This is a genomic window from Arenibacter sp. F20364 (assembly GCF_023015905.1).
Classification (GTDB): Bacteria; Bacteroidota; Bacteroidia; order Flavobacteriales; family Flavobacteriaceae; genus Arenibacter.
In genome coordinates this window covers 115,344-173,014 of the sequence record NZ_JALKBD010000004.1, presented here as the reverse complement: position 1 = coordinate 173,014, position 57,671 = coordinate 115,344, and the positions used below count along the sequence as shown (strand labels likewise).

General features: G+C 40.1%; 50 protein-coding genes and 1 pseudogene (1 of these 51 only partly in view). 34 read left to right on the top strand and 17 right to left on the bottom strand.

Going from position 1 to position 57,671, the window contains the following annotated elements; genetic code table 11:
* The first annotated feature begins 72 nt into the window (after positions 1-72).
* The 7 genes from MWU84_RS04680 to MWU84_RS04650 all read left to right on the top strand — a co-directional run bounded on the left by MWU84_RS04680 (position 73) and on the right by MWU84_RS04650 (position 5,798).
* Positions 73-768: an OmpA family protein gene (locus MWU84_RS04680; protein ID WP_246898829.1), complete on the top strand. Its 696-nt coding sequence runs from the start codon at positions 73-75 to the stop codon at positions 766-768.
* A 71-nt stretch (positions 769-839) separates the two neighbouring features.
* Positions 840-1,961, top strand: coding sequence for an NAD(P)/FAD-dependent oxidoreductase (locus MWU84_RS04675; protein WP_246898826.1), 1,122 nt, complete (start codon positions 840-842; stop codon positions 1,959-1,961).
* Positions 1,961-2,692 (top strand): methyltransferase domain-containing protein, encoded by a 732-nt coding sequence (locus tag MWU84_RS04670; protein WP_246898824.1) that lies wholly within the window; start codon positions 1,961-1,963, stop codon positions 2,690-2,692. Before MWU84_RS04675 ends, MWU84_RS04670 begins: the two co-directional genes overlap by 1 nt.
* Positions 2,679-3,734, top strand: coding sequence for a type III polyketide synthase (locus MWU84_RS04665; RefSeq protein WP_246898822.1), 1,056 nt, complete (start codon positions 2,679-2,681; stop codon positions 3,732-3,734). The genes MWU84_RS04670 and MWU84_RS04665 overlap by 14 nt, the downstream gene beginning before the upstream one ends.
* A gap of 80 nt (positions 3,735-3,814) precedes the next feature.
* Positions 3,815-4,264 carry a hydroxymyristoyl-ACP dehydratase gene (locus tag MWU84_RS04660; protein ID WP_246898820.1) on the top strand — a complete coding sequence of 150 codons (450 nt, stop codon included), beginning with the start codon at positions 3,815-3,817 and terminating at the stop codon, positions 4,262-4,264.
* On the top strand, positions 4,261-5,538 hold the full coding sequence (locus MWU84_RS04655; RefSeq protein ID WP_246898817.1) for a beta-ketoacyl-[acyl-carrier-protein] synthase family protein: 1,278 nt from the start codon (positions 4,261-4,263) through the stop codon (positions 5,536-5,538). The genes MWU84_RS04660 and MWU84_RS04655 overlap by 4 nt, the downstream gene beginning before the upstream one ends.
* 2 nt (positions 5,539-5,540) lie before the next feature.
* Complete coding sequence (locus MWU84_RS04650; RefSeq protein WP_246898815.1) at positions 5,541-5,798, top strand: phosphopantetheine-binding protein; 258 nt, start codon at positions 5,541-5,543, stop codon at positions 5,796-5,798.
* A gap of 6 nt (positions 5,799-5,804) precedes the next feature.
* Here MWU84_RS04650 and MWU84_RS04645 read toward each other — a convergent pair whose 3' ends face one another.
* The gene (locus MWU84_RS04645) at positions 5,805-6,752 is read right to left on the bottom strand and encodes a TerC family protein (RefSeq protein ID WP_246898813.1); all 948 of its coding nucleotides are present in this window, start codon (positions 6,750-6,752) and stop codon (positions 5,805-5,807) included.
* Between the two features lie 246 nt (positions 6,753-6,998).
* Here MWU84_RS04645 and MWU84_RS04640 point away from each other — a divergent pair, with 246 nt between their 5' ends.
* On the top strand, positions 6,999-7,346 hold the full coding sequence (locus MWU84_RS04640) for a hypothetical protein (RefSeq protein WP_246898811.1): 348 nt from the start codon (positions 6,999-7,001) through the stop codon (positions 7,344-7,346).
* 111 nt (positions 7,347-7,457) lie between these two features.
* On the opposite strand, the gene MWU84_RS04635 is transcribed toward MWU84_RS04640, so the two are convergent.
* Together MWU84_RS04635 and MWU84_RS04630 are read right to left on the bottom strand one after the other, a co-directional pair.
* A complete protein-coding gene (locus MWU84_RS04635) occupies positions 7,458-7,760 on the bottom strand; it encodes an HPF/RaiA family ribosome-associated protein (RefSeq protein WP_246898809.1) in 303 nt (100 codons plus the stop codon).
* A gap of 107 nt (positions 7,761-7,867) precedes the next feature.
* The gene (locus tag MWU84_RS04630) at positions 7,868-9,418 is read right to left on the bottom strand and encodes a M20/M25/M40 family metallo-hydrolase (protein ID WP_246898807.1); all 1,551 of its coding nucleotides are present in this window, start codon (positions 9,416-9,418) and stop codon (positions 7,868-7,870) included.
* 171 nt (positions 9,419-9,589) lie between these two features.
* Between MWU84_RS04630 and MWU84_RS04625 the strand changes: the two genes are divergently transcribed.
* From MWU84_RS04625 to MWU84_RS04610, 4 genes are all read left to right on the top strand, one after another.
* Positions 9,590-10,948 (top strand): DEAD/DEAH box helicase, encoded by a 1,359-nt coding sequence (locus MWU84_RS04625; RefSeq protein ID WP_246899048.1) that lies wholly within the window; start codon positions 9,590-9,592, stop codon positions 10,946-10,948.
* A gap of 53 nt (positions 10,949-11,001) precedes the next feature.
* Positions 11,002-11,217: a VF530 family protein gene (locus tag MWU84_RS04620; RefSeq protein ID WP_246898805.1), complete on the top strand. Its 216-nt coding sequence runs from the start codon at positions 11,002-11,004 to the stop codon at positions 11,215-11,217.
* Positions 11,218-11,413: 196 nt separating this feature from the next.
* Entirely contained in the window at positions 11,414-12,406 is a 993-nt protein-coding gene (lpxD, locus tag MWU84_RS04615; RefSeq protein WP_246898802.1) for a UDP-3-O-(3-hydroxymyristoyl)glucosamine N-acyltransferase, read from the top strand.
* A 190-nt stretch (positions 12,407-12,596) separates the two neighbouring features.
* The gene (locus MWU84_RS04610) at positions 12,597-14,156 is read left to right on the top strand and encodes a DEAD/DEAH box helicase family protein (RefSeq protein WP_246898800.1); all 1,560 of its coding nucleotides are present in this window, start codon (positions 12,597-12,599) and stop codon (positions 14,154-14,156) included.
* Between the two features lie 118 nt (positions 14,157-14,274).
* Here the strand turns inward: MWU84_RS04610 and MWU84_RS04605 are convergent, their stop codons facing one another.
* From MWU84_RS04605 to MWU84_RS04595, 3 genes are all read right to left on the bottom strand, one after another.
* Positions 14,275-15,747, bottom strand: coding sequence for a c-type cytochrome (locus MWU84_RS04605; protein ID WP_246898798.1), 1,473 nt, complete (start codon positions 15,745-15,747; stop codon positions 14,275-14,277).
* Between the two features lie 157 nt (positions 15,748-15,904).
* On the bottom strand, positions 15,905-16,774 hold the full coding sequence (locus MWU84_RS04600; RefSeq protein ID WP_246898796.1) for a pirin family protein: 870 nt from the start codon (positions 16,772-16,774) through the stop codon (positions 15,905-15,907).
* 65 nt (positions 16,775-16,839) lie between these two features.
* Positions 16,840-17,553: a pirin family protein gene (locus tag MWU84_RS04595; RefSeq protein ID WP_246898794.1), complete on the bottom strand. Its 714-nt coding sequence runs from the start codon at positions 17,551-17,553 to the stop codon at positions 16,840-16,842.
* A gap of 768 nt (positions 17,554-18,321) precedes the next feature.
* On the opposite strand from MWU84_RS04595, the gene MWU84_RS04590 reads away from it, so the two are divergent.
* The 3 genes from MWU84_RS04590 to MWU84_RS04580 all read left to right on the top strand — a co-directional run bounded on the left by MWU84_RS04590 (position 18,322) and on the right by MWU84_RS04580 (position 21,715).
* On the top strand, positions 18,322-18,882 hold the full coding sequence (locus tag MWU84_RS04590; protein WP_246898792.1) for a LemA family protein: 561 nt from the start codon (positions 18,322-18,324) through the stop codon (positions 18,880-18,882).
* Positions 18,882-20,576, top strand: a complete 1,695-nt coding sequence (locus MWU84_RS04585) for a DUF2207 domain-containing protein (RefSeq protein ID WP_246898789.1) — start codon at positions 18,882-18,884, stop codon at positions 20,574-20,576. The genes MWU84_RS04590 and MWU84_RS04585 overlap by 1 nt, the downstream gene beginning before the upstream one ends.
* Before the next feature lie 200 nt (positions 20,577-20,776).
* On the top strand, positions 20,777-21,715 hold the full coding sequence (locus MWU84_RS04580; RefSeq protein ID WP_246898785.1) for an EamA family transporter: 939 nt from the start codon (positions 20,777-20,779) through the stop codon (positions 21,713-21,715).
* Between the two features lie 143 nt (positions 21,716-21,858).
* Here MWU84_RS04580 and MWU84_RS24275 read toward each other — a convergent pair whose 3' ends face one another.
* Positions 21,859-21,990 carry a hypothetical protein gene (locus tag MWU84_RS24275; RefSeq protein ID WP_281502508.1) on the bottom strand — a complete coding sequence of 44 codons (132 nt, stop codon included), beginning with the start codon at positions 21,988-21,990 and terminating at the stop codon, positions 21,859-21,861.
* Between the two features lie 781 nt (positions 21,991-22,771).
* Between MWU84_RS24275 and MWU84_RS04575 the strand changes: the two genes are divergently transcribed.
* Positions 22,772-23,191 carry an OsmC family protein gene (locus MWU84_RS04575; protein ID WP_246898783.1) on the top strand — a complete coding sequence of 140 codons (420 nt, stop codon included), beginning with the start codon at positions 22,772-22,774 and terminating at the stop codon, positions 23,189-23,191.
* A 110-nt stretch (positions 23,192-23,301) separates the two neighbouring features.
* On the opposite strand, the gene MWU84_RS04570 is transcribed toward MWU84_RS04575, so the two are convergent.
* A complete protein-coding gene (locus MWU84_RS04570; protein ID WP_246898780.1) occupies positions 23,302-26,160 on the bottom strand; it encodes a TonB-dependent receptor in 2,859 nt (952 codons plus the stop codon).
* 493 nt (positions 26,161-26,653) lie between these two features.
* Here MWU84_RS04570 and MWU84_RS04565 point away from each other — a divergent pair, with 493 nt between their 5' ends.
* From MWU84_RS04565 to MWU84_RS04555, 3 genes are all read left to right on the top strand, one after another.
* Complete coding sequence (locus tag MWU84_RS04565; RefSeq protein WP_246898776.1) at positions 26,654-27,109, top strand: cold shock domain-containing protein; 456 nt, start codon at positions 26,654-26,656, stop codon at positions 27,107-27,109.
* Between the two features lie 398 nt (positions 27,110-27,507).
* Positions 27,508-28,791 (top strand): serine hydrolase domain-containing protein, encoded by a 1,284-nt coding sequence (locus tag MWU84_RS04560; protein ID WP_246898772.1) that lies wholly within the window; start codon positions 27,508-27,510, stop codon positions 28,789-28,791.
* A gap of 160 nt (positions 28,792-28,951) precedes the next feature.
* Positions 28,952-29,380 (top strand): peptidylprolyl isomerase, encoded by a 429-nt coding sequence (locus MWU84_RS04555; RefSeq protein WP_246898770.1) that lies wholly within the window; start codon positions 28,952-28,954, stop codon positions 29,378-29,380.
* Positions 29,381-29,549: 169 nt separating this feature from the next.
* Here MWU84_RS04555 and MWU84_RS04550 read toward each other — a convergent pair whose 3' ends face one another.
* The gene (locus MWU84_RS04550) at positions 29,550-31,838 is read right to left on the bottom strand and encodes a DNA topoisomerase 3 (protein ID WP_246899046.1); all 2,289 of its coding nucleotides are present in this window, start codon (positions 31,836-31,838) and stop codon (positions 29,550-29,552) included.
* Positions 31,839-32,092: 254 nt separating this feature from the next.
* Here MWU84_RS04550 and MWU84_RS04545 point away from each other — a divergent pair, with 254 nt between their 5' ends.
* Positions 32,093-32,788 (top strand): DUF1080 domain-containing protein, encoded by a 696-nt coding sequence (locus MWU84_RS04545; protein WP_246898766.1) that lies wholly within the window; start codon positions 32,093-32,095, stop codon positions 32,786-32,788.
* Positions 32,789-32,955: 167 nt separating this feature from the next.
* Positions 32,956-33,654, top strand: a complete 699-nt coding sequence (locus MWU84_RS04540) for a protein-L-isoaspartate(D-aspartate) O-methyltransferase (protein ID WP_246898764.1) — start codon at positions 32,956-32,958, stop codon at positions 33,652-33,654.
* 49 nt (positions 33,655-33,703) lie between these two features.
* Here the strand turns inward: MWU84_RS04540 and MWU84_RS04535 are convergent, their stop codons facing one another.
* The 3 genes from MWU84_RS04535 to MWU84_RS04525 form a co-directional block, all read right to left on the bottom strand.
* Positions 33,704-34,291, bottom strand: a complete 588-nt coding sequence (locus tag MWU84_RS04535) for a pseudouridine synthase (protein WP_246898762.1) — start codon at positions 34,289-34,291, stop codon at positions 33,704-33,706.
* 79 nt (positions 34,292-34,370) lie between these two features.
* Entirely contained in the window at positions 34,371-34,754 is a 384-nt protein-coding gene (locus MWU84_RS04530; protein WP_246898759.1) for a DoxX family membrane protein, read from the bottom strand.
* A 76-nt stretch (positions 34,755-34,830) separates the two neighbouring features.
* Positions 34,831-36,132, bottom strand: coding sequence for a dienelactone hydrolase family protein (locus tag MWU84_RS04525; RefSeq protein ID WP_246899043.1), 1,302 nt, complete (start codon positions 36,130-36,132; stop codon positions 34,831-34,833).
* A 203-nt stretch (positions 36,133-36,335) separates the two neighbouring features.
* Between MWU84_RS04525 and MWU84_RS04520 the strand changes: the two genes are divergently transcribed.
* The gene (locus tag MWU84_RS04520) at positions 36,336-36,749 is read left to right on the top strand and encodes a transcriptional repressor (RefSeq protein WP_246898757.1); all 414 of its coding nucleotides are present in this window, start codon (positions 36,336-36,338) and stop codon (positions 36,747-36,749) included.
* Between the two features lie 55 nt (positions 36,750-36,804).
* Complete coding sequence (locus MWU84_RS04515; RefSeq protein WP_246898754.1) at positions 36,805-38,796, top strand: heavy metal translocating P-type ATPase; 1,992 nt, start codon at positions 36,805-36,807, stop codon at positions 38,794-38,796.
* Positions 38,797-38,799: 3 nt separating this feature from the next.
* Here MWU84_RS04515 and MWU84_RS04510 read toward each other — a convergent pair whose 3' ends face one another.
* Positions 38,800-39,603: a sugar phosphate isomerase/epimerase gene (locus tag MWU84_RS04510; RefSeq protein WP_246898752.1), complete on the bottom strand. Its 804-nt coding sequence runs from the start codon at positions 39,601-39,603 to the stop codon at positions 38,800-38,802.
* Between the two features lie 349 nt (positions 39,604-39,952).
* Here MWU84_RS04510 and MWU84_RS04505 point away from each other — a divergent pair, with 349 nt between their 5' ends.
* The 3 genes and pseudogenes from MWU84_RS04505 (at position 39,953) to feoB (ending at position 43,825) form a co-directional block, all read left to right on the top strand.
* A complete protein-coding gene (locus MWU84_RS04505; protein ID WP_246898750.1) occupies positions 39,953-40,609 on the top strand; it encodes a metal-dependent transcriptional regulator in 657 nt (218 codons plus the stop codon).
* Positions 40,606-41,628 carry a DtxR family transcriptional regulator gene (locus MWU84_RS04500; RefSeq protein ID WP_246898747.1) on the top strand — a complete coding sequence of 341 codons (1,023 nt, stop codon included), beginning with the start codon at positions 40,606-40,608 and terminating at the stop codon, positions 41,626-41,628. The genes MWU84_RS04505 and MWU84_RS04500 overlap by 4 nt, the downstream gene beginning before the upstream one ends.
* Before the next feature lie 3 nt (positions 41,629-41,631).
* A pseudogene (gene feoB, locus MWU84_RS04495) lies at positions 41,632-43,825 on the top strand (ferrous iron transport protein B).
* 119 nt (positions 43,826-43,944) lie between these two features.
* Here feoB and MWU84_RS04490 read toward each other — a convergent pair.
* On the bottom strand, positions 43,945-45,255 hold the full coding sequence (locus tag MWU84_RS04490; RefSeq protein ID WP_246898745.1) for an MFS transporter: 1,311 nt from the start codon (positions 45,253-45,255) through the stop codon (positions 43,945-43,947).
* Between the two features lie 277 nt (positions 45,256-45,532).
* Here MWU84_RS04490 and MWU84_RS04485 point away from each other — a divergent pair, with 277 nt between their 5' ends.
* From MWU84_RS04485 to MWU84_RS04475, 3 genes are all read left to right on the top strand, one after another.
* Complete coding sequence (locus MWU84_RS04485) at positions 45,533-46,639, top strand: nickel-binding protein (protein WP_246898742.1); 1,107 nt, start codon at positions 45,533-45,535, stop codon at positions 46,637-46,639.
* A gap of 365 nt (positions 46,640-47,004) precedes the next feature.
* The gene (locus MWU84_RS04480) at positions 47,005-47,487 is read left to right on the top strand and encodes a cupin domain-containing protein (protein WP_246898740.1); all 483 of its coding nucleotides are present in this window, start codon (positions 47,005-47,007) and stop codon (positions 47,485-47,487) included.
* A 59-nt stretch (positions 47,488-47,546) separates the two neighbouring features.
* Positions 47,547-48,935 (top strand): FAD-binding oxidoreductase, encoded by a 1,389-nt coding sequence (locus MWU84_RS04475; RefSeq protein WP_246898738.1) that lies wholly within the window; start codon positions 47,547-47,549, stop codon positions 48,933-48,935.
* Between the two features lie 82 nt (positions 48,936-49,017).
* Here the strand turns inward: MWU84_RS04475 and MWU84_RS04470 are convergent, their stop codons facing one another.
* Both MWU84_RS04470 and MWU84_RS04465 read right to left on the bottom strand, forming a co-directional pair.
* Complete coding sequence (locus MWU84_RS04470; protein ID WP_246898736.1) at positions 49,018-49,755, bottom strand: phytanoyl-CoA dioxygenase family protein; 738 nt, start codon at positions 49,753-49,755, stop codon at positions 49,018-49,020.
* Positions 49,756-49,850: 95 nt separating this feature from the next.
* Complete coding sequence (locus tag MWU84_RS04465) at positions 49,851-50,234, bottom strand: DUF2784 family protein (protein ID WP_281502506.1); 384 nt, start codon at positions 50,232-50,234, stop codon at positions 49,851-49,853.
* 191 nt (positions 50,235-50,425) lie between these two features.
* On the opposite strand from MWU84_RS04465, the gene MWU84_RS04460 reads away from it, so the two are divergent.
* The 5 genes from MWU84_RS04460 to MWU84_RS04440 all read left to right on the top strand — a co-directional run bounded on the left by MWU84_RS04460 (position 50,426) and on the right by MWU84_RS04440 (position 57,380).
* On the top strand, positions 50,426-52,369 hold the full coding sequence (locus MWU84_RS04460; protein ID WP_246898733.1) for a helix-turn-helix domain-containing protein: 1,944 nt from the start codon (positions 50,426-50,428) through the stop codon (positions 52,367-52,369).
* Between the two features lie 180 nt (positions 52,370-52,549).
* Positions 52,550-53,062 carry a hypothetical protein gene (locus MWU84_RS04455; protein WP_246898731.1) on the top strand — a complete coding sequence of 171 codons (513 nt, stop codon included), beginning with the start codon at positions 52,550-52,552 and terminating at the stop codon, positions 53,060-53,062.
* A gap of 328 nt (positions 53,063-53,390) precedes the next feature.
* Positions 53,391-55,514: a M3 family metallopeptidase gene (locus MWU84_RS04450; RefSeq protein WP_246898729.1), complete on the top strand. Its 2,124-nt coding sequence runs from the start codon at positions 53,391-53,393 to the stop codon at positions 55,512-55,514.
* A 206-nt stretch (positions 55,515-55,720) separates the two neighbouring features.
* Positions 55,721-56,236, top strand: coding sequence for a DUF4440 domain-containing protein (locus MWU84_RS04445; RefSeq protein WP_246898726.1), 516 nt, complete (start codon positions 55,721-55,723; stop codon positions 56,234-56,236).
* A gap of 250 nt (positions 56,237-56,486) precedes the next feature.
* Positions 56,487-57,380 carry a DUF4382 domain-containing protein gene (locus MWU84_RS04440; protein ID WP_246898724.1) on the top strand — a complete coding sequence of 298 codons (894 nt, stop codon included), beginning with the start codon at positions 56,487-56,489 and terminating at the stop codon, positions 57,378-57,380.
* Positions 57,381-57,603: 223 nt separating this feature from the next.
* Here the strand turns inward: MWU84_RS04440 and MWU84_RS04435 are convergent, their stop codons facing one another.
* A protein-coding gene (locus MWU84_RS04435) for a type 1 glutamine amidotransferase domain-containing protein (protein ID WP_246898722.1) crosses the window boundary here: on the bottom strand, positions 57,604-57,671 show its final stretch. It continues 610 nt past the right edge of the window; the window shows 68 of its 678 coding nt (coding positions 611-678); its start codon lies off the right edge, out of view — the gene reads right to left on this strand; its stop codon occupies positions 57,604-57,606.

Below are 57,671 nucleotides of genomic sequence, written 5' to 3'. Positions count from 1 at the left end.
GGCACGATTTCTGTTTGGATGGATGTATTCGTCCAAAGAATATTTGGAAATAACAATTAACAATTAAATCAAATGAAAAAAATAATAGTAAGTAGTTTATCCATTGTGATGATTTTAGCTACGTTCAGTAGTTGTCAAGCAGTTAAGAATACGAGTCATAAGCAAAGGGGAGCAGCAACAGGTGCGGCCGGTGGAGCTGTAATCGGTGGTGTTTTGGGCAACAATGTTGGAAAAGGCAACAATACAGCCTTGGGAGCAATCATTGGAGCTGTTGTTGGTGGTGTTGCCGGGGGTTATATCGGCGACAGAATGGACCGTCAAGCAGAACGTATTGAAGAGGAGATTCCAGGCGCGGAGGTCACTAGGGTAGGTGAAGGAATTAACGTAACCTTCAATGAAGAGGCCGGTGTTTATTTTGATACCAATAAATCTGATGTTAAAGGTACCTCGGCTACAACATTGGATCGATTGGTGGGGATTTTAAAAGAATATCCGGATACCAATATATTGATAGAAGGCCATACCGACAGTGCTGGGCCAGATGACTACAACCTAAACCTGTCCAAGCAACGGGCGCAGTCTGTAACCAACTACCTAGTTGCCAATGGTATTTCAGGGAGTAGATTAACTACAACCTGGTATGGAGAATCGCAACCCAAGGCCGATAATAGTACGGCTGCAGGTAAGGCTAAAAACCGCAGGGTAGAATTGGTCATCGTGGCTAATGAGGACCTACAACAGGAAGCCTTGGAGAAAGCGAAACAATAAATTATTTTCCTTATATAAAACCCGGCGTAATTCGTCGGGTTTTTTTTGTTTATTTTCACTACCTTTTATTGATGGATAATTTTGATGTCATTATTGTAGGAGGTGGCCTGGCCGGTTTAACGGCCGCTATTCATTTAAGAAGGGAAAATTACAGCGTGGCTGTTTTTGAAAGTAAACAATATCCCCATCATAAGGTGTGTGGAGAGTATATTTCCAATGAAGTGACGCCTTATTTGACGTTTTTGGGGGTTTCGTTGCCACAAACATTTCAGCTGAATGAAATGCTCCTCAGTACGGAGAAGGGCGAAGCTTTGAGGGCTAAATTGCCTATGGGAGGATTTGGTATAAGTAGGTATACTTTGGACAACCTCTTATATCAGCGGGCATTGGATTTGGGAGCAACTGTTTTTTTTAATAGTGTATCCTCCATTAGCTATGAAAATGATAACTTTAAGATAGGTGTAGAACCTGGCAAGGAATACGGGTGCAAATTTGTCATAGGGGCTTATGGGAAGAGAGGGGTGTTGGATAAAGATTTGCAGCGCGATTTTATACAGCTAAAATCACCATGGTTAGGTGTTAAGGCGCATTATAAGTTGGACTCCTTTCCTGATAATTTGGTGGCAATCCATAATTTTAGGGGCGGTTACGGCGGTCTGTCCAAAACGGAGAACGGGGCCGTAAATTTTTGTTATTTGGTTTCTTACGATAGCTTCAAAAAAGAGAAGGATATTGCCGGCTTTAATCAAAATATTATCGCCAGGAATCCATATCTCGGCACATTTCTAAATGATGCCGAGATGTTATTTGATCGGCCGCTGAGCATAGGGCAGATTTCATTTCATAAAAAAAAGCCAGTACAGAAACATGTTATTATGTGCGGGGATACTGCGGGTCTTATACATCCTTTGTGCGGTAATGGCATGGCTATGGCCATTCACAGCGCTAAAATTGCCTCGGAATTGATTCATGCTTATTTTAAAAATGGACTGCAGAATCGAACTCGGTTGGAAAAGGATTATGAAACACAATGGAATAATGTGTTCGCCAAGAGACTATGGATGGGAAGACAGCTACAGGATCTATTGCTCAACCCAAAGCTATCCAATTTAGCTATGGGTATACTGGCGAATTCTCCCTATATTGTAAATAAGCTGATCAAGAATACCCATGGACAAATTATCCAATGTTAATGAATTTTAAGAGACGTAGTTGTAAGAGGGAGCTAATGGACGACCCTCATTTGGATACGCTTTTGTTGAAGGAGGTTTATGCGGACATAAATAGGGTCAATACATTTTTGCGTGGTTTTTCCCTTTCCCTGCAGGCTATTGAAAAAATAATTGAAGAAAATCCCAAGAACTCCTACACTATTTTGGATATGGGTTGTGGGGATGGGGCCATGTTGGGGAAGGTTGCCGCTTTTTTCAAGAACAAACCTGTGGCCTTGAATTTAATAGGGATCGACTTAAATTCCAAATCCATAGCCTTGGCCAAAGAAAATTTGAAGGGATATTCCAATATAAGATTCTTGGAGCAAGATATTCTGGCCCCGGAAACAACGGATCTACAATGCGATATTCTACTTTGTACCCTAACAATGCATCATTTTGATTCCGATAAAATACCCATTTTTCTTAATCAGTTTATAAAGCTGAGCAGACTGGGTATTGTTATAAATGATTTGCAACGAAGTAAACTCTCATTTCGTCTTTTTCAACTCTTTAGCCTTATTTTTATAAAAACCAAAATAGCGAAACATGATGGTTTGGTTTCCATAAAAAGTGCATTTACCAAATTGGATTTGGTAACTTTTTCTTTTAGTCTGCCCAATGTAGAACATGATATTCGCTGGAAGTGGGCATTTAGATACCTATGGATCATAAGAACAAATGGAAAACAGTTGGCATATGAGCGGGACTAGAATAGTTGCAGTAACTAAAGCATTGCCACAATACAGCAGAAATACCAAGGATATTTTGCCTTTTGTGGAGAAATGGTTGAACGGCATGGATAAGCGATTTCAACGTAAGGTGCTTAAAATTTTTGAAGGGGCCGCTGTAGACAAACGCTATAGTATAATGAGCCCTGAAGAGGTTTTTGAAGCTAGCTCGTTCGAAGATAAAAACAATGTATATATCCGTGAAGTCAAGAAGTTGGGCAGGACTGTCCTGCAGAAGGCCCTTGACAAAAGCGGTTGGCAGGCAGATAGCCTAGACTATATAATTACGGTTAGTTGCACGGGTCTTATGATTCCATCCTTGGATGCTTATCTAATAAATGATTTAGAACTCAGAAAAGATATTGTTCGGTTGCCCGTTACGGAGATGGGCTGCGCGGCAGGTATTAGCGGTTTAATTTATGCCTGTAATTTTTTAAGATCCAACCCCGGAAAGAGGGCGGCCATCGTTGCCGTTGAGAGTCCTACCGCTACTTTTCAGCTCAATGATTACTCTATGGCAAATATGGTAAGTGCCGCTATTTTTGGCGATGGGGCCGCTTGTATGTTGGTATCTTCGGAAAAAGAGGCAAAAGGGCCAAGAATTGTTGGGGAGGACATGTATCATTTTCCGAATGCAACCCAAATAATGGGTTTCGATTTAACCAATTCAGGTCTAAAAATGATTCTGGATCCTCTGGTGCCCCAAACGATTTCCGATCATTTCCCGGGAATTATCCATCCATTTTTGAAGCAATATGGAAGTACTATAGAAAAAGTGGATCATTTAATATTTCATCCCGGAGGAAAGAAAATTGTGGAGACCGTGGAATGCCTGTTTGGTTCATTGGGCAAGAATTTGGACGATACTCGCGAAACACTGCGTTTATATGGTAATATGAGCAGCGCAACGGTGCTTTATGTTCTGGAACGTTTTATGGATAAGAGTATTCCGGAAGGGGATCAAGGGTTGATGCTGAGTTTTGGTCCCGGATTCTCGGCCCAAAGGGTTTTGCTGGAATGGTAAGATAATCCTAAATTGAAAAGGCCAGGATATTTTAACGACCAATTTTATATTAAGTAATAGTTTAAATAAATGTTTATTGCATGCTTATTATAAATGATATAATAAAAAAATTACCTTATACCAATCCGTTTCTGTTTGTAGATAAGCTTATTATGGTAAACAAGAAGGCGGTTGAAGGTAGTTATACTTTTAAAAAGGATGAATTTTTTTATAAAGGACACTTCAAGGAACAGGCAGTTACACCTGGGGTGATTCTAACAGAATGCTGCGCGCAGATAGGATTGGTGTGTTTGGGGATTCACTTGCTAGATTTGGAAGAAGGGAATTCAAAAGATTTTCAGGTAGCCATGAGTAGTTCCGAAATGCAGTTTTTATTGCCGGTCTTTCCGCCGGAAACGGTAACTGTGAAATCGAAAAAGGTTTTCTTCAGATTCAATAAATTGCAGTGCGATGTTAAAATGTACAATCAGCAAGGGCAATTGGTTTGCAAGGGGGTATTGTCCGGAATGATGAAAATTAAGGTTATATGAAAAGGCGGGTAGTGGTAACCGGACTTGGTATATGTGCTCCGAACGGGGTGGGTTTGTCTAATTTTTGTAATTCATTGATTAAAGGAATTAGTGGAATTAGCTTTCATAAGGATTTGGCAGACTTGGGGTTAGGGTGTCAAATTGCGGGAAAGCCGGAAATAACGGAAAGTTTAAAAGAATCTTATTTTACCGCTCTGCAACTAAGGGGATTAAACTCCAGTGGCTTGGTTTACGGTGTCATGGCCGGGACGGATGCCTGGTTGGATGCTGGTCTGGACAAAGCTGATAGGGATCAACCTGATTGGGACAGCGGAATATTATTCGGAACCGGAATTTTGGGAATAGACAAACTACGGGAATCTATTTATCTAATCGATGATAACAATGCTCGCCGTTTGGGCAGCAATTCAGTTATGCAGACCATGGCCAGCGGTATCAGTGCCTATCTTGGCGGAATTTTGGGATGTGGCAATCAAGTGACCACCAATTCATCGGCTTGTGCTACAGGTACGGAAGGGGCAATTATGGGGGTAGAGCGTATTAGGTCCGGGAAGGCGCAAAGGATGCTGGTGGGCAGCTGTAGCGACAGTGGCCCATATATTTGGGGAGGTTTTGATGCCATGCGCATACTTCCATCCAATTACAATGGCAAGCCAGAAGAAGCCAGTAGGCCTATGAGTGCCAGTGCTTCAGGTTTTGTCCCAGGAAGTGGGGCAGGGGCCATGGTGTTGGAATCATTGGACAGTGCATTGGAGCGCGGGGCCAAGATTTATGCAGAGGTTTTGGGAGGTGCCGTAAATAGTGGTGGACAACGAGGTACAGGCAGTATGACTGCTCCCAATAGCCAAGCGGTCCAGAGATGCATTCTGGAGGCCTTGATGGATGCAGGGGTCAAAAAATCCGAAGTGGATGTTATTAACGGCCATTTAACGGCGACCTCGAAAGATGCCGAAGAAATTAGAAATTGGAGTGAGGCGTTGGAGTGCAGTGGAGAAGATTTCCCGTTCATAAACGCCACAAAAGGACTGGTGGGCCACTGTCTGGCCGCAGCGGGTAGCGTGGAATGTGTAGCGGCCCTTTTGCAATTCCGGGAGGGACTGGTTTTTGGGAATCGGAACTGTCAAGACATACATCCAGATATCCTAAAATTGGTAGATGCTTCCAGGATACCGCAAAAAACGATTTCCTATCAACCTAAAATAATGGCAAAGGCAAGTTTTGGATTTGGAGATGTAAATGCCTGTATTATCTTTAAGGATTATAAAGAAATTTAATTATGGCGGATGATCAACGTTTGGCCCAACTGAAGGATATTGTTAGCATATATCTTCCTGAAGATGTCTCGGTCGAGGCCATTGGGAAGGACAGTAGTTTTGTTAATGAACTTAACATTAATTCGGCTAATTTGGTCGATATTGTACTGGATGTAGAAGATACTTTTGGAATAAGATTGGAAAATGAGGACATGGACAAAATGCAAACCGTAAGGGATGCCCTAAATATTATAGATCAAAAATTACAGGATAAAAAATAATTGGATCTATTCCCCTGCCTTGCTTTCAGGGATGAGAAGAGAGGAGATTATTCCAGCTACCAAGGATACGGATATCACTGTAAGGGAAACCCACTCCGGGACTTCAATGTGATGGGAGAACAACATTTTTAATCCTACAAAAGCCAAAATTACTACTAGACTATAGTTAATATACCTGAATTTTTCCAACATTCTGGAAATTAGGAAATACATGGATCGCAATCCAAGAATAGCTAGGATGTTGGAGCTAAAAACAATAAAAGGGTCGGCCGTAATGGCTAAAATTGCAGGGATACTGTCCAGAGCAAAAAGTATATCCGTCAACTCAATCACCACCAAGGAAACAAAAAGAGGTGTGGCTGCATTGACCCCCATGCGCTTTACAAAAAAATCGTGGCTATTAATGGTGGAAGTGATAGGGTATAACTTTTTTATCTGTTTGAATACAAATGATTTTTTTGGCTGAAATTCGTTTTCATTGGACCTGAGCATTTTAAAGGCAGTGTACAATAGGAATACCCCAAACACATAAATGATCCATTCGAATTTTGTGATCAGCGCTACTCCAAATACGATCATTAAGGCCCTGAAGACAATAGCGCCCAATATACCCCAGAACAATACCCTATGCTGGTATAGGGCCGGAATCTTAAAAGCGCTAAATATAACGGCAATGACAAAAACATTATCTACACTCAGGGACAGTTCTATGAGATAGCCGGTTATGTATTTTAGAACCGCCCCATTGGGAGTTAGCCCAGTAGGGTTGTCAATTATACCATTGGAGAACAGCCAATATATAACGCCACTAAAGCTCAGGGCTACGGTCACCCATATAGCGGTCCAGATTCCGGCTTCCCTAGATTTAATAACATGCTCATGTTTGTGGAAAACACCTAGATCCAACGCTAAAAAAATTATGATCAGACCAATAAATGACCCCCAAACTAGCATATATTATTCAATTTAAAGGCACAAATGTAAGTATCATTTTTAAATCACGAGAGGGAAAAAGGAACATTCTTTTTGATGGAAATTATTAGGGTATTGCACGGTCTTTTGGGAGTGTGAAAAATATCGATGGATATAAAAATCGATGGAATGTGGATAAAATACGATATATGGTAGGTCTGACTTGGATTTTTGGTGCAGCAGGGTGGATAAAATGTCATAACTTTAAACAGAGACCTTTTGTGAAAAATGATTAAAGATATTTACAGCGCTGTAATACTGCTTGTTATGGGATTTTTCTTGGTGGACTTAAATGCCCAAACCCGGGAAAGTGATACCTTGGGAAAAAAGCTGAAAGTGGAAAAATGGACTATATTGGAGGAGTATGAGCCCGATATGATATTATCTGCCGAAGACCGGATTAGTTTAAAGAAGAAGAGAATCGTTGAGGCGAAGAGAAGAAAAGGTATCTTGGATACCATGGATATTTCAGATCGCAAAAGAAAACGACTGCTAAAGGATTTATATAAAAACCCCTTTTCGGATCGATTGATGAAAACGCTGGCAGACACTAAATTTGAAGATGCAGGGGATTGAGCAATAGTAGGTTTTTGTTTTATTTCGAAACATGGCAAATAAAAAATGCCCCGAGAAGAATTTGGCTCTGTCCCGGGGCATTTTTTCCTATTCCAATTGCTGGAAATTGGGTTAATGTGTTTTCATCTTGCCTTTTCTTTTCTCCAATTGTCTTTCAAGTTCATCTACAGAAGCGGCAATGGACACTTCAAATTTTGAGTTGTTGGACTCCGCAAATAATCTAGGGCCCGGGGCACTTAGCCTTATATTGCAAATCAATCCGGTATTGGGAGAGGAAGTGTTTTCTTTTTTAAAGAAAACATCGGCACGCACTATAAAATCATATTTGTCTTCTAATTTTTCCAACTTCTTGGTAGCCAATTCCTCTAGACGGGCACTTGCTTTTACATCATCATATACAAAATTGATACTCATATTTAAGGGTTTTTAGGTTAACGGATCTAAGTTAGATCCGGTTAAAATTCTGGAATTTAAGTTAGTCTTTATTTTTAATAAACCCAAGGGAAATCTATGGTAAATTCTTACAATCCTCCCTTTCTGTTTGGGGATCGTTGGGAGGGCCAGGTAGATTGTTCCCCGCTTTTCGGATTAATGGGCAATACTCTTTTTTTTCTAGAGGTCATTTCAGGATCTTCGCTCGCCATATAGGCCAATATTGCCGTGAGTATAACATTATTTCTGAGATCATCGAAAACAATCTTGTCATAGGTGTCCCTGTTGGTATGCCAGGTATAGTTCCAATAAGACCAGTTTAAGGAACTAAGAAAAAAGGCTGGGGCTCCCGCGGCTATAAACGATGCGTTATCCGATCCGCCGCCTGCCGGCATTCCAGGAAATGTAGTCTCTATGTGTTGGGTTATTTCGTCCGGAACAGCCGATAGCCATCTGGGGATATAATCGTATGAATTGAGAAACCCACCTCCTGATATTTGTACCACTCTCCCAGTGCCATTATCCTGATTAAAAACAACTTGTACGTTGTCCACTATTTCCGGATGGTCCTCCACATAGGCCCTGGACCCGTTTAATCCTTGTTCTTCACTTCCCCAATGGCCTACCAAGATGGTTCTTTTGGGATTGGGGTATAACTTTTTGAGTATGCGCATGGTTTCCATCATTACCAAAGTTCCCGTTCCGTTGTCCGTGGCCCCCGTTCCTCCGTCCCAAGAATCAAAATGTGCCGATAGGATAACATATTCATCGGGCTTTTCCGAACCCTTTATCTCTGCTATGGTGTTAAATGTGGGCACGGCACCCAGGTCCTTGGACTCTGCTAAAATTTTAATTTGAGGACTATTTCCATGCTCTACCAGTCTATAAAGCATAGTATAGTCTTCCAGTTCCAAATCTATAACAGGAATTTTATCGGTATTCGCACCAAAAATTTTATTGGCTCCAAAGCCCTTTGACCAATAGGAGGTCCCTATTCCCAGTGCTCCGGCTTTTTCAAGGGCAATTGGTAGTGACCGTCTGTTGTATCCGGTTCGCTGAAGGTTGTCCGACCATTCATTTTCTTGCGCTTCCCTATCTTTTTTCATTTTGTCAAAAGATTTCGGTGTTGCAAATTCCTCCCAGTTGTAATCCGGTCGTCCTGTAGCCTCCTTCATGGAAATCAATACTAGCTTGCCTTTAACGCTTGGCAACCACTGATTAAATTCCACGGGATCGGCAACAGTAGGCAAGACCATCAACTCCGCGGTAATGCCTTTCCGTCCAGTGCTGGGGCTCCATGCCAACTGGGTTCCCTTTAAGGTTTGGATTCGGGGCGATATCATGTCTATATGTGTTATTCCACGTTCCCAGCCCCGCCATTCGCCCCATTGTTCGTTTTTTGCAGTAATTCCCCAGTTGGCATATTGCTTCAGTGCCCAGTCATGGGCCTTTTGCATCTGTGGGGTGCCGACCAGTCTAGGGCCAATGACATCCAATAATTCGTGCGCCAAGGTTTTCAATTGAGAATTTTCATTGACTTCCTGAACTATATCGGCCACAATTTGAGTGGTAGTCTGGGTAAAGCTGGCCTGGGTAAAACAAAGGAAATATAGGGATAACAGTAAGTATGTTTTTTTCATATACAATATTTTAGATCAATCTGTGGGATCAAAATAATAATTATCACTAAGTTAATCCCGAGTATTAGGTTTTAATTAAGAATCTATTTTATCTGCCCATAGGGGTCAACTAAGGTCAGGACAACCAATATGAAGATTATAAACTCTACCTTTGCTCCAAAAATAAAGGGAATGAGCACTTTTGCCGAATTTAATATATCTAAACAATTACATTACGCCATAGAGGATTTGGGCTTTTCGGTCCCGACTCCCATTCAGCAGCAGGCCTTTTCGGTAATCATGTCCGGTAAGGATATAGTGGGCATTGCGCAAACGGGTACTGGTAAAACTTTCGCCTATATGCTGCCTCTTCTGCAGGAGTTGAAATTTTCAAAACAACCCAATCCCAGAATATTGATACTGGTGCCTACACGGGAATTGGTGTTACAGGTAGTTGCCAATATTGAGGCTTATTCCAAATATATGAGTGTTAGGGTTTGCGGAATTTATGGTGGGGCAAATATAAACACGCAGAGGCAGGCAGTTGCCCAAGGATGTGATATATTGGTGGCCACCCCTGGTAGGTTATATGACCTTACATTGGACAGGACCGTTAAGCTTAGGGATGTCAAGAAATTGGTAATTGATGAGGTGGATGTTATGTTAGACCTTGGTTTTCGATTTCAGATTACCAATATTTTTGAATTAATGCCCCAGAGAAGACAAAATATCATGTTTTCTGCTACAATGACAGAGGAGGTTTCCAAATTGATAGAGGATTTTTTTATTGCGCCGGTAAAAATATCGATTGCCGTAAGTGGAACACCACTGGAGAATATTGAACAGCTGGCCTATGCGGTCGAAAATTTTTACACCAAAATAAATCTTTTGGCCTTTCTGTTGAAAGACAAGACTACCTATAAAAAGGTTTTGATCTTTGTTTCCAATAAAAGAAGCGCGGACAGATTATTTGAGGCCCTAAAGGTAGATTTTGGTGATGAGGCGGCGATAATTCATTCCAATAAAACACAGAATTACAGAATTAGATCCATTAAACAGTTCGATGAGGGCAAAAATAGGATATTGGTTTCTACCGATGTTATGTCCAGGGGATTGGATCTTGAACAAATTACCCATGTAATAAATTTTGACACCCCTACATACCCGGAGAACTATATGCATCGTATAGGTAGAACCGGTAGGGCGGAGAAAAAAGGAAACTCCTTATTATTGTTCACCAAGAAGGAGGAGGAGTTTAAAGATGCCATAGAGAAATTAATGGATTTTCAAATTCCCTTGTTGGAGTTTCCAAAGGAGGTAAAAATATCCGAGGAACTGGCACCGGAGGAGCGCCCCAAAAATTTGGAGCACAACAATCCTGTGAGTGCGGCCGAATTGGAGGCCCGTGGAGCTGCCTTTCATGAGAAAGCGGAAAAAAATAAAAAGGTAAACCAAGGAGGGTCCTATAAAAGAGAAATTGCTAAAAAGTATAAAAAGCCAATTACAAGGGGGGATAAGAGATTTTCAAAAAAAAATAAAAAAAGAAAATAGTAATAAGTTTATAATGAGATATAAAACGATACTTACTTAATATTTTACTTTAAATGAATACTGATAAAAATCCATTACATGGCATCACCTTGGCAGACATGTTGGATTCCTTGGTGACCCAATATGGATGGGAGGAAATGGGGGCTAGAATCAATATTCGCTGTTTCAATCACGACCCATCCATTAAATCCAGTTTGAAATTTTTGAGGAGGACACCTTGGGCACGGGAGAAAGTGGAGCAATTGTATATAAAATCACAAAGGAAATAGGGAGCGCGGCCAATGGCCATGATCTCCTTGGGACTTCAAAAAATCTAAGCAGTCGGGCTTATTTTTTTTATCGCTTTAATATTTAAGATAGCTTGATTTGGATTTAGCAATATAGTTGGATATTTAGTGCTATATTTAAAAATTTGACAGAAAATTAATCAATGTTTTGATAATAAAACAATAACGATAATATTAGATGAAATCATTTACCGTTGCAGAAATAAGTAAGCTTTTGAATGGAGAGCTTATAGGAGGTTATGGCAAGCCCATAATTGGGGCCGAACAAATGGATAGGGCCAAAGACCAACAAATTACATTTATATCCAGTAATAAATATGCGAGAAATTGGGATTCATGCAGTGCCAGTGCCGCTATTGTGTCGGAGGCCGTGAAAATATTACCTGGTTCCGATAAGGCTTTTATTAAGGTTTCAAATGCGGATTTGGCCATGGCCAAGCTGTTGGAGGCTTTTCAGCCCGAACCACCTGAATTATTGGAAGAAATACACCCGCGGGCCGTAGTGCACGAAACCGCAGTTTTGGGCAAGGGTTGTAAAATTGGAGCAGGTAGCTATGTAGGTAAAAATGTAGTTTTGGGAGATGGGGTCATCCTGTATCCCAATGTTGCTATTTTTGATGAGTCCACTATTGGTCACCATACCGTAGTTTGGTCGGGTACCGTTATCAGGGAGCGAAGCGTAATAGGGAGTAATTGCATCTTTCATACGAATGTTAGTATTGGGGCTGATGGATTTGGTTACAGGCCGTCAGAGGATGGTAGGGGGTTGGTGAAAATACCTCAAATAGGTAATGTGGTAATTGGCAATTATGTAGAAATTGGGGCCAATTCCTGTGTTGATCGCGGTAAATTTAGCTCCACAATAGTGGGTGACGGGTGTAAAATTGATAATTTGGTTCAGATAGCGCACAATTGTGTCTTGGGAAGATCCTGCATTATGGCCGGACATAGTGGTTTGGCGGGTTCCGTAACTTTGGGTGATGGTGTAATAATAGGGGGGAGTGCTTCCATTAAAGATCACACAACCATTAATTCGGGTGCTGTTGTGGGGGCCGGCTCCGGTGTAATGAGCGACGTGCTTCCGGGGAAAACCGTATTGGGCTACCCGGCTACGGATTCAAGGGAAATGCTCAAACAATGGGTTGCGCTGAGAAATTTGGCAAAAAACTAGGAATGTGCGGGTAGACCAGATTCTCGGAATTAGTAATTTTTGTTGGTTGTTTTGATTTGATAATCCACCAAAATAGTGGCTGTTATCGGCCACTGACATTGGTATTCAAAAAAAATAATCCTTAAATTTTCTAAAAATATTCGTTATACACCCGACAAAGAGTGTAGTTTTGCAATCCAAAAAAGAGATTATGTCGGAGACCTTGATTGCCAATGCTATTGTAGAAAGAAAAACGGATAAGGAGCTTTACAGCTATCAAAAAGGAGCTATAGATCAGATTTTTGATAAATTCGAAACAGCTCCCGACGATCATCATCTTTTGTATCAATTGCCTACTGGAGGTGGTAAAACAGTTATTTTTTCCGAAATCGTAAGGCAATATCTCAAGCACCACAACAAGAAGGTGCTGATCATGACGCACCGTATAGAGCTCTGCAAGCAAACCTCTACCATGTTGACCAGTTTTGGGGTGACAAATAAGGTGGTGGACAGTAAGGCCAATCTGGACGACCAAGAAGAATACAGTTGCTTTGTGGCCATGGTAGAGACCTTGAACAACAGGCTTCAGGACGATAAGTTGGATATTTCCGACGTTGGATTGGTAATTATCGATGAGGCGCACTATAATTCGTTTACAAAATTGTTCAAGTTTTTTGAAAATTCATTTGTATTGGGCGTTACCGCAACGCCTTTGAGTTCCAATAAGGATTTGCCCATGAAAGACAATTATGACGAATTGATCGTTGGGGAGTCAATAGAGGCGCTAATAGAAAATGAATTTTTGGCCCGGGCGGAATTCTATTCCTACAATATGGGGCTAACTTCTTTGGAGGTGGGTTCCAATGGGGATTATACCGTAAAATCATCAGAGGATCTATACAATAATAGCCAGATGCTTAGTAAGCTGTTGGAGGCTTATGAAAAACATTCCAAGGGTAAAAAGACATTGATTTTCAACAATGGTATTAATACTTCCCTGCATGTCTATGAGACTTTTAGAGCTGCCGGTTATCCCATAGCCCATTTGGACAATACGGCTACCAAGAAGCAGCGTAAGACGATCTTAAAGTGGTTTAATATGACGCCTAACGCCATTTTAACTTCCGTAAGTATTCTGACTACTGGATTTGATGAACCCACCATAGATACCATTATATTGAACCGGGCTACTAAATCTTTAACCCTGTATTATCAGATGATAGGTCGTGGTTCCAGGATATTGAACAATAAATCTACCTTTTCGGTAATTGACCTTGGGAACAATTTTCATCGCTTTGGTCCTTGGGGAGCAGATCTGGACTGGCAGACCATTTTTAAGTCACCAAATTTTTATGCAGATAGACTTTTGAGTGATGAGGAGTTGGAAAGCAATTTTAAATGGGAAATGCCCGAAGAGTTGCGGGCAGAATTCGCTAAATCAGAGGAGGTGTATTTCGATATCAAGGAAACCTATGTGGATTCCATTAAAAACGGGGAGTCGTCCAAGGTGGTGTTGGAGCGATCCATAGCCCAACATGCCAGAATATGTGTCGAAAACAGTGAGGATGTATATGATGCCCTGGCGCTCTCTAAAATGTTGGGTCCCGATATTGATGATAGAATCCAGCGCTATGCCAAGTGTATTAGCAAAAGTACCTATAACTTTCTCAAGTGGCTAACGGATGACTATCACAAAAAATTAAGTTCACATTTGCGTCAAAACTTCGATACGATTTACGAGGATATTAACGGTAGGCCTCCAGAGGAATAATAGCTCCTTAAGTGTATTTTCTGCTGAATTACGCCGGTGAATGTTCTAGATGAAATTTCTTTTCGGGAGATATTTTTATTTATTCTTTTGATTAAATAATCATTTTTAAATTATTAATTTACAGTGTTTTGAGATATTCAATTATAGCAGTTCGCTCTAAATCTGTAAACTGATCTCCAAAGGTGTGACCTGAATTTCCATAGCCTTTTAAAGTGGTATCGTAGGTGTTTTTATCTACCTTGGATGGTTCGGTAGAATACATCCATCCAACTTTTAATTGATCGTAATCGCTGTTGTCAAAAGACCTGCTCCATCTTGTGGGTCTGTTAGTGCTATTTAGGACGTCTTCCAAGGTGGGCACCGATCCGTTGTGGAAGTAGGGAGCTGTGGCCCATATACCATCCAATGGTGGGGCTGTATAGCCGCCTTCCGCTTTTATCTGCAAATTATTGCTTGTTGTACCAAACCAGCCTGAATTAAACCAATCCATAAAATAGTCGTTCATTGGGGAGGATGTTGTGTAATGGTCTGATAATGTCGGGTCTGTGCCAACTGAATTTAAGGTGACCAGTAAATTAGGGTAAGACGGTGTATTGCCATAGGTGCCATGACAGGTGGCACAGGTGTTTTCAAACAATTGTTTGCCTTGTTGTGCCAAATCGGAATCTATGGAAAATGGATATTCAGGGGCTTCCAGACTTTGTATATAGGCCAGTACATCTCGCATATTGTCATCTATTTCCGCTGCATTTGATGCATCTCCCAAGGTTAGAAGACTGGAGCCTATAAAAGACTTGCAGAAGTCAAGTCGACCAATGGCATGGTAAAACATGGCATTTTTCTTTTTTAACAGCCACCATGCCGGTACATCAGTGGGAATTACCTCATCTGGAATTTCTACCAATGGGGTGTCCTGCCACTCCAAAGTACTTTTGTCCCGGTACGCTATGAGTACTTGGGTAATTTTATCGGCAGGATTAGAGCCTCTTGTTTCGGTAATGGTTCTTGGGCCAATGGCAATAATACTCTTTCTAAATTGCTCGTATGCCTGCCATTCCGCGCTTTCCTCTCCACCATAAAGGGCTCTAATGCCAGAATTTAACAAGGCTATGTTGGCAGCCCTGTTTACCGTAAAATCCGCGTCATGGCTTCCTAAACCTATTATGAATTCATTGTTAATGGAGGAAGCATGGCATGCCATGCAGTTGGGAGCTACTACCCGGGCACCATTTGGAGCTGTTATGGCGGTGTAGTCATATGGTAGGTTTGCGTTGTCCCCACTTCTGTTGAGCCGATTGTCCGGGTTTTCATTAGTTCCTAATAAAAAAGCATCATAAGGAACTCCAGAACTCATATATTCGCCTTGAATAAGATATTCATAACCTTTAGCGGCGTCCCCGGATCGCTGAGGATTGTCCGGTAGGGGGCTGCTTTCAATAAGGGGTGCCTCAACCTCTGGTTCATCAATGGGCTGTTCGGTTGGATCTTTGGTGATTACAGCATCTACAAGGTCTTCCTTGCTGTCCTTGGAACATGAAAGAACGACAAAAATGAATACATAAGCTGTAATTAAAAATTTAATTTTTTTCAAATCAACAGTGTTTACAGGTAAACGCGATAGGATAAGTTAAGGATATTTTAGGGAAAAGAAACAGGGGTGTTCCTTAAAATCGATAAACCACAAAGACATTCGCTCAAAGGGAGATTGTAGATGACCTACATACTGCTGGTAAATTGTGTTTATGTACCTAGCTTGGTAAAGGAACAAAATCTGATTCCCCCGGTACTTGAGGAAACTTTTGGAGCTTCCAATCGTTACTCGCTTTTTCAATTGTATTCTTGTCCGAGGAGACGAAATTCCAAAAAATATGTCTTTCTTCAGGGAATGGTTCGCCGCCAAAAATATAAACAGTGGTGTTCGCATGCATTTCAAATGCGCAAAGTGTGCTGTCTTTGGCTATCAAAATTTGTTTAGGACCAAAAGTATTTCCGTCACTACTAATATTGCCTTCCAAAATATACAGCCCGCTTTCACCGTAAAGTTGTGTTCCTAAATTTACTTTTTGGTTGGACTTACTCTTTAATTCCAAAAAGTAGAGGTTGCTGTGGACGGGGACAGGGGAAATTTTCCCCAATACCTTTCCGGCAATTAGCGTTGCCCTTACTCCTTGGTACTCCCATTTGGGAATTTCTTCCCTGGTTAGGTGGACAAAAGAGGGTTTCATTTTTTCCAGGGATTTAGGTAGGCCTACCCATATTTGAAGTCCGTGTAGCGACTTTTTAATATTTCTCAAATGTTCCGGGGTACGCTCGGAATGGACTACGCCCTCACCTGCGGTCATCCAATTAACACCGCCTGGGGCAATTTCGACTTCATTGCCCAGGCTATCGCGGTGCATTATATTCCCTTCAAAAAGATAGGTAAGTGTTGAGAGTCCAATGTGTGGATGGGGCGGTACGTCCAAATTTTCATTTTCTTCCATCTTTACAGGCCCCATATGATCAATAAAAGCGAATGGTCCTACCATGCGTTTTTGTCTAAAAGGCAACAAACGGCCAACCATAAAATTACCGATATTGGCCGCCCTTTCCGGAATTACAAGTTTAATGTTGGACATAGTTCTGTTTTTTTAAATAGAAAATAATAAAAATAGTAAAAACCAAGTAATAGTTGAGGGGTGGATTACATCTCCATAGGAACTTCCATCACTAGCAATTTACTTGGGCTATTTGCGGTAATACTGATTTTATTAGTGTCCCAAATCCCTATACCATCACGTTTTTTTAATTCTTGTCCCTTAAGGTTTACATTTCCTTCCAAAACAAACAAATACAATCCATTATTAACTTTGTTTAAAGTATAGGTTGAGGTAACTCCACTTTCAAAATCACCTAGGGAAAACCAAGCGTCCTGATGTATCCATACCCCTTGATCTGTTTTGTTGGGTGAAAGGATTTGGTAAAAGGAATTTTTTTTAGCCAAATCTTGGGTAGAGATCTGATCATATCGGGGAGTTACATTTTGGGTCTTTGGAAATACCCATATTTGAAGAAATTTCACATCTTCGTTTTTGTTCTTGTTGTACTCACTGTGAAAAACCCCGGTTCCTGCACTCATTACCTGAACATCACCTTCTTTTATAACGGTTGTGTTTCCCATACTGTCCTTGTGTTCCAAATCGCCTTTCAACGGAATGGATATAATTTCCATGTTTTTATGCGGATGTTGTCCAAAGCCCTGTCCACCTGAGACGGTATCGTCGTTTAAAACCCTTAGAACGCCAAAATTCATTCGTTCCGGGTTGTGATAATTGGCAAAACTAAAACTGTGGTATGAATTAAGCCAACCGTGATCGGCCTTTCCCCTGCTTTCCGCTGTATGCAAAATTGTTTTCATGATATCTTTTTTTGTTTAGTCAAAATTAGACTTCCCATGTGATATGGACATTGATCTATGATAAGTAATTGGATTTTTGAAATTTTTAAAAAATACAACCTATAAAAGGAAATAAATTCTTACGACCCTAATGCTCGTTGTGGCATTGGGCTATTTCCAGAAGTAAAAAAACGGTCAGGAAAATGATTCATGATTTTGAGTTTAATGATTTGGAGGCCTTTTACAGTTTTTTCGCCGATGATGCCAAGTTTTATTTTTTTATAACTACTGGATGGATAGAATTTTAGTACGGATTAGGTAAAGAATCGGAATAATCAGCTGTTGGAAGATAGATAGCATAGATGAAACGGGCAACCCTGATTATTTGGAATATGTTATGCAGGATGCCATGGTGGTACAGTCTTGGTGGAAATTTTGATGGACAAGAAAATCCGATGGTAAGAAATTTGTTCTGCCGGCCCTTTATCTTCATGATTTTGATGATGATGGAACAATCAATAGGTCCATCGTATATGTCAGTAAAAAGATTTTGGATACCAAATAGCATTAAAAATTAGGTGGAAAAAAGAGCGGCAGGGTCGCTCTATTTTGTTCAAGATTTTCAACTCCCCATCTCAACTGATATATAGGGTTATTGCGAAAGTGCGGGATGGGCAATTGAGTATATATGGAATCCATTTTAATTTGTTAAAAGGCCTGCTTAGCAAACAAAAAAATAAAGTAACTTAGTGGAACCATAGTCATAAAAACAAAAAAACACACTGAACCATGATTACGTTATTTATTTTTTTAGCAATTCTTGCTCTGCTCGTCTTGTTCTTAGTAAATGTTTTCAATCGCTTTGCAACACTTAGAAATCTTGTCAAGGACGCTTGGAGCAATATAGATGTGGCCTTAAAAAGAAGGTATGATCTTATACCCAATTTGGTGGAGACCGTAAAAGGATATGCAAAGCATGAAAAATCAACCTTGGAGGCCGTAATAAATGCCCGTAATGCTGCCATGGCAGTCCCATCGGGAGATATTAATGCCCAAATAAAGGCAGAAAACCAATTGCAACAAAGCTTGAGAAGTATATTTGCCTTGGGGGAAGCCTATCCAGATCTTAAGGCCAATGCCAATTATTTGGACCTTCAACAAAAATTGAATGAGATTGAAGAAAACCTGGAGCGGGCCAGAAGGTATTACAATGGTTCCGTGAGAGAAAACAACACTTACGGGGAAAGCGTACCTGGAGTACTTGTGGCCAGTTTGTTTAAATATCAACATTTCGACTATTTTGTAGCGGATGAGGCTAGTAGGACCAACGTAAAAGTAGATTTCTCTTAATGAAAAATAGCTATTACTTTTTTCTATTTTTCCTAACCATAAATATGTGCTGGGCCCAGGATTTTACGGTTAAAAATTACACCGTAGACATTACTGTTCATCCAGAAGGTTATTTTGATGTAGTGGAAAACTATGATCTTAACTTTGAAATTCCAAAACACGGCATATATAGGATTATACAAACAGAATATGATCTTGTGGATTCAAAAGGAGCCGAAGCTACCAGAAAGATTAGAATAAGTAAGATAAAGGTTCCAGATTACAAATTTGAGGCTCCGTTCGATTTTGTACAAAAGTTGCAAGATAACTTGGAGATCAAAATTGGGGATAAGGATATAACCCTTGTTGGTCCCCAACATTACGAAATAAAATATAGGGTACATAATGCCCTTCTCTTTGAGGATTCGCAAATACGATTTTATTGGAACATCAAACCAGAGGATTGGCTAGCGGATTTTCATCAAATCAGTTTTACCATCAAGCTTCCTGAGAACATATATCCTAGCAAAGAAAATAGTTTTGTTTATTCTGGGGATAGGGGTACTGCCACTACAACTACGGACATGCAATTTTACTATACGGACAATGAATTTTCAGGTACCAGTAAATCAGGCTTTATATCCCATCCAGGACAAAGTGTTACGGTATTGATCAACCTTCCACCGGGGTCTGTCAAGGAAGAAAAGCCGTTCTGGCCTTTTTGGGATAAATATGGTTGGGTATTCCTGATAGGGATAATGCTTACTGCATTTTCTAGGATTTGGTGGAAATTTGGTAGGGATAAACGCGTCATTGCTACCACCAGTTATTATCCACCGGATAAAATAGATCCGGCCATGGTAGGTTTTTTGATTAATGACAGGGAGGATAATTCCGACTTAATCGCTTTAATACCTTATTGGGGCTCCAAAGGGTTGATTAGACTGGAAGAAATGTCAAAAAAAGGCCTATTTGGATCAAAGGACACCAAAATTATAAGGCTGCAGGCTTTACCCGTGGACTCTCCTTCCTATGAATTGGAAATATTCCGGGGGCTGTTCGGTGACAATAACAATGTTGTTGGTACGGAAGTGCTGGTAAGTAGTTTAAAAGATACCTTTTATACCAAGATGATCAAGGCACGAAGCCAATTAAAGGAAAGTGCACAACCCTATTACGAAGCGGAGTCGAAAAAAATGCAGGGTATTATGTATGTAGCCTTGATTGCTTTGGCCATTGGACTTACTTTGGGGGGGTTATTCTTCTGGGGGCCATTGGCGGCGGTGGCAATAGTAGGCTTCTGTATATTACTGATTTTTGTTAATCGATTTATGGTGAAAAAGAACGCCAAGGGCAATGAGTTGCTGTCGGAGTTAAAGGGATTTAAAAGATTTATTAAGGTAGCGGAGGAAAATAGATTAAAAATGCTACTGAAGGACGACCCACATTATTTTGAAAACACCCTAGGGTATGCCCTGGCCTTTGGTTTGTTCGATCAATGGGCCAAGAAGTTCCGAGATCTAAATATACCTCCCCCGGATTGGTATACGTCCACTTCAAGTAGCAGCCTTACAATGAATCAATTTTCCAAGTCGTTTTCCAATGCCATGGCCAGTACAAAATCGAATATGGTAAGTTCCCCTTCCAGCAGTAGTAGTTCTGGTGGAGGTTCGTCAGGTGGCGGCTTCGGCGGTGGAGGAGGGGGCAGCTGGTAGGCTGTAGGCAAATGGTAGAAAGGGATGAAAATTACCAAGGTGAGCCTTTCCTTAGTGTGTAATACCATGTATTTCTCGGATCTTCGCTAACAATTCGAGCTATTGGTCGGTGTAGATTATTTAATAGATCTTGATCCGCAGGAGGGCTATACTAATAAAAGTTATACTTACTTTTGTGGTTCATTGGAAAAGCTTTATTTATGTCCCAATCCCGGAATGCACTTCTAATTGTACTTGCTTTTTTTGCCATCTATGTGATTTGGGGTTCAACCTATCTTTTGAATAAGATTGCTGTAAGTGAATTGCCCCCTTTTATGTTGGCCTCCATACGCTTTTCGGTGGCGGGAATTTTAATTTTTTTGCTGTGTAAAATAATGGGAATTCCGTTAAACATCACTAGAAAGCAATTATTTAATTCGAGTAAAGCGGGGTTTCTGTTCCTTGCTTTTGGCAACGGTTTTGTGGTATGGGCACTGAAGTATGTTGACAGTGGCTTTGCAGCTTTGGAAATAGCGTCACAACCCTTGGTTATTCTTTTGTTAATGCGGGTTCTTGAAGGGAAAAAGATTCAGACCATGTCCGTTGTGGGCGTTATAATTGGGATTTTGGGTATCTACTTGTTGGTCAGCCAAAATCAAGTAATAAGTCAGGAGAACTCGGTCTTGGGGATGGTCATGATATTTTTCTGCATGATCAGTTGGGCCTATGGCAGTTTATTTGTCGCCAAAGCGGACCTGCCCAAGAACTATTTTGTAAATACAGGATTCCAAATGTTTGCCGCAGGTATCATATTAATGCTGGGCAGTTGGCTTATAGGGGAAACATGGACCTTGCCTACCACTTGGAGTAGTCCTGTACTATATTCTATGATATTACTTATAGTGTTTGGTAGTATTGTAGCTTTTACGGCCTTTAATTATTTATTAAAAGTGGTTTCTCCGGAAAAGGTGGCCACCTCCACTTATGTAAATCCCATTATTGCCCTTCTGCTGGGTTGGTTCTTCCTGGATGAAGAAATAACCACCCAATCCACTATTGCCGCCGTAGTGCTCTTAACCGGGGTCTATTTCATTAATACCCGAAAGAAATTGGTTTTGTTTTCTAGATTTTCAAGTCGGTATTCGCCAAAAGAGGATTAAGGGGAAATTATTCTTCTGCATACCTCCAAAGGAGGGAAGGGGAAGCCTATAGCGGTAAATATTCCGTAAAACAAAAAAAAAGCAGTGATTGGCAAATCATCTGCTTTTTAAATGTGAACCCTATCTGTCTTATACAAATAGAATTAGTTTAGATACATTCTGCGCTCGGCCCAACGGCTTTTCTTGATACTTTTAAAGTTTACCATTAGGATGCTTTCCCCGGTCAACTGAAAATTAGTTGATTCTGATTGTGATTTATGAATGAATGATTTCATGATTACTGTTTTTAGTCTTTATTATTTACCTGAAACGCCTTTTGGTGTTCCATATGTTGCTTTTAGAGTTTTCAATTGTTTGCTTTACGAAATGTTTGTTGACTGTTTCCATGATGTTGTTTTTTTAATTGATGTTTAGAATGCTTTTTTTGACTGTTAATTGAACCTTCTTCTACTGTTCCAAATTTTGCTTTTTGAAGATTCCAATGTTTGTTTTATCATATGCTTGTTTATTTTTTCCATGATGTTTTTTTGTTTGTGATTAATTGTTTTACTACTAGAAGACGAGGGATTGAAACATTTGTTACAGTACTATGTATAAAATAGTACCGTTTTAAGCAATATTTAACATTTGTGTATAGAAGTGAGATGGAATAGTAGGTGTTGAATATTGGTTATAAGTAACTTGTGGTATATATTTTCCCTATATGATCCGGTTTATAAAAAAACTTATGATGGGTATTTGAAGGGGCAGAAGGTTTATAGGAATTATGAGAATTTTAAGGGAATATTATTACCTATTTAATATCTTAGAGGCAGGTGGTCAAAACGATTTTTAGATTACATTATGGCTTTATTACCGTTGACATTTATTTCATTAAGCAAAATATACCGTGTGAAGCAAGCAGTTGGAATTGAGGTATGTGGTTTATGTTCCTTAAATTTTCCATTTGCAAAATATGGAAATGCAAGGGAGTGAAGAAAATATTACCTTACTGTATTACGGCTCCCTTTAAAATAAATAATGGACACAATTAATATTAACCTTAAATAAAAAAATATGAAATTCACTAGAAAAGCAAGCGCCAATTGGAAAGGGTCAGGTAAAGATGGCAAGGGTACCATAAGTACGGAAAGTACCATCTTGAAGGATACCCAGTATTCATTTAAATCACGATTCGAGGATGGTAAGGGCACCAACCCCGAAGAATTGGTAGGGGCAGCCCATGCAGGTTGCTTTACCATGCAACTTAGTTTTTTATTGGGTGAAGCTGGTTTTACACCAACTAATCTGGACACCAGCGCCAAGGTAAACTTTGAGGATGGTAGCATACCTCAGATTTCTTTAAGTCTTAGTGGTACGGTACCGGGAATCAAATTGGAAGAGTTTAAGGAAATAGCTCAAAAAGCCAAAGAAATCTGTCCTATTTCAAAATTGTTGAAAACAAATATAGTGTTGGAGGTTAGTCTTCAGGGCTAAGGATCTACGTATTTATGACCCTGATTTAGGTCAAACCCTTAGGGCCTATAACAATAAAAAAAGCCACTGTTAAGTGGCTTTTCCATTGATGTGAATGCTACTAGCAATTCTTATTTAAGTGTAAAATTTACCCTGGCAAAAAGGAATCTACCACCTATTCCAAATTGTTGCGCTCTACGGGACCAATCGAAACGGCCAGAGCTACGGTTACCAAATTCGTCCTTGGCCCTGTCGGGATAGATATCGAATAAATTATTGGCCCCAAGGGTCAAGGTTAGGGCATCAGTTGCCTTATAACCCACAGAAAGGTCTGTTACCAATTTGGTGCCGAATACCTGTTGATTGGCCACGGTTGTTGTCGCTTCGGTTACCTCTCCAAAGTATACATTTCTAAGGAAAATGATAAATTTATCGGAGGTAAGGCTGTTGGAAAGGTTTATTTTGGTCCTAGGTACTGCCTCTTCCAAATAGACCCTGCTGTCCTCTGGAAAGTAGGTACCGATCAACCCTGCGTTCCTTAAAACTTCAGAGGCATTAATGTCCCCCACTTTTTTTGTTTTGGACAGAGTACCTGCAAGATCGGATTTTAACCTCCAATTGGCACCTAAATCCGTTCTGTGGGTAATAACAATATCCAATCCTTTCGATTCTGTATCAATGGCATTGGCAAAGAATGAGGCTGCCGTGGCATTGGCTTGCCTTAGTAGGTTGTCTAATTCGGTACCAGTTCCTGGGCCTGAAAATTGACCAGTATATACCACCCGATCATCGATCTTCACAAAATAACCATCTACGGTCACGGTAATATTGGCATCCGGTATTTTGGCGGTAAGTCCCAGACTCACACTTTGGGAGGTTTCCTCTTTTAACTGTGGAATGCCCAAGAGACTGGCTGCTCTACTATCATTGGCAAAAGTTCCTACTTCTTGTGGATTGCCTTGGTTATCGAAAATGGTAGAAGTGGAATTAAAATTAATTTGGTGTAGGGATGGTGCCCTAAAACCTGTGTTCAAGGCCGCGCGGATATTTAGATTATCCGTAGCCTTAAGTCTTCCTGCCAATTTAAAGTTAATAGTGCCACCAAAATCACTGTAATTTTCATAGCGGGTGGCAAAACTAGCTAAAAAGGCTTCCGAAAAATCGGCCTCTATATCAAAATATCCGGCAACACTGCTACGTCCACGGGACAGTTCGTTCGAAGGAGCAAATCCTGGAAAAACCTGGGAGCCGCCCGGTCTTGAATTTCCAAAGAAATCCTGCGAAGGTTGCTGGGAAGCTAAGGTAATACGTTGGCCGTTTGCAGTGTATTGTGCATAGGATGGTTCTTCCCCAGCCACGATATCATAGTTCTCTACCCTATATTCGGCACCAAAAGCAATGTTTAAACCTGACATTACATCATCAAAAAATTGGGTGATGTCCAGATTGGAGGTGTTCTGCATGAATGAAAATCCACCGGCATCAAAAAAAGTTGGAGAAGAATTTTGCATGGAAGCGTTATAGGTATTCCCTATGGTATACAAAAAGGAGTTTTTTCCGTAAGTATTACTTAGGTCAACACTCCAATCTCCCACCATGCCTTTTATTCCAATGGATAATGATTGATCTTTAATATTGGAATTGATTTCTGGTAAAAAGCCGTTGATATAGGCAGGAGTATAGGTCCTGCTTTGGTTTGGCAGCCTATAAAATCCGGCAGAATTACCAGTTCTGGAACTAATCCCGGCAAAGGAGTAAAGCGTTGTGCCCATATCATCCAAGGGCAAAGAAAAATTGGCAAATAAACGGCCGCCACGCAGTGCAGATTGACCTACCCTCATATTGTAATCGCTTCTTTGTTGACCCCTGGCCGCCAGTTCAGCCGTGGTTGCATCTGCGCCAAGAATTGTTCTTAAATCTTCTTTGGTGGTTGCACCATTTCGGTCAATACCCGCTTGGTCAGTATACTGGATTACATCGGCAACATCGTCATCCAGAAGGTTGGCAATGTCGTATCCGTCAGAACTAGCTACTCTTTCTACGGTATTGTACAAATTAAAAATTGAACCTTCCCACTCTTTCATTCGGCTATATTCCTCCCGAACGTCAAAATCTCCGGAGAGATTTATAAATCCGCCATTATCACCTAAAGGAATGCCATAACTAGCGGATATGTTAGTGGTTTCCCCGTCTACGCCACCCGTTTGATCATTGGCATTTTTCGTAAAATTGGCCCCTGTAGTGACGGTTGTGGTAAGTTCATTCACATTTTTGTTCAATATAATATTGATAACCCCAGCAATGGCATCTGAGCCATATTGTGCGGCCGCACCGTCCCGTAACACTTCTATACGCTGTATGGCTGCGGCAGGAATGGCGTTTAAATCGGTTCCTACACTTCCTCTACCAAATGTCCCGTTTACATTGATCAAAGAAGAGGTATGCCTTCTTTTGCCATTGATCAACACCAAAACCTGATCTGGTCCCAATCCTCTAAGGGAAGCCGGATCAATATGATCTGTACCGTCCGAAATGGTCTGGGTATTGGATGTGAAGGATGGTGCCACATAATTTAATATCTGGTTTAGATTCACTTGAGGGGCCACATTGTTCAGTTCTGTCATGTCTATGACATCTACGGGAACGGTACTTTCTGTGGCAGTCCTATTCGGATTACGGGAACCTACAATAATTACTTCTGATAGGGCCACACCCGAAGTAAGACGTATATCCATCACAGTATTGTTGACCGTTACCTGTAAGGTCTCAAATCCAATATAGGAAACCACCAAAACATCACCCATAGAGGCTTCAATGGTAAAGTTGCCATCAAAATCTGTAGTGGTACCTGTTGAGGTTCCTTTAATTACTATGGATGCACCGGGCAAAGGTGTTCCCTCTTCATCCAAAACTGATCCCGTTATTTGGGCGTTGGTAAAACCAACCATCCCAAAAATGAAAATCACTGCAATAAAGTAATACTTTTTCATAAATGAGTTTTTTGAGTTTATATGCTTAGAAGTTAAGGATTTTTGAGGTAAATTGTAAGAAAAATGCCTAAAAATTGAGGTAATCATTTAAAAACGAGGACTATATGAATAGGTTTATTACCGGATGCCAGGGTATTGCTTAGGGATTGGAAGTACTAGTTGGCTTATGGTGATGGTATTGGACGAGGTATATTATAGAAGAATTAATTCTGAAGTTGTGATTTCTTGATTATTATCCCAAAATCCTGAAAATCATGTCCAATTTTCTTTGATCAGGATAAAAAATTGGGGGGCTAAATTAAAATATTTGAAATACTAGCCTTATATTTGTTGAAGTTTAAAGAGTTGCGCATTGACCTGTAATCACCATTGCTGCTACTAAATTCTTGGGTAGATTAAATAAGATTAGATTCTTTTTTCTTTTTCAAACACTCGTTTAGTATTTCAACCGCTGCTCAAACGGGAAAATCATATTTTAACTTTAAAAAAAACAATGGCAAAATCGCAACAAACCTATAGTAAAAGTGAAAAAGAAAAGAAGCGTTTAAAGAAACGTGAAGAAAAGCAAAAGAAAAAGGAGGCTCGTAAATTGGAGTCCAAGGAAAAAGGACCAGGTATCCAATTTGCCTATGTAGATCACGACGGAAATTTGACGGATACGCCGCCAGATCCTTCCAAAAAAGTAAAAATTGATGCCTCAACCATTGAAATTGGGGTTCCTAAAAGGGATGATAGCGATGTTGAAGAGTTTGATCCCGTTAGAAATGGAAAAGTATCCTTTTTTGATACTTCCAAAGGATTTGGATTTATAATCGATAGTGAAAATCAAGAAAAATATTTTACCCATGTTAGTGGACTTATAGACGAGATTGCCGAAAATGACAAGGTTTCCTTTGAACTTGAAAAGGGAATGAAAGGAATGAATGCAGTACGTGTAAAGAAAATCTAGTACCAGGGGTTTATACAAAATAGTCTTTTATCTATTTAACTTATATAGGGTAGTACATAAATTCGCGATATACTCGGATTAATGACTATCCTTGTTTTTTTGTCTTGGAATTAGCAGGTGATACCAGTATATGGTTTGATGTTGGCTTAAACTTTAAAATCATTCCAAATTCTCCAATTTCAGAAATATTTTTCACCTCTTCTTAGTATTCCTCGCCCATCACATTTCTTATGAATAATTAACATATATGTGTTGTCACCACATCGTTCTTGAGAATTGTGCCCAAGAGATGATTATAAAAATGTATATGGAATTATACGTATTGTTTTCTGAAACCAAAAAAAGTAATAACTTTTAAGATTATTATAAATTCATCACTAATCAAATTTTAAAGAATCATGTTAAAATTAATTAAAGGGCACATTGTTTTATTTGGCTGCCTATTGTGGATGTCCTTTTTACAGGCACAAAATTTTTCCATCGCCCAGCCTGAGGAAGTTGGAATGTCCTCCGAGCGGTTGGAAAGATTATCGGCTACTTTGGATCAGTATGTTAAAGAAGGTAAAATGTCGGGAAATGTTGCGCTCGTTGCCAGAAAGGGGAAAATTATCTATCACAAGGCGTTTGGGGAGAGCGATATGGAGGCAGGGAAAAAGATGACCAATGACGCTATTTTCCGGATTGCATCACAAACCAAGGCTATTGTAAGTGTTGCAGTTATGATCTTACAGGAAGAAGGGAAATTGTTGATTGCCGATCCAGTAGGGAAATATTTACCTGAATGGAAAGAAACGACCGTAGCCAAGGCACGTGATGATGGTGGTTACGATGTTGTAAAAGCAAATCGTTCCATTACCATTAGGGATTTATTGACCCACACTGCCGGTATAGGATACGGTCATGGCCCTGCAAAAAAGGAATGGGAAGAGGCCGGGATACAGAACTGGTATTTTGCAGACCGCAATGAGCCTATTGCCGAAACCATAGCCCGCATGTCCAAATTGCCCATGGATGCCCATCCTGGCGAGAGGTTTGTTTATGGATACAATACGGATATCTTGGGCGTAATTGTTGAAAAAGTCTCTGGTAAAGCGTTGGATGTATTTATACAGGAAAGGGTTTTAAATCCAGTTGGTATGGTGGATACCTATTTCTATTTGCCAAAAAATAAAGCTGATAGATTGGCAACTTCTTATATGGCGTATAATGGTAAGCCTTTGGAAAGATCTCCGGATCCCGGTCTGGGAATTGGACAGGGACATTATGTAAAGGGTCCCCGTAAAAGCTTTTCGGGAGGTGCCGGTCTTCTTTCAACAGCGATGGATTATGCCAAGTTTTTACAAATGATGTTGAATGGAGGTGAATTTAACGGAAATAGGATATTGTCCCCAAAAACCGTTGAATTAATGATTGCCGATCACGTGGATGTTCGGGGCATACCTTATGGTAGCAGGAGTGGTTCAGGATTTGGACTTGGATTTTCCATTACCAAAAACGTGGGTGAAAGGGGAGAACCAGGCTCTGTAGGTACTTTTGAGTGGGGAGGAGCCTACGGGTCAACTTATTGGGCAGACCCAGAGGAAGACCTTGTGGTTGTATATTTTAAACAACTCATACCAACTAACGGATTGGATGATCACGCTAAGTTGAGAAGTTTGGTCTATCAGGCCATTTTGGAATAAACGCTGCCCAATATATTGTTGAAACTGTTGGATTAATACGGAAAAGTGTTAAGATATTGTAAATTTCAGAGGATTTAGGGCAATCTATTCTTTTAGGAAATCTATATATTTTAGGTTTGCACTTTAATAGACAGATTAAAAATTAGAGATACAGAATTTTATGAGTAGAGTTAAGGAAAATGACACTGTAAAAGTACATTACACGGGAAAATTAAATAACGGACAAGTTTTTGACAGTTCTTTGGAAAGGACTCCCATTGAGGTCACTTTGGGCCAAGGACAACTTATTCCCGGTTTTGAGAAGGAATTGGTGAATATGGAAGTCAACGAAAAGAAAACGATAAATGTTCCTAAGGAAGAAGCTTACGGAGATATCATGGAGGAACTGTTTCATGAAATTAAGAAGGCGGAGCTTCCCGAGGATATTAAGCCGGAGATTGGGATGACATTGATAGCCAAGAATCCTGATGGCACAGAGAATCAACTGCGAATTACCGACGTAAAGGAAGAAAGTATTGTTATAGATGCCAATCATGTATTGGCTGGGCAAGACCTTACTTTTGAATTGGAATTGGTGGCCATTTTATAAGGTTTAAGATAATAGCAGTTGGGATCTCCTTTTTTGGATGGATAAGCTGTTTTGTAACTAGGACCGTCCATATTTGGACGGTCTTTTTTTTTAACCAAACTGTGTCCGTCCCAAGAAAAGGGATCGGGCCTTATCAATAGGTTGATCGTAGCTATTAAGGTGTAAAAAGTTAGCCATTTCCGTTCAAAATTGAAAGTACCAGCGCCTTTGTTAAGGGCTTATCGGCAGCTTTGGTCTTAACTTCGTCAAAAGTAAATCTAAAATCACATCCCTTGGCATGATTACTGCAGCCGTAGGCTGTCTTACCTTTTATAATCTTTCCCTTTTCACATTTGGGACAGGATGGTGTATCTATCGTTGGTTTGATCTTGGGTTCAAGAATTAATTCAAATAACTCATTCAATCGAACAGTGCCTTCAATATCGTTATCGCCACCGGGCTTAAATCCTTTAAGATTTACCGTACTACCTTTTTGAAGTAACCTTATATATTGTTTTTCGGAGATTTTTTTATGGTGAAATACAAAGGGAAGTAAAAAATCACAACCGTTCTTGTATTCATTGCAGCCAAAGGCAGAACTCCCTTTTATTAGTTTTCCCTTTCCGCACTTGGGACAGGTTTCTTCTGTAAGTCCACCTATGTTTTTTTTAGGTTTTTGGGTTTCCGTTTTTTTATTTGCAATGGTTTCGGAGATATTGGCGTGTTTCGTCTCACTTCTGACTTCATAGACCAAATCGTCAACCATTTTTTTCATATTTTCTATGAATAGGGCGGCACTGAAAAGACCCTTTTCAATATCCTTCAACTGTTTTTCCCATAAACCTGTTAATTCTGCAGATTTTAGTAATTCATTCTGTATAGTATCAATCAACTGTATGCCCGTAATGGTAGGTAGTACCTGCTTCTTATTTCTTATAATATACTTGCGCCTAAATAGGGTTTCGATAATATTAGCGCGTGTAGAGGGTCTGCCTATGCCGTTTTCTTTCATGAGTTCGCGCATTTCTTCGTCATCAACTTGTTTCCCGGCGGTTTCCATAGCTCTTAGCAAGGTAGCTTCCGTAAACTGTTTTGGAGGCTTGGTCTGCTTTTCCAAAAACGAAGGCTCATGGGGGCCTTTCTCCCCCTTCACGAAATGCGGCAATATTCCGGTTTCTTTTTTTTCTTTGGACTGGGCGTTCTCAAAAATAATGCGCCACCCTTTTTTGAGTATCTCTTTCCCTGTAGTTTTAAAGGAGATGTTCGCCGCTTTACCGATTACCGTGGTATTGGAAACTTCACAATCATCATAAAATACGGCAATAAAGCGTTTAACAATACTGTCGTAAACCTGTTGTTGGGCAGGGGCCAAGCTTATCTCGACACCAGTGGGAATTATCGCGTGGTGGTCCGTTACTTTTTTATCATTGAAAACCTTAGGGGATTTCCTGATTTTTTTTGCCAATAGGGCAGAGGTCAAGGTTTCGTATTGGGTGAGATTGCGAAGTATTCCCGCCACTTTAGGATAAACATCATTGGGAAGAAAGGTGGTATCCACCCTGGGATAGGTGACCACTTTTTGTTCATATAATTTTTGGACGATCTTAAGTGTTTCATCTGCCGTAAATCCAAATTTTGAATTGCAATACACCTGTAGGCCTGTTAGATCGAACAACTTGGGCGCATATTCCTTGCCTTTTTTTTTGGTAATGTTAACAATTTCGAATTCGTGCTCCTTTACTTCATTGGCCAAAACCTCCCCTTCCTCCATCTTCAGGAAACGGCCCTCTTCATAATTAAAAACCGTTTCCCTATAAAGGGTTTGTAATTCCCAATAGGGTTGGGGTATAAAGTTTTCTATTTCTTTGAACCTGTTTACCACCATAGCCAAGGTGGGGGTTTGGACCCGCCCAACCGATAACATTTGTTTGTACCCCCCGTGTTTCACAGTGTATAGACGTGTGGCATTCATGCCTAAAAGCCAATCCCCAATGGCGCGGGAAAATCCGGCGTAGTAAAGATTGTCGTAGTCATGGGAAGACTTTAATTTAGTAAACCCCTCCTTTATGGCCTCAGTGGTTAGTGATGAAATCCATAATCGCTGTACTTCACCCTTATAGTTGGCCTGCTGTAGCACCCAACGCTGAATTAGTTCTCCTTCTTGTCCGGCATCCCCACAGTTGATCACTACATCTGCCTTATCAAATAGGCTTTTTACTATATTGAACTGTTTTTGGATGCCCGCATTATCTACTACTTTGGTTTTAAATTTATGGGGCAGCATGGGTAAATTGTTCAGGTCCCAACTCTTCCAATGGGGCCTATAGTCTATGGGTTCAAACAAAGTACAAAGATGTCCAAAAGTAAAAGTTACTGCGTAACCATTTCCTTCAAAATACCCGTCGTGTTTGGTATTTGCTCCCAAAACTTGAGCAATTTCTCGAGCAACGCTAGGTTTTTCCGCAATACAGACCTTCACTTCCAATGGGTTTTTTAGGACTTGCAAATTACTTAAATTTAACTGAACCCATACCTACGATTGGTAAGGTTTTTCTTCAACATCTGTCTTGGAAATAACAACTATTGAGGTCTACGGTCTATGGAGACAGGATCATTGATAAAACCTTTTTAAGCAATCTTATTGGCTGCTATGTCAACGGAAAATGATATATTTAGAGATACTGTATCGGTAATTCTTTAATCTGGAATACTTTAATCAATAAAAATAAACGGATGAAAAATATACTAGTAGTTATCATTGCTTTCATGACCTTAATTAGTTGTACTTCCCAGACACCCAAAAGTCTTTTTAATGGGAAGGATTTGGAGGGTTGGCATGTAGACGTACCTGAAATGGACAACAACCCCAATGTCATAAACCCGTTTATAGTGCGGGAGGGTATGTTGGTGAGTTTGGGAGAACCCCAAGGCCATCTTATTACGGATGCCATTTATAAGGATTTTAGATTGGAGGTGGAATATCGATTTGCAGGAAAACCTGGAAATTGTGGTGTTTTGGTTTTTGCTTCCACTCCCAGGTCCTTATACGATATGTTTCCCAAATCTATAGAGGTTCAAATGATGCATGAAAATGCAGGCGATTTTTGGTGTATTGTTCAGGATATCACTACCGATAATATGTTGGAAAGGCGTGGGCCAAAAGAGGATTGGGGAATTACCGAAGGTAAATTGCGAAGAATAAAAAATCTGACCGATGGCTCTGAAATGCCCTTGGGAGAATGGAACTCCATGACCGTGGAATGCCTTAATAATTCAATTAAGGTCTGGGTAAATGGAGATTTGGTAAATCACGGCTACAATGCTACTGTGAGCAGTGGAAATATTGCTTTACAGGCCGAGGGTGCGGAAGTAGAATTCCGAAAAGTACTGCTCACTCCCATTAAACAGCTCAGCGAAACAGCGCCTTAATCCATCGGATTTGGCATTATATCTTCCTTAGGAGTTATAATTTTTGGATTTGTCTTCATATTGAACATACTCAAAAGAATTTTCTTTTAACTTTTGAGCGTAGCAGCTATGACTTCTTTTTTGTATCTTATTAATTAATAGTAAGTTATGCTTAAAAACAAAGAACAATGAAATTTAAATGGTTTTTCATATTTGGACTTGCGATTTCTTGCTCTACTACGCTTTTTGCCCAAAACGATCAATTCATAAAAAGGGAGGAGATGGTAAAAACGCAGTTGCAAGCACGGGGAATAAAGGACCCTTTTACCTTATCTTCTATGCTGAAGGTACCTAGACATGAATTTGTACCCAAAAACTTGGTTGAGCATGCTTATAGGGATGGAGCACTGCCCATAGGAAACGGACAAACTATTTCCCAACCCTATATTGTAGCTTTTATGACAGAAACACTGCAATTGAAATCGACGGATAAAGTTTTGGAAATTGGAACAGGATCGGGATACCAGGCGGCGGTACTAGGCAAAATCGTAGATTCTGTTTATACTATCGAAATAATCCAAGACTTGGCCCTTTCCGCCAAAAATCGACTGGAGAATTTAGGGTATGACAATATTATCGTAAAATGGGGCGATGGGTATCACGGATGGCCGGAAAAGGCTCCTTTTGACGCTATTATGGTCACTGCAGGAGCGGAATCCATTCCCCAGCCCTTGATAGATCAGCTAAAAAATGGTGGGCATATGGTTATCCCCGTAGGACCGAGTGATAATGTTACTTACTTGGTAAAGGCTACTAAAAGGAAAGATAGGATAATAACCAAAGATCTTTTTCCAGTTCGTTTTGTTCCGTTCACAAGAAATGAGTAGTTCTTTTTAGGGTAACAATGGCCCGCTACCAAAGTTTATTCCTTTGTGTTTAAAAAGAAAGTCCTTTGATCGGGGTTACTTTTCCCGGACTTAATTCCTTTAAATTAATATTTCCTATGCGGATACGGATCAATCTTACTGTAGGAAAGCCCACGGCAGCCGTCATTTTACGTACTTGGCGAAACTTGCCTTCGGTTATGGTGATACCTATCCATGAAGTAGGCCTATGCCGTCCTATTCTCAATTTTTTGTCCGGTTCGGGTAGGGTAGGGAGGGTGGTTAACCGCTGTACACGAGTAGATTTCGTTATATACTTCCTGCCGTGGAATCCAATTTCTACTCCATGCTGTAACAATTCTATGGCTTCGTTGGTTATTTCCCCATCCAATTGCGCGTAGTATTCCTTTTCTATTCCGGAACGATTAATATGATCACTGAGCTTTCCATCGGTAGTGAGTAGTAACAGTCCCTCCGATTTTTCATCCAAACGACCAACGGGCATAATTCCCTCCGGAAAATTATGAAGTTCGCTCAAGAAGCGCTTGTTGCGAGACTCCTTGGCATCATTGGAGTGCAATTGACTCAACATTTCAAAAGGTTTATAGATTTTAAAGTGAAGATGTCCAGATTCCGACATAGAAGTAAGGTACTTTGAATTAAACGGTATTTAGAACACCAAAGGTGTAATTTTTTTTCAATTGATACTATTTGAAATATCAATCTAAATTTTTCTCTGTAGCATATTTTCCAACACCCCAGGCCAGACCTATAAGGACAAACTGCATTGGCAAGCGAATCATGGCTGCCTCTGTACTTCCTATCGCCGGTTGATCGGAAAAAACATCCCAAACATGGATTGGAAGAAAAATGATCATGAGCCAAAATATGCCAGATGCTCCCAGTCTGGCATATTTGGGAAGAAGGAGAAGAATACCCAGAACGATTTCCATTATTCCGGACAAATAAATTATCGTCATTTTAATAGGTAAGAAATCTGGTACAAAAACATGATAAAACGTTGGTTTTACAAAATGTTGTACTCCAGCGTAGATAATAAATAGGGCCAATAGAATTCTAAGGATTTTCCAAAATAACATCATGACCCAACTGTTTTTAATAAGTTATAATATAAAAATAAGTATCGCGAAGTCAAGGACATCGCTTTATCCAGACCTTTTAAGGAGCCGGTTTTACGTGAAGGAGTTCCATGCCCGTTGAAGATCGTGCCTTAAATCCGGTCCAATCCTTTTCATTGGAGTTCTCCTGTATCTCTAAAAATTTTGAATAATCCTTCTTTTTAAGATGAATACCTAAAAAGGCAGTTAAAAAATGTTGGTTTACATTATTAATTTTTCTCTCGTCCCAACTAGGTTCCGCATATCTGTAGTATTCATCAATATGGAGGCCAGCTTTTAAGGACTCTACTGGTGGTGGATTTGGGGCTACATTGTGCCTTGCATTTTCGTAGGTAAGTAAATATCGATCTGCATTTACGGCCCCAGTATAGATTGCCTTAATTCCCTTTTCATAGCCCGAAATATCATCTTGACTCCCTGCAATAAAAAAGGTAGGCACCTTTAACCCTTTTAAGCCCTCTGCATCCCAAATTCCACGCTCCATACCCCAAGGAGCAAAGGCTACAACTGCTTTTATCCTGGGATCTGCTTTGGGATAGTTCGGATTGCTCATGGCCAAACTAGATATAGCTTTGCTTCCGCCTGTCATGCCCGAAAAAAAACCTACAAGGCCATCACTATACCCAGCTCCTGCTACGTTTAGTACTCCGTATCCTCCCATAGAATAACCTATGATGCCAATATTTTCAGAATCAACCAATCCAGCTAAAAAATTTTTGTTCCCAGCTTTTCCCAGATCTGCCATTTGATTTAGTACAAAGGATATATCTTTTGCACGGTTCACTAAAGTACTTGCAAAGGGTGATGCATCCTTAAAAGTAGAATCCGTATGGTCTATAGCCACCACCACGTATCCTTTGGAAGCCAAATTTTCAGTGAGATAGGTCATAAGATATCTAGAACCAACATACCCATGGGCCACTACTAGAAGAGGAAAAGGACCTGCGGTGTTGAGAGGTGCCGCATCACGGGATGCCCTACCTTGAAAGGTTATGGGAATCAGGGGTCGTAGGGAATCATTGGCGGTTCCCATGACCTCATTGTAAATAACAGTTTCTTGTGCTCCCGCGGCCAACTGTGCGGGATACCAAACCTCTACCTTTAATGGACGATCATAAATGGGGTCGATCCCATTTTTTGAATTTAGAACATCGGGCTGCCCTTTGTTAACAAAATCCAAAGTGCGCACGCCAACAGTATAGGTTCCGCGTACAGATAATTCAGGAGCGTCCGGGAGTGCATCGCCGTAAACAAAAGACTCGGTTTGGGCATTTAATGCTAGGTTGGAAATTAGAAAACAAAGAATTATTTGAAGATTGGCAAAACGGTTCAAAATTAACATAATCACGAGTTATTGGTTTAGCTTAAAAATACGACAATTTCGTTTTCCAGGTTTATCCTTTGCTGTTTTATCTTTATTTTTAAAATGTAAACCACCTTGATTAGTGTTTTCTGGATACCATAGAAAATAAAATCTTGGTGATAGGGGCAACATCAAAAAGCAATGTTTAAATAAAAGAGCGGGCTAGCACAGGTCTGGGAATTATGCAAGATACTGAGAAACAATTAAAGAAATTTGGTATTAGGCCAACAGCCATGCGCATTTTGGTCCATCAGTTTATGGTTTCCCAGAATTCAGCGGTCAGCCTTAGCATTGTGGAGGGAAATTTTGAAAAATCCGATAGAACTACTCTATACAGGACCTTAAAGACCTTTGAAGACAAGTGTATTGTCCATCAAATTGACGATGGTACCGGAATACCTAAATACGCGCTCTGCGATCACGATGAAGGATTGGCAAAACACTCGGACCTGCATTTGCACTTTCATTGCACAAAATGTAACAGAACTACCTGCTTAACCGAGCACAGAATACCACAAATTAATCTCCCAGATAAATTTATCCCTGAAGATGTCAATATGCTAGTGAAAGGAATTTGTGAGCATTGTAACCAATAAATGCACATACATTGCACCTGCATTAAGGTTAATTTTGCTCTCAAATAAAGGCAGTATGAAGCAGCACGATCATAAGGATCATAATCACAATCCCGATCATGATCACGACCATGGTGGTATTTTTGGCAAGAACACGGAATTGTATTTTGCCATAATAAGCGGTGTGTTCTTTTTTATGGGATTGATTACGGAAACTTTTATGGGCGCAGCGGTATGGGTTTCTTTGGGATGTTACCTTGCGGCCTATTTTTTTGGTGGATATTTTACCCTAATCGAGGCCTTGGAGAAGATTGGGAAGCGGGAATTTGAAATAGATTTTCTAATGCTCGTTGCCGCTATAGGGGCGGCTTATATAGATAGATGGGGAGAAGGAGCCCTTTTATTGTTTTTATTTAGTTTAGGACATTCGTTGGAACATTATGCCATGAACAAGGCTACTAAATCCATAAAGGCCTTGGGGGAACTTTCCCCAAAAACGGCCTTACTAAAAAAAGGAGGGGATATTAAAGAAATTCCAGTAGGGGAGTTAAAGGTGAACGACATTATTGTGGTAAAGCCGAATACCAAAATATCTGCAGATGGAGTTATTGTAAAAGGTGGCAGTAGCATTGACCAGTCACCCATAACGGGAGAAAGTATCCCAGTGGACAAAACAGCGATAAAAATTATAGGTGATCTTCCGGAATTTAATAAAATAGACCGGAGCCATGTGGTCTTTAATGGTACCATTAACGGGGATTCAGTGCTGGAAGTACAAGTTTTGAAATTGCATGCGGATGCTACCATTTCGCGTTTGGTGAAAATGGTAAGTGAAGTGGAGACTAAAAAATCGCCCACCCAGCTAACTACCAAAAAATTCGAAAAATGGTTTGTACCCGTGGTGGTGGTTTCGGTGTTTAGCCTCTGTTTCCTGTTTTTGGTCGTGGACGAGACGGTCCAAGAAAGCCTATATAGAGCCATAAGTGTATTGGTGGCTTCCAGCCCCTGTGCCTTGGCCATTTCAACACCCAGCGCTGTGTTGAGCGCCATAGCCAGGGCAGCCAAAAAAGGAGTGCTCATCAAAGGTGGCCGAGCCTTGGAAGATCTGGGTAGCCTTACTACCATAGCTTTTGACAAAACGGGTACGCTTACCGAAGGAAAACCAAGGTTGGTCAATGCATTTTCATTAAATGGTTTTGACAAAAAAGAGTTTTTGAATTTGGTTCTGGATGTGGAGAGTTTAAGCAATCATCTCTTGGCAAAGGCTATTGTAAATGATCTTCAGGCAGAATATAACTTGGAAAGCAAAGATCGATCTTCCAATGTGATGTCTATACAGGGCAAGGGAGTAAAAGCACAATATAACGGTGGACATATTTATATAGGTAATGTCCAGCTAATGGAGGAAGAGGGTATTCAAATTTCGAGTGAAGCTCTTGATTATTTAGGGAAATTGCAGAAAGAAGGACAGACCGTTATGTTGGTTGGATATAAGGAAACGGCCATCGGATTGATAAGTGTTATGGATGTTCCCCGAAAGAATTCAGCTATTACCATACAGCGTTTAAAGGATATAGGAATAAAGGAAATTATAATGCTGACCGGCGATCATCAAAATGTTGGCGATGCCATTGCCAAACAAATTGGACTTAACCGGGCAAAAGGAAATTTACTTCCAGAAGATAAGTTGAAGGTTATTGGGGAATATATAAAAAAAGGTATTAAAATAGCCATGGTAGGAGACGGTGTAAACGATGCTCCGGCCATGGCCAGTAGTACTGTTGGTATTGCCATGGGGGCTGCAGGGAGCGATGTAGCACTGGAAACCGCGGATGTGGCTCTAATGTCGGACAAAATAGAAAGTCTTCCCTTTGTGATAGGCCTGAGTAGAAAATCCAAATCGATTATTAAACAGAACCTATGGATCAGTATGGGGATTGTGGCATTGTTAATTCCTGCTACCCTTTTTGGGTATGCCAACATTGGGGTGGCCGTTGCAATACATGAGGGTTCTACACTTTTGGTGGTAATCAATGCCCTGCGACTACTGCGGTATAATTTGGACTAAAGTTTATTTAAATCCTATGTTTATCAGGGATTTATGACTTATTTTTATGGCCTCCAAAGGTGTCATATCAAAAGTTTTATCCTGCTCCACCATATAGTATTCCATGCCTGACAGCTTTTTCTGGGCGAGTATATCGGAAAAATTAATTTGTCCGTTACCCACAGGGGCAAACCTTCCCTGTTCGTCCATATCCTTTACATGCCACATTTTAAACCGACCGGGATATTTTTTAAAATAGGCCACCGGTTCTTCGCCTGCTTTGGTTACCCAAAAAAGATCCATTTGAAAATTTACATACTTTGGATCTGTATTCTCCAATAAATAATCAAGGGTTACAACACCGTCGTCCCCTTTTTTTAATTCAAAATCGTGATTGTGATATAGGAGTTTCAATCCCGCTTTATGACATTTTTCGCCAAGGGTACTCAAGACAGTAGCCAATTGCCTATAGTCGTCCCTAAGTCCCATAGGTGGCACGGGAAGTACAAAATACTTAAAACCGGCAGCTTTCACATCGGAAATCATAGTATCCGCATTCTCCATGGTAACACCTCCCTGATGTGTACTAATAGGAGTTAAACCTACTTCTTTTAGAAGTTTGTTAAAGTCTTTTGGCGCCATATTGTAAAACTTGCCGTCCTTGTATCCGGCAGCTTCAATATTTTTGTACCCAGCTTCCGCAACGGCCATTAGAGTAGCTTTGGCATCCGATCCCATATTATCCCTTACCGTGTAAAGAGCCAGTCCGCCAATTTTTTGTTGGGCATTGGCAGCAAACATACCGATCATCAGGATCGGTAGAATCATTTTTTTAAAGGCGGGTAAAGAAAATAATTTTTTCATAATACTTGTAAATAATGTTTTTCTAAAAGTAATACATGTTTTTATAACTATGCCATATTTAGATTGATAAAAAATTTCATATTAACAAAGACATATCTGTTTTTTATGTTGATAGAGGATAGTCCTAGGTAAAAACAATCTTTTTCTTTTAAAATTCATTTATCTAATTATAGCGGAGGTTTTAATTACACAATGCTGGGGGTTAGATATTTAGAAGATCTTCAATTAATATTCGTTACGAATATAGGCCATGTGAAATATATTTTTAGGTTAATCTAAAAATTAATAATTATCTTTATAAAAAATAAGAGCAATGTTATCCCATGTCGAAGAGAATTATCTGAAAGAAATTTATGGGCTGCAAGAAGCTACCCTTAGGGGAGTGAGTACGAATTCGATTGCGGAAAAAATGCAGACGAAAGCTTCTTCCGTGACAGATATGCTACAAAGGCTTTCCAATAAGGATTTAGTAGTTTATACCAAATATAAGGGAAGCCGACTTTCCGAAAAAGGAAGGCTAATGGCTATTTCTATTGTTAGAAAGCACAGGCTTTGGGAAACTTTTTTGGTTGAGAAACTAAACTTTCTTTGGGATGAAGTACATGATATTGCCGAGCAATTGGAACATATTAAATCGGATAAACTGATCAAAAAATTAGAAGCTTTCCTAGGTAACCCCAAGTTTGACCCGCATGGTCATCCTATCCCCAATTCCAATGGACAGATCAACAAGTTGAACAGTGTATCCTTGGCTGAGTTTAAAATAAAGGAAGAAGGGGTGTTTGTAGGGGTGAAGGATTCTTCAGATAGTTTTTTAAAGTATTTGAATAAAATGAATATAGCCATAGGTGATACCTTGAAATTGCTATATATTGAACCTTTTGACAATTCTTTCCTAATTAGTGCCAATACCAGGCAATTTAATATTTCTGAAAATGTGGCCAAAAACTTATATCTAAGAAGCGAATGAATACCTATAATCCCATAACGGCCCTAGTGGTGTTTTTTGCCCTTTCCATTTTGGCCTATCTGCTGTTCAGGCCCAACAAGGGATGGTTTTGGCTGATCAGAAATAATTCAGGTTCGAATGATAAAATTGTTATAGAGGATGTTCTAAAGTTACTGTATCACAATGAAAACGCGGACAAACATCTCAATATAAACGACATCATCAGAACCTTGAAATACAATGACCGTCTTATACTTGAGGGTATCAATAAAATGTCCGACCATAAGCTGATAAGTATTCAAGGAGATAATGTAAAGCTTACAAAATCAGGGATCGATTATGCCCTGCGTATTGTTAGGGCCCATAGGTTATGGGAGAAATTCTTAGCTGAAAAGACTGGTTTTAAAGAAGCCGAGTGGCATGAGAGGGCAGAGAGGAAGGAGCATGAACTGAGCAAGGTGGAGACCGATATTTTGGCATCCAAGTTGGGGAATCCCCAATTTGATCCCCATGGTGACCCCATACCTACCAATACCGGGAAGATAGCCAAGATTAAAGGCACCCCGGTTTCCGAACTATCTGTGGGGACTATAGGCAGAATTGTACATATAAAGGATAAGCCCGAAATTATATACAAGCAGATCCTAGCCGAAAATATCCACATCGGATCTCTGATTAGGATCGTAGAAAAAACTCCTGCCCGAATAGAATTCCATTCGGAGGGGGAAGCCTTTATATTGGCTCCTATTATGGCGGGCAATATTACAGTTTCGGTTTTGGAGAAGGATGTGGTTTATGAGGAGGATTTGGCGAGGTTGTCCATTTTAAAAGAGAATGAAACAGCCCAAATCATTGGAATATCCAAAGAAATTAGGGGGGATAGCAGAAGAAGGTTGTTGGATTTGGGTTTTGTGAGGGGAGCGGAGGTCAAAATCGACCTAATGAATCCATTGGGTGACCCCAAGGCCTTTTTAATAAAGGGTACCAGCATTGCCCTACGCCAAAATCAGGCGTCAAAAATATTAATAAAAAAAGATTAGAACATGGAAGTGAAGCCTAAAAGTGCATGTGAGGCCTGTCCCCAGTTTAATGCGGATGGTTTAAAGAAATTAGGGGTAAATACAACCGATTTCGATTTTGTCGTGGCTTTGGCAGGCAATCCTAATACTGGAAAAAGTACTGTTTTTAATGCTATGACAGGGTTACGCCAACATACCGGAAATTGGCCCGGTAAAACTGTGACCAGGGCAGAAGGGGCTTTTGAATATAATGGTGATAAATTTAAATTGTTAGACTTGCCCGGAACCTATTCTTTGCTCTCCACCTCGGAGGATGAGGAAGTTGCCAGGAATTTCATTCTTTTTGGGAAGCCCTCTGTAACCGTAATCGTAGTGGATGCCAGTAGGCTGGAAAGAAATCTAAATCTGGTGCTACAAATATTGGAGATTACCTCTAAGGCTGTTCTTTGTCTGAATTTAATGGATGAAGCCGAGAGAAATAATTTGGAAATCGATACGCGTACTTTGGCAAGGGATCTAGGGATCCCAGTGGTGCCTACCAGTGCAAGGTACAATAGGGGAATTCCAGAGTTGATCCAAACCATAAGTGAATTGGCGAATGGAAAAATTGTATGCAAACCCCACCGCATAAAGAATATACCCCAAAATATAGAGCAGGCTTTGGAAAAGTTGAGTACGGAAATAGAACAGGTATATCCGGATATTCCAAATAGCAGATGGATTGCTTTGAGATTATTGGAGGGGGACAGAAATATCATTGAGACCCTTAAAACGGGTGAATTCGTGTAATTATACTATAATGGACACAAAAAAAATAGACAATATTATTTCTCTATCCAATGACCTTCGTTGGCAAATTGGAGATGAATTTCACGATAATTTGGCAGAGGGCATTTATGCAGATGCTGCTGAAATTGTAAAGGATTCGGTTCATAAAAAGGATGAAAAAGGAGCGATTAGGATAGATGCCAAAATAGACAAGATTATCACAAGTAAGGTCTGGGGATTCCCGCTTATGTTTTTGATTTTAGCTCTGGTTCTGTGGATGACGATCGTTGGGGCCAATTATCCTTCCGCCATGTTATCGGGATTACTTTTGGATACTGTTCACCCGGCCTTAAAGGGATTTGCGGCTACAATGGGCATGCCTTGGTGGCTTGACGGTTTTTTAATTAATGGCGTGTATTTGGCGGTTGCATGGGTCATTGCGGTTATGCTGCCCCCTATGGCCATATTTTTTCCATTATTCACCCTGCTAGAGGATTTTGGCTATCTGCCCAGAGTAGCCTTTAATTTGGATCATTTGTTCAAATTATCCGGAGCACATGGGAAACAGGCCTTGACCATGAGCATGGGTTTTGGGTGCAATGCCGCAGGTATTGTGGCTACGCGGATTATAGACAGCCCCAGGGAAAGATTGATTGCCATTATAACAAATAATTTTTCGCTGTGCAATGGGCGTTGGCCAACCCAGATCCTAATAGCAACCATTTTTGTAGGGGCCCTAGTGCCCGCTACGTATTCGGGAATTTTGTCATTGGCGGCAGTCATTGGAGTAGCCGTTTTGGGAATGGTATTTATGTTTTTGGTATCATGGGGTCTCTCCAAAACGGTTTTGAAGGGAGAAGTATCTACCTTTAATTTGGAATTACCACCCTATAGGCCCCCAAGATTTTGGAAAACTATCTATACTTCCCTAATAGATAGGACCTTGATCGTTTTATGGAGGGCCATCGTTTTTGCGGCCCCAGCTGGAGCAGTTATTTGGCTGATTTCAAATATATATTTTGGAGATTCCAGTGTAGCCGCCTGGTTGATAGACTCCTTGGACGGTTTTGGATTCCTTTTGGGACTAAACGGCGTTATTCTAGTAGCCTATATTGTGGCTATCCCAGCCAATGAAATTGTAATACCTACCATTTTGATGCTTACCGTGCTGGTTACTGGAATTTCAGGTGGGGCAGGGGCAGGAGTAATGTTCGAATTGGATTCCGTAACGGCGACCGGTGATATTTTGAGAGCAGGAGGTTGGACCTTGCTTACGGCGGTTAACCTAATGTTGTTCAGTTTGTTGCACAACCCATGTAGTACTACCATTTATACTATTTACAAAGAGACCAAAAGTGTTAAATGGACAGTGGTAGCCTCAATACTACCGGTTATAATAGGATTTGTGGTGACATTTTTGGTAGCGCAGATTTGGAGATTGAGCGCATAGATTCTCTAATTTTCTGGAATTTGTCCCGCATATTTTGGTTGTTGGAAGTATAATTAGTTTTTGATAAAGGGATTTATTCCTTAAGTGTCTCCAATATATTGGGATTTTACTACTAGCTACTATTCCACATTGGGCAACTGGTAGCTTACATAGGCACCTGCGATTCCGAAAAGGGATAGCACCAAAATGATACCTTCCGTAGAGATGGTCGCCGCCACCGCACTTATACCACCGGTAATCAAGAGAATAAGCCCTATAATGGTGTTGCTGACCGCTACATAATCTGTACGTTTATTTCCACCGGCCATATCAACGATATAGGTTTTTCTGCCCAAGCGCACCCCACTATGGGCTATTCCCAATATAAAGAAAGCGACCGGATACAACCAATAGGCGTTTTTGGCAATTGGCACATAGCTCACAAGAATAAACATTACAATGCCTAAAAGTGCAGCAATGGTTGCCGCAATAACCATTACGTTTTTGCTGGAAAGATCTGCCATTCTTCCCCATACAGGGGCACTTATTATAGATGCCAATCCGTTGGCGATAATAAAAAGACCCAATAGATAGCCTCCCTTTCCTGCATTGGTCTGGGCCAGTAGTACGTAAAAAGGAGCTGTTAAAGCCGAACAGAGTAAAAGTGAGCGTGCTATGATAAACCGTCTGAAATTCCTGTCGGATCGTACCAAATCCATGCGTTCTAAGGCTTCCTTCCATCCGTTTTTGCCTCCAGAGGTTTCACCGGGAAATTCCCGTATACCTAGATATATCAGTGCCGATATCAACCACATGGCACTCGCAAAAAAAATGGTGTAGCTATAAAAGGTGATACCGGCATCACTTTTTGATTGATAGATCATATAAAGTCCGGCAAGTAACACCAAGATTCCGGAGACCGCAACGGTATATCCTTTTAATTTTCCCCTTCGTGTCTTGGGAATCGTTTTTCCCAACACGTCCTTGGAGGCAACCGAACATAATCCACGGGATAAACTAAAAGTCACAAGAAAAAGGATTATAAGCCACCCAGCTAGGGAACCCTGGGTATATAACGTTACAAAACCTATGGCGGCCATAGATACAAATTGGAGTAGCGATCCAATGACATATACCCATTTACGCTTTTCTTTGGTCCTTATATAACTGGCAATAGCTAATTGGGGTAGCATTGATCCAGATTCTCGGATTGGGACTATAAAACTGATGAGATAAACAGGAGCACTAACATAACTCATTACCCAAGCCAGGACTGTTTTGGGGTTGCTCAGCGTATCTCCCAATTTGGTGAAAATATTGCTCAGCATCAAAAGGAAATAATTTTTTGGGGTGTATTGGCAGGCAGATTCATCAATATCCTTACAAATACGGGCATCCTCCTCATTGTTCAAATAGTCATATAATTTTTCTGTCCAGTGAATCTGTTTCATGCCTTTTCTTTTACCTTTTTGTTGGCTGCTATAAGGTTGGGAAAATCGTTTTCCATTTATAAATTTTCCAAAGCATAAAACTAATGGTTCCATACAGTCTATGCCAAAACTTTCTTGGATTATATGAATTCTAAATATAATATTTAGATAAGACATGGAAAGGGATTTATGGCAAAATAATATTCTTGTTTTTTTAATAAAATTAGACTAAAAACGAAATAAGGAAACTGATACATAACTGGATTAAAATCACTAACTTGTATAAAAAATTACTGTTATGCCAATCTACATGGATCGTCACGAAATTCCTAAGGAGATCACCGCGCTGCATGTGGCACAAATGCATCGGGAAGATTTAAAAATAGAACATCTTTACGGATGCAAGGGAATGACCTATTGGTGTGATGAAAAAAGGAGAACCGCTTTTTGCCTAATTCAGGCCCCCAATAAAAAGGCTATTCAGGATATGCACAATCATGCCCACGGAGAAGTCCCCCACAGAATTATAGAAGTAGAGAGTTCCATAGTGGAATCATTCTTGGGCAGAATCGAGGATCCTGAAAAATCACAAAAGACAGAATTAAATATTATCAATGACCCCGCTTTTAGAACCATAATGGTCATTGGTCTTAGAAAGGTATCTTTTTTGGGAAGTGACCCTAAGCATATGGATAATGAAATTGGTAACTATAATAAATACATTCTTGGATCTGTAGAAAAATTTTTGGGCAGGGTGGTAAGACAAAAATCAGGATATTTCTTGGTGTCCTTTAATTCGGTGACCAATGCTGTACTTTGTGCTCAAGAGATACATACCCACCATATCGACTCCTCAAAGAAGTTCGACAAAGATTTTCATTTGAGCATAGGATTGAATGCAGGAGTTCCAGTGACCGAAAAGGATGGTATTTTTGAGGATACAATTAAACTTGCAGAACGGTTATGTGAATTGGTCCAAGGTAAAATTGTGATGTCCCCTGACGTAAAGGAATTGTATGAAAGCGAAAATTTGAACATTAAATTGAACCAAAAGTATATTAAAGCGCTTAATCAAGCCGAGGAGAAATTTGTAAATCTGTTAATGGACTATACGGAGAAAGATTGGGCCAATGCTGCTTTCAATTCCGATAACTTCAGTAAAAATTTGGGTTATAGTAAATCCCAGTTATATAGGAAAATGGTTGCTCTTACCGGGAAATCCCCCAATACCTTTATAAAGGATTATAGATTGGACAAGGCTTTGAAGTTATTGAATAAAAAAGTGAATAATATTTCCGAGACGGCCTTTACTACCGGATTTAGCAGTCCTGCATACTTTTCAAAATGTTTTATGGATAATTTTGGAATCCTTCCATCCAAATACATCCAAAATTTTGTTCTATAGGTTTTATTTATGGCTATATCGCCCATGCTCGAATTTTGTAATTATTTGAATTAAAAGTAGAGGCTTTCCGAATTGTTTTAATTTAATTTTACTTCCAACAAAAAGCTGATCATTGCAAAAAGAAGTGTTGTAGGATTGTCAATAGCTCATAGTAATACCTTGATCGTTGCTGCTTTTATTTAATTATACCCCTCGTTTTATAAAATAATAACCAATTCCCCCTTCGTTTCTTTTTTCAACTATTAATGCACTTCCTGTGGGCAGAGGCTTATGTGGCTCAGAGTTGTGCACACTAAATCAGGGGAGTTAAGGTTGGATAGAAATCATAGATGAGCTGTAATTATTAACCGTAAAACATTTTAGTCATGAATAACACTCTCAAGTATTCCCAATTAAAAGTTGTCATTTTGATTTTGACATTTTTTGCAAGTTTTTCCTTTTTTGGCCAAGGTGACACTGAAGAAGTGAAGGAAACATCACTGGTAAGGACGCATATGGATAAAGATCTACAATGGGGCCCTTGCCCATCCTTTATGCCCGAGGGCTGCACCATATCCGTCTTACACGGTGATCCAGCAAAAAATAATGTGGATGTATTTTTTAAAGTACCTGCCAACTATGTAATACCTGAACATTGGCATAGTTCTGTAGAACGTATGATTCTTGTTTCTGGAGAATTGCACGTTACCTATGAAGGGGAAGAGGAACAAATAATGAAAGTGGGCTCTTATGCCTTTGGTCCAGCGACAAAACCGCATACCGCAAAATGTGGAGATAAGGATCCCTGTGTATTATTCATTGGCTTTGAGGAACCCTTGGACGCATTTCCAATGGTATTAAAAGAATAAATAAAGCTACATATAGATCTTGTTAGAAAAAGTTATACGAAAACTAAAAAATTACAATTATGGAAATGGTTATTGGTATGGATGCCGGCCTTATAGCATCCTTTAAAAAAGAAATAAGGGGAGAAGTGATTATGCCATCCGATGATAATTACAACAGCACCCGAAAGGTGTACAATGCCAATATTGACAAACATCCGGGGATGATGGTCAAATGTGTGGATGTGGCAGATGTAATAGCTTCGGTAAACTTTGGAAGGGAAAACAATTTGTTGATCGCCGTTAGGGGAGGAGGTCACAATGGAGGCGGATTGGGTATATGTGATGAGGGTATGGTAATAGATCTGTCGGGATTAAAATTTATTCGTGTTGATACTTCCAATAATACAGTTCGTGTTGGCGGGGGGAATCTTTGGGGAGAAGTAGATCATGCCACCCATGCCTTTGGACTGGCAATCCCTGCAGGAATAATCTCTACCACAGGGGTTGGGGGACTAACCCTAGGTGGAGGTGTAGGCTATCTTTCCAGGAAATACGGACTTACCATAGACAATTTGTTGGAGGCTGATATGGTTTTGGCCGACGGTTCCTTTGTTACCGTGAACGCTAAGCAGAATGCAGATCTTTTCTGGGCCATTCGAGGGGGTGGAGGTAACTTTGGTATAGTGACATCCTTTAAATTTCAGGCCCATCCTTTGAAAACGGTGATTGGGGGACCTACCCTGTGGCCCATTGAGCAGACCGAAGAAATAATGTCCTGGTACGATGAATTTATTCATAAGGCGCCAGAAGATCTAAACGGGTTTATTGCTACTATGGTTATTCCGGGACCACCATTTCCGGAACAACTGCACAACAAACAATTTTGTGGCATAGTATGGTGTTATACAGGAAAGCCCGATAAGTTTGAGGAGATTTTTAAACCGGTCTTGGCTAAAAAACCGTTGTTCGAACACGTAGGGGAAATGCCATATCCGTCTATACAAACCTTATTCGACGGACTCTTTCCGCCAGGATTGCAATGGTATTGGAGAGCCGACTTCTTTAATAAATTAGGTCCGGAGGTGAGGGCTGGCCATTTAAAATATGGTTCTAAAATTCCAACTCCACTGTCGCAAATGCATTTATATCCCATTAGCGGGGCCGCAGCTAAGCCAGGGGCTACGGATACACCTTGGGCCTATAGGGATGCCAAGTACGCCGGTGTCATTGTGGGGGTTGATCCAGATCCGGGCAACGCGGACAAAATCACTAGCTGGTGCAAAGATTATTATGATGCATTGCACCCGTATTCCTCCGGAGGTGCCTATACCAATTTTATGATGGACGAGGGCCAGGAAAGGGTGAAGGCCAGCTATAGGCAAAATTACCAGCGTTTGTCCAGTATAAAAAAACAATATGATCCCAATAACTTGTTCCGTGTAAATCAAAATATCATGCCAAGCAATTAAGGTATGGAACAGTGATTGGCAACCCAACTAATTAAATTAGGGTGTAAAGGGTTTGGTTATTATGAAGGGGATTATGCTGTCATTATACATCCAATATCTTTTGTGCCTCAGTCCCTATACGCTTTTTGGTTTGCTCGGTGATATATTTCCTTTGGTCTATTTGCTGGGGCTGTTCCGAGGTGCAAAAATAACTGTGGATACTTCTTCGGGGCTTGGTGGTACGGTTGGTAGTTCCTCCGTGCCAGGCGTGAGAGTTAAAAATAAATACGGATCCTGCAGGGGCTTGAATGATAACTTCATCAGGATGGGGAAGGCTGGGGTCCTTCATTCTCTCTTGTGGCGATACACCAAGTTTATGGGTTCCGGGCACAATCCTGGTGGCGCCATTATTTTCGGTAAATTCGTCTAACAACCAAATGGAGTTACAGACTTTGTAAACACCTTCCACCATTTTATTTCCCCAGTCTACATGTAGATTCTGATGTCCAAGTCCGGGTTTGGCAGCCCTGTAGTTAAGGGATGATAATTTGAAGGATGGGCCCAGAACTGCGGAGATGCCGGCGAGCACTCTAGGGTGTGTGTAAAACACATCAAAAACGTCTCCTTTGTTGACCAGATCGGCTAACCTGTCGGCCCCCTCTTCCTTAGGATGCCGTATATATTTTGATTCTACCAATTCTGCACCTGCAGCCTGGCCTTCATTGAACATCAACTCTTCGATCCTTTGGTTAATGGCTTTCACCTGATCGTCTGTTAAGAGTTTACCCAAAGATAAATACCCTTGGCTATCCAAAAATTCAATTTCTTCTTTTGTTAACATGTTATATTATTGTCTCTTTTAAACGCCTAACTCTGTTTTTGCATCAAAAGATACAATTTTATCAGTATAACTTCTATTTAATGTAGTTAAATGGCCTACTTTTTCTTAGCGGGGGATATCAGGTTCACCCATAGGGAACACAATAGAGCTAAAAATGCCAGGCCTACCGTAAAATAATTTGTAAGTGCCGTACTTGGCAACCAGCCCGTTATTTCTTCAACCAAAAAGGCAATATAACTCCTAGGAAGATTTTGTTCCCCCAATCGTTCCAGGACCTCGTAATGCCAATCCGTTAAAAAGCAGTAGCCCCATCCCTTCCATATACCCAATACCACCCAGGATCCAAAGGTCAAAAGTAAGGTCATAAAATTAAGTTTTCGTGTACGGGCAAACATCCAGCCGAATAAATTAAAAATAATCAGGGCCGAATGGAAAACAAAGAAAAAAATATTCGCTATCCCTAAAAATAAATCGTCCATCAGGTATAAGGATTGGTTTTTCTGAAAAGATAGCAAATTTTTCCTGCCAAACCGGTTTTGCCAAATTAGGGGAAAAGCAGTGGGTCTAGGGGTGTTTAAAATATTATTATTCAGCTTTTTAAGGTAATATTTTGTAACTTTAAAAGAGTTCCATTTTTCTCCTCTCCCCTGAATCTTTAACCTAGTTTCTTATGGACAATTTAGAATCACAGCGTGATGGCGAAAGCTTTCTTCTAAAATTGACCGAGATTATTCGTAATAATTTTGATAACGAACAATTTGGGGTTAAGGAAGCTGCCCGTATTTATGGAGTAAGTCGCTCGCATTTACACAGACGGTTGAAAAAGTTGACTGGTAAATCCGTAAGCCAGTTCATTCGGGAATTGAGATTGGAAAAAGCAATGGAGCTTCTTCAAAAGGATATGGCCACGGTATCGGAAATTGCATATTCCGTAGGCTTTCACAGCCCCACCTATTTTAATACTTGTTTTAAGGAACGCTATGGCTTTACCCCTGGGGAAGCAAAAATTCGAGAGCACTTGGAGCAAGAACACCCAAAGTTTAAAAAAACTGGTAAGGAGAAAACAATATTTATAGTAGTGTTGGGCATCCTATTCCTAATAACTATGTTTAGCTATATCAACAACAGAAGTATTCTGTCAAAACTCCAAAAGGATACTCCTTCAATTTCCCCACTATTGTCCGATGATAGTACTAAGTCCATTGCGGTTTTGCCCTTTAAGAATTGGAGCGGAGACCCCGAATTGGAATATATAAGTGATGGGATGACCGATGCTGTTATCAGTAGAATTTCTGAAATAAAGGACATGGATAGAGTAGTTCCTTTTACGTCCAGTGTCCAATTCAAGAACAGCGAAAAAAGTATGCCTGAATTGGCAAAAACACTTAATGTATTTTACATTCTTGAAGGAAATTTTCAAAAACAGGGTAGTCAATTTAAAATAAATCTACGTTTGAATGACGGTCCCTTAAATAAACAACTATGGTCGGGATCATATTCTGGAGAATGGAAGACGAATGAAATTTTCGAAATTCAATCCAAGGTAGCAGAAAATGTTGCCAACATTATGAATGTGAAACTTACCGAAAGGGACTATGATGCTTTCACGGGAATACCCACAAAAAGTGAAGAAGCCTATAATTATTATCTCTTGGCAGAATATCAGAATAATAAATTTAATCAATCATCATTTAAGAATGCCATTCCTTTATATGAAAAGGCCTTTGCAATGGATTCAACTTTTGTAGAACCCTTGTTGGGCCTTGCCGACATATATGTTACAGGAGGCGCAGTTTGGGGCTTGTACGGAGAACAGGAGGCTTGGAGAAATGCCAAATTTTATTTACAAAAGGCTTCAGCAATTGATGGTGAAAATGTGCGTTTGTCCGATCAGTTGTTTGTTGGCAAATTTTATTTTGAATGGGACTTTGAGTCCGTGGAGCAGTATATTTCGGACAATTACGCCCATAAGGGTGCCGATAATTGGAATGAATATCTTTTTGTAGATTACTACATTAAGACCGGTAAATGTGCATATGCTCTTTCTGAATTGAATAAACTTATATTGGAAGATCCCTCTTTTGGATGGTTATTTGCCATTAGGGCCTCTGTGATATTTTTTTTGTACTCGGCAGCAGAAGCTAAAAAAGAATTAAGACAATTTGATCCATTATTCTTGGATGATATGTTCTACCTAAGGGAAGCAGCCAAATGGTATTATTATTTTGGGGCATATGAAGAGTCTAGATTAAAGTTGGAGAAATTGATGAATAGTTTCCCTGACCGCCCGCCCATTGTTGCATGGCTTAATGCGGTACATTTTGAAATGGCCAATAACCGTGAAGGTGTCCAGGAAAGCCTTTCCACTTTACAAGAACACTACATTAAAGGTTCTTCAGGTAGTCCGGCCTGGTTCATGGCGCTGTATTACTGCCATATTCAAGAAGATAGGGAAGTATTCAAATGGCTTCAAAAATCCTACGATAACCACGAAGTGGAAATGACCTGGTTACGTGCCGAGCCTTTGTTGGCAACATATAGGCAGGATCCGAGGTATTTGGACCTGTATAGGAAAATGAAGTTTCCCGTGCCTCCTCTTTCGTCCCTGGACTAATCTAATTGCTTTTGTGGTTCTATTCTCCTTTTAAAACAACATAAGTGTAAGGTTTTAAGTCATTTGTTATATACTTCAAAATTAACTTTTAAAGAGCGTATACATAATTGCTATGTGCAGCTAAACAATTAATCGCAACTTAGGTTTCAAGGAATTATGAACAGTTTAAACCACCTTATCATGAAACAATTTGTAACATTATTGATTTTTTTTAGTCTTGCAGGCCTGGTGCTTGCACAGGAAGACAATGACGGAATTGACCCTGTAACCTTGGACGCCATAACAGTGTCTCCGGTTAATGTTGATTATTTACGGGAGGTAAATGATGGAAATACTCCGGAAGTTGTTCAGGAATTGCAGTTCAAGGCCGCTAATTTTGATGTAACCTCCTTATCCGAATACGATAAAAAGGATATCCATACTTTTGATGTTGTGTTTAAAGCGAGTAACGGGGATATTATAGCGTCCTATACAGCTGATGGTTCAATAGTAAAAGCCTTTGAAAAGTTTGAAAATATTGTACTGCCAATGACCGTGCGTAAAATGGTATTTGACGGCAATGATGGATGGAAAATGGAAAAGAATCACTATGTGTGTGTATTTTCCGAAGACAATTTGACCAAAAAACAGTACAAGGTTACATTGACGGACGGGCATCAAAAGAAGAAAATGACCTTAAATTTTGATGATTAATAATTCAATTGCTATGCGGTTTCTTTAGCCTTACTCCTCCGGTAAGGTTTTTTTTATATTTGTTCCAAAGCCCCATTTCAATGGATTAATTGGTGACTGTAAAAGCTTCCCATTCTAAGATTAAAAAACCAATGCACGTAATGGTAGCCAACTAAGCCCGTAAAAATATTTGCATTATTATAAGGTAGCAACATTTATACCTCTAAAATTAGCGCTCTATTTTTTCAAAAAATTGAAATTACCCCCCAGATTGGTTAAATTCTCCAAACTAGACCAACTTTCCCAATCACAGCGATTTCCTTAATTTTACGGATTTTATAAGGACAATATGAATAAATTATCTTGTCTGTTCCTTATATTGGTTTTGATTTTTGCCTGTAAGGACTCCAGGACAAACAATGTTTTAACTTCCCAGAATACTATGAATATTACCAATAATCCGTTACTTGTAGAAAGTACGCTACCCTATGGTGCTCCTGATTTCACTAAAATCGATAACAGCCATTTTAGGGATGCCCTTTTGAAGGGAATCACTGAACAACAAGCAGTTATAGAGAAAATAGTAAACAGTACTGATCCAGCAACTTTTGATAATACCATATTGGCACTGGAAAAGAGCGGAGTACTTCTAGAGCGTGTACGGAATATATTTTCTGCACTGACCGGTGCACATACCAATGATACGCTTCAAGCCGTACAGGAGGAAATGGCACCAAAATTTTCTGAACTTAACGATGCTATTTACCTGAACGATAAATTGTTTCAACGTGTTAAATCCTTGCACAGTGCAAAAGAATCTCTGGAACTTGATGCCGAATCCCAAAAATTATTGGAAGACTATTTCGAGGATTTTGAAATAGCTGGTGCCAACTTATCCCCAGAGGATAAGGAGACTTTAAAATCATATAATTCACGCTTGGCCACCTTGGTAAATTCTTTTAACAAGACCTTACTTGAGGCTAATAATGCCGGGGCCGTTGTTTTTACTGAGAAATCGGATCTCGCGGGATTATCTGAAGCCGAGTTGAAATCTTTAGAGAACAAGGATGGGGAAGGATGGAAGGTTCCGCTTCAAAATACAACGCAGCAGCCATTATTGCAATCCTTGAAAAAAAGGGAGACACGGGAGAAGTTGTTTCAGGCTGCTTGGATGCGTGCCGATGGAACTGCTCAGGATACTAAAACGTTAATTACTGAAATAGCGGAATTACGTGCCAAAAAAGGGGCCTTGTTGGGCTTTGCCAATTATGCGGAATGGAGCCTACAAAACACTATGGCCAAAATGCCGGAGAATGTAAATAAAATGTTTGCCGGACTTATACCTGCCGCTACGGCAAAAGCAAGGCAAGAGGCAGAGGAAATTCAGCTAATGATAAAGAAAAAGGGAGGGGATTTCGTTCTGTCTCCGTGGGATTGGAACCTTTATGCCGATATGGTGCGTATGGAAAAATACGATCTGGACGAAAACCAGATAAAACCCTATTTTGAATTGAAAACAGTACTTGAAAATGGGGTTTTCTATGCTGCCGAAAAACTATACGGAATAACCTTTAAAGTCAGGACCGATATTCCTACCTATCATAAAGATGTATTGGTTTATGAGCTTTTTGAGGAGAACGGAGATCCGTTGGGATTGTTCTATGGCGATTTCTTTTCCCGACCAAGCAAGCGGGGAGGGGCCTGGATGAGCAATTTTGTAGATCAATCCAAATTATACAATAAAAAACCTGTTATTTACAATGTTTGTAATTATCCGAAACCCGTGGCCGGTGAGCCGGCATTACTGACCTATGATGAGGTGGAGACCATGTTCCATGAATTTGGACATGCCCTTCACGGCTTTTTTGCCGATCAGCAATACCCGTCCTTATCAGGTACCTCGGTGGCGAGGGATTTTGTAGAGTTTCCTTCCCAGTTCAATGAAAACTGGGCCCTGTATCCTGTAATCCTGAAAAACTATGCCCTTCATTACCAAACAGGGGAGCAGATACCGCAGACGCTTATCGACAAGATAAAGAAATCCGGGACTTTTAACCAAGGGTATAGCCTAACTGAAAATTTGGCGGCCTCTAACTTGGATATGCAGTGGCATACCATTTGTTCCGATTTTAGAATCGAGGATGCCAATGCTTTTGAAAAGGAAGCTTTACGAAAGACTGGATTGGATGTGGTCCCCGCCGTTCCCCCACGATATAGATCCACCTATTTTGCACATATCTTTGGCAGTGGTTATGCTGCGGGATATTATTCCTATCTATGGACTGAAATGCTTCATCACGATGCCTATAATTGGTTTGAGACCCATGGAGGACTTACCCGTGAAAATGGTCAGCGCCTACGTGATATGATCTTGTCTAGGGGCAATACCCTGCCCTTGGAAAAAATGTACAAGGATTGGCGCGGTAGCGATGCACAAATAGAACCTATGCTAAAAGCACGGGGGTTACAATAATTGTAGCCTTGAATTATCTTGGTATTAAATATTAAAAAGGGGGCTGTTGTGGGCCTCTTTTTTATTTTCCATAATTGTGAACAGTCCCAACTTTTACTTTCTTGAAATAGGAAGTAGGCACCTACCAGAATTCCTTGTAATCGAAATGTTGTAACAAAAGTTTAAGGGTATTATCTTTAAAAGTATAATCCTTAACATTGTTCACTATGAAAACCGTTTCTTATTTCAGGATATCAGGACTTTTTATCCTCATGTTATTATTTTTCAACATTGGACAGGCACAAATGGAATCCTCGTCTGAACTTTACCGTACAGTATTAAAATTGGACAGTATCTTGTTCGAAAATGGTTTTAATAATTGTGAGCTCAAGGAGATGGAGCACTTAATTGCCCCTGATTTGGAATTTTATCATGATCAGTCCGGGATAAGCACTTCCAAGGAGGAATTTTTTAAGGCTATAGAACAGAATATTTGCGGAAGCGGAGACAAGAAGCCTATGCGTAAATTGGTAGCGGACAGTATGGAGGTATTTCCATTGTACAACAACGGAGTTTTGTATGGGGCCATACAAAACGGGGTACATGAGTTTTATATAAAGGAGGCCCATAAAGAACTTTATATTACCGGGATAGCCAAATTCTCCCATGTTTTTATACTGCAGGATAGTAAGTGGCAGTTAAAACGGGTGTTGAGCTATGACCACCGATCGCCCGAGGAATAACTTGAGCCTTTTTGGGTAATGTTGCATAAAAGCAGTTGAAGCTCGATTTATAATAGATTTAAATAGTCACTTTTTCCTTATGTTTATTTGCTGATAATCTCTGGAAAATTAAATTTGGGATGCATTTCAACGAATAAATGGTTAATTATTAAAAATGTGGTAGGGTAAAGTCCATCTTGGATTGTTATTGTTTATGAGCCCTTGATTAAGGGGCCTAGCTGACATTTACTAATATTTAAAATTTATAACTATGAAATTCAGATTGATAACAATTGCATTATTTTTTGTTTTTACAGTTTTTATTTCTTGTACTGACAATGATGATAAGAATAGGGACTATGGGCGACTTTCCGTTAATTTAACGGATGCACCTTTTCCACATGATCTGGTAGCAGAGGCAAACGTAACTATTTTTAAGATAGATGCCCGTTACAAAGGGGATATGGATATTTTTTCCGAGGTAGAGGATAATTCAGATTCCTCAATGATAACAGAAGAAAAATCTTCCTTTGTTGTTCTGATGGAAGATGAAATGGAGGTCAATCTTTTGGAACTTACCAACGGGGTTACCAAGAATTTGGTCGATCTAGATGTCCCTGTTGGAATTTACGACCTTGTAAGGGTATATGTAAAAGGTGTAAACGTGGTACTTACGGATGGCTCCACATTTGATTTAAAAGTACCTAGCGGGGAACAAACTGGTATAAAGATCTTTATTAAACCCGGTCTTGTGGTAGAAGGTGGACTAAGTGCCGATTTATTGTTAGATTTTGATGTAAGCAAATCTTTTGTAGCTAAAGGAGGAGGCAGTAATTATGAGAATATAACCGGATTTAATTTTAAACCGGTCATTAAAGCTTGTAATATGTCCACCGCTGGCACTTTGTCCGGTAAGGTGACAACACTTCAGGAAGAAGTTGCAGAAGGATTAGAAGGAGCACAAGTGGCCGTTTTTGCAGCCGACACCTTGAATACTACTACTTTTACGGATGCTGACGGAAAATACATGGTTATGGGACTAATTGCCGGAAGTTATGATGTTGAGGTAGAATTATCAACCTACCAAAAGAAATCTGTTACCGATATAGAAATAGTTGCTGGAAATACCACCTCCCAAGATTTTATTTTGGTTGCTGGGGAATAACATTACTTTATAAGAAATGTAAAAGGTGGGTGTCATAGTCCACCTTTTTTTGTATAAGATTATATAATTTGCCGTATGTTCAAGGCAATGGTGAATCCAGTCCATTACAAAATTGAAGATTAGTTGTATCCAATTGAAATAAAATGCAGACATAATCGGATTACAAAAAAAAGCCGAACAACTATTGAAAGATGTTCAGCTTTTAAAGCTTAAAAGCGATTCCTTAATTAAGGGAAGCCAATAGTTTTTCCGCCACCAACTCCGAGGATGCCGGATTTTGCCCAGTAATTA

Excerpts from the sequence above, each read along its gene's own strand:
- MWU84_RS04610 (WP_246898800.1), top strand. The coding sequence starts at position 12,597 with ATGTCGGAGACCTTGATTGCCAATGCTATTGTAGAAAGAAAAACGGAT.
- MWU84_RS04670 (WP_246898824.1), top strand. The coding sequence starts at position 1,961 with ATGAATTTTAAGAGACGTAGTTGTAAGAGGGAGCTAATGGACGACCCT.
- MWU84_RS04440 (WP_246898724.1), top strand. The coding sequence starts at position 56,487 with ATGAAATTCAGATTGATAACAATTGCATTATTTTTTGTTTTTACAGTT.
- lpxD (WP_246898802.1), top strand. The coding sequence starts at position 11,414 with ATGAAATCATTTACCGTTGCAGAAATAAGTAAGCTTTTGAATGGAGAG.
- MWU84_RS04505 (WP_246898750.1), top strand. The coding sequence starts at position 39,953 with ATGTTATCCCATGTCGAAGAGAATTATCTGAAAGAAATTTATGGGCTG.
- MWU84_RS04460 (WP_246898733.1), top strand. The coding sequence starts at position 50,426 with ATGGACAATTTAGAATCACAGCGTGATGGCGAAAGCTTTCTTCTAAAA.
- MWU84_RS24275 (WP_281502508.1), bottom strand. The coding sequence starts at position 21,990 with ATGAAATCATTCATTCATAAATCACAATCAGAATCAACTAATTTTCAG.
- MWU84_RS04625 (WP_246899048.1), top strand. The coding sequence starts at position 9,590 with ATGAGCACTTTTGCCGAATTTAATATATCTAAACAATTACATTACGCC.
- MWU84_RS04535 (WP_246898762.1), bottom strand. The coding sequence starts at position 34,291 with ATGTCGGAATCTGGACATCTTCACTTTAAAATCTATAAACCTTTTGAA.
- MWU84_RS04620 (WP_246898805.1), top strand. The coding sequence starts at position 11,002 with ATGAATACTGATAAAAATCCATTACATGGCATCACCTTGGCAGACATG.
- MWU84_RS04465 (WP_281502506.1), bottom strand. The coding sequence starts at position 50,234 with ATGGACGATTTATTTTTAGGGATAGCGAATATTTTTTTCTTTGTTTTC.
- MWU84_RS04455 (WP_246898731.1), top strand. The coding sequence starts at position 52,550 with ATGAAACAATTTGTAACATTATTGATTTTTTTTAGTCTTGCAGGCCTG.
- MWU84_RS04520 (WP_246898757.1), top strand. The coding sequence starts at position 36,336 with ATGCAAGATACTGAGAAACAATTAAAGAAATTTGGTATTAGGCCAACA.
- MWU84_RS04480 (WP_246898740.1), top strand. The coding sequence starts at position 47,005 with ATGAATAACACTCTCAAGTATTCCCAATTAAAAGTTGTCATTTTGATT.
- MWU84_RS04490 (WP_246898745.1), bottom strand. The coding sequence starts at position 45,255 with ATGAAACAGATTCACTGGACAGAAAAATTATATGACTATTTGAACAAT.
- MWU84_RS04560 (WP_246898772.1), top strand. The coding sequence starts at position 27,508 with ATGTTAAAATTAATTAAAGGGCACATTGTTTTATTTGGCTGCCTATTG.
- MWU84_RS04450 (WP_246898729.1), top strand. The coding sequence starts at position 53,391 with ATGAATAAATTATCTTGTCTGTTCCTTATATTGGTTTTGATTTTTGCC.
- MWU84_RS04590 (WP_246898792.1), top strand. The coding sequence starts at position 18,322 with ATGATTACGTTATTTATTTTTTTAGCAATTCTTGCTCTGCTCGTCTTG.
- MWU84_RS04475 (WP_246898738.1), top strand. The coding sequence starts at position 47,547 with ATGGAAATGGTTATTGGTATGGATGCCGGCCTTATAGCATCCTTTAAA.
- MWU84_RS04515 (WP_246898754.1), top strand. The coding sequence starts at position 36,805 with ATGAAGCAGCACGATCATAAGGATCATAATCACAATCCCGATCATGAT.
- MWU84_RS04655 (WP_246898817.1), top strand. The coding sequence starts at position 4,261 with ATGAAAAGGCGGGTAGTGGTAACCGGACTTGGTATATGTGCTCCGAAC.
- MWU84_RS04510 (WP_246898752.1), bottom strand. The coding sequence starts at position 39,603 with ATGATTCTACCGATCCTGATGATCGGTATGTTTGCTGCCAATGCCCAA.
- MWU84_RS04545 (WP_246898766.1), top strand. The coding sequence starts at position 32,093 with ATGAAAAATATACTAGTAGTTATCATTGCTTTCATGACCTTAATTAGT.
- MWU84_RS04585 (WP_246898789.1), top strand. The coding sequence starts at position 18,882 with ATGAAAAATAGCTATTACTTTTTTCTATTTTTCCTAACCATAAATATG.
- MWU84_RS04555 (WP_246898770.1), top strand. The coding sequence starts at position 28,952 with ATGAGTAGAGTTAAGGAAAATGACACTGTAAAAGTACATTACACGGGA.
- MWU84_RS04580 (WP_246898785.1), top strand. The coding sequence starts at position 20,777 with ATGTCCCAATCCCGGAATGCACTTCTAATTGTACTTGCTTTTTTTGCC.
- MWU84_RS04485 (WP_246898742.1), top strand. The coding sequence starts at position 45,533 with ATGCCAATCTACATGGATCGTCACGAAATTCCTAAGGAGATCACCGCG.
- MWU84_RS04600 (WP_246898796.1), bottom strand. The coding sequence starts at position 16,774 with ATGTCCAACATTAAACTTGTAATTCCGGAAAGGGCGGCCAATATCGGT.
- MWU84_RS04525 (WP_246899043.1), bottom strand. The coding sequence starts at position 36,132 with ATGTTAATTTTGAACCGTTTTGCCAATCTTCAAATAATTCTTTGTTTT.
- MWU84_RS04675 (WP_246898826.1), top strand. The coding sequence starts at position 840 with ATGGATAATTTTGATGTCATTATTGTAGGAGGTGGCCTGGCCGGTTTA.
- MWU84_RS04565 (WP_246898776.1), top strand. The coding sequence starts at position 26,654 with ATGGCAAAATCGCAACAAACCTATAGTAAAAGTGAAAAAGAAAAGAAG.
- MWU84_RS04635 (WP_246898809.1), bottom strand. The coding sequence starts at position 7,760 with ATGAGTATCAATTTTGTATATGATGATGTAAAAGCAAGTGCCCGTCTA.
- MWU84_RS04570 (WP_246898780.1), bottom strand. The coding sequence starts at position 26,160 with ATGAAAAAGTATTACTTTATTGCAGTGATTTTCATTTTTGGGATGGTT.
- MWU84_RS04445 (WP_246898726.1), top strand. The coding sequence starts at position 55,721 with ATGAAAACCGTTTCTTATTTCAGGATATCAGGACTTTTTATCCTCATG.
- MWU84_RS04645 (WP_246898813.1), bottom strand. The coding sequence starts at position 6,752 with ATGCTAGTTTGGGGGTCATTTATTGGTCTGATCATAATTTTTTTAGCG.
- MWU84_RS04595 (WP_246898794.1), bottom strand. The coding sequence starts at position 17,553 with ATGAAAACAATTTTGCATACAGCGGAAAGCAGGGGAAAGGCCGATCAC.
- MWU84_RS04665 (WP_246898822.1), top strand. The coding sequence starts at position 2,679 with ATGAGCGGGACTAGAATAGTTGCAGTAACTAAAGCATTGCCACAATAC.
- MWU84_RS04530 (WP_246898759.1), bottom strand. The coding sequence starts at position 34,754 with ATGATGTTATTTTGGAAAATCCTTAGAATTCTATTGGCCCTATTTATT.
- MWU84_RS04660 (WP_246898820.1), top strand. The coding sequence starts at position 3,815 with ATGCTTATTATAAATGATATAATAAAAAAATTACCTTATACCAATCCG.
- MWU84_RS04630 (WP_246898807.1), bottom strand. The coding sequence starts at position 9,418 with ATGAAAAAAACATACTTACTGTTATCCCTATATTTCCTTTGTTTTACC.
- MWU84_RS04680 (WP_246898829.1), top strand. The coding sequence starts at position 73 with ATGAAAAAAATAATAGTAAGTAGTTTATCCATTGTGATGATTTTAGCT.
- MWU84_RS04640 (WP_246898811.1), top strand. The coding sequence starts at position 6,999 with ATGATTAAAGATATTTACAGCGCTGTAATACTGCTTGTTATGGGATTT.
- MWU84_RS04500 (WP_246898747.1), top strand. The coding sequence starts at position 40,606 with ATGAATACCTATAATCCCATAACGGCCCTAGTGGTGTTTTTTGCCCTT.
- MWU84_RS04540 (WP_246898764.1), top strand. The coding sequence starts at position 32,956 with ATGAAATTTAAATGGTTTTTCATATTTGGACTTGCGATTTCTTGCTCT.
- MWU84_RS04575 (WP_246898783.1), top strand. The coding sequence starts at position 22,772 with ATGAAATTCACTAGAAAAGCAAGCGCCAATTGGAAAGGGTCAGGTAAA.
- MWU84_RS04650 (WP_246898815.1), top strand. The coding sequence starts at position 5,541 with ATGGCGGATGATCAACGTTTGGCCCAACTGAAGGATATTGTTAGCATA.
- MWU84_RS04470 (WP_246898736.1), bottom strand. The coding sequence starts at position 49,755 with ATGTTAACAAAAGAAGAAATTGAATTTTTGGATAGCCAAGGGTATTTA.